Source organism: Actinoplanes sp. GCM10030250 (assembly GCF_042666575.1).
Taxonomy (GTDB): domain Bacteria; phylum Actinomycetota; class Actinomycetes; order Mycobacteriales; family Micromonosporaceae; genus Actinoplanes.
Window position 1 is genome coordinate 52,854 of the sequence record NZ_JBHTDO010000004.1, and the last position, 56,035, is coordinate 108,888.

50 protein-coding genes (1 of these 50 running past the window's edge) are annotated in these 56,035 nt (G+C 71.0%); 23 read left to right on the forward strand and 27 right to left on the reverse strand.

What is annotated here, in order from left to right; translation table 11 throughout:
• Positions 1-64: 64 nt before the first annotated feature.
• Positions 65-676: an HAD-IA family hydrolase gene (locus tag ACFQV6_RS08175; RefSeq protein WP_378026966.1), complete on the reverse strand. Its 612-nt coding sequence runs from the start codon at positions 674-676 to the stop codon at positions 65-67.
• Positions 677-872: 196 nt separating this feature from the next.
• Between ACFQV6_RS08175 and ACFQV6_RS08180 the strand changes: the two genes are divergently transcribed.
• Together ACFQV6_RS08180 and ACFQV6_RS08185 are read left to right on the forward strand one after the other, a co-directional pair.
• Positions 873-2,561: an ABC transporter transmembrane domain-containing protein gene (locus tag ACFQV6_RS08180; RefSeq protein ID WP_378026740.1), complete on the forward strand. Its 1,689-nt coding sequence runs from the start codon at positions 873-875 to the stop codon at positions 2,559-2,561.
• On the forward strand, positions 2,558-4,312 hold the full coding sequence (locus ACFQV6_RS08185; RefSeq protein WP_378026741.1) for an ABC transporter ATP-binding protein: 1,755 nt from the start codon (positions 2,558-2,560) through the stop codon (positions 4,310-4,312). Before ACFQV6_RS08180 ends, ACFQV6_RS08185 begins: the two co-directional genes overlap by 4 nt.
• On the opposite strand, the gene ACFQV6_RS08190 is transcribed toward ACFQV6_RS08185, so the two are convergent.
• The 4 genes from ACFQV6_RS08190 to ACFQV6_RS08205 form a co-directional block, all read right to left on the reverse strand.
• Positions 4,313-6,385 carry a LuxR C-terminal-related transcriptional regulator gene (locus ACFQV6_RS08190; RefSeq protein WP_378026742.1) on the reverse strand — a complete coding sequence of 691 codons (2,073 nt, stop codon included), beginning with the start codon at positions 6,383-6,385 and terminating at the stop codon, positions 4,313-4,315.
• 216 nt (positions 6,386-6,601) lie between these two features.
• Positions 6,602-7,504: a hypothetical protein gene (locus ACFQV6_RS08195; protein WP_378026743.1), complete on the reverse strand. Its 903-nt coding sequence runs from the start codon at positions 7,502-7,504 to the stop codon at positions 6,602-6,604.
• 5 nt (positions 7,505-7,509) lie between these two features.
• Positions 7,510-8,628, reverse strand: a complete 1,119-nt coding sequence (locus ACFQV6_RS08200) for a M24 family metallopeptidase (protein ID WP_378026744.1) — start codon at positions 8,626-8,628, stop codon at positions 7,510-7,512.
• Positions 8,625-10,130, reverse strand: a complete 1,506-nt coding sequence (locus ACFQV6_RS08205) for an MFS transporter (RefSeq protein ID WP_378026745.1) — start codon at positions 10,128-10,130, stop codon at positions 8,625-8,627. The genes ACFQV6_RS08200 and ACFQV6_RS08205 overlap by 4 nt, the downstream gene beginning before the upstream one ends.
• Before the next feature lie 112 nt (positions 10,131-10,242).
• Here ACFQV6_RS08205 and ACFQV6_RS08210 point away from each other — a divergent pair, with 112 nt between their 5' ends.
• The 6 genes from ACFQV6_RS08210 to ACFQV6_RS08235 all read left to right on the forward strand — a co-directional run bounded on the left by ACFQV6_RS08210 (position 10,243) and on the right by ACFQV6_RS08235 (position 16,523).
• Positions 10,243-11,490 carry a threonine/serine exporter ThrE family protein gene (locus ACFQV6_RS08210; protein ID WP_378026746.1) on the forward strand — a complete coding sequence of 416 codons (1,248 nt, stop codon included), beginning with the start codon at positions 10,243-10,245 and terminating at the stop codon, positions 11,488-11,490.
• Positions 11,487-12,728, forward strand: a complete 1,242-nt coding sequence (locus tag ACFQV6_RS08215; RefSeq protein WP_378026747.1) for a threonine/serine exporter ThrE family protein — start codon at positions 11,487-11,489, stop codon at positions 12,726-12,728. The genes ACFQV6_RS08210 and ACFQV6_RS08215 overlap by 4 nt, the downstream gene beginning before the upstream one ends.
• A gap of 72 nt (positions 12,729-12,800) precedes the next feature.
• Entirely contained in the window at positions 12,801-13,262 is a 462-nt protein-coding gene (locus tag ACFQV6_RS08220) for a DUF2231 domain-containing protein (protein ID WP_378026748.1), read from the forward strand.
• Between the two features lie 77 nt (positions 13,263-13,339).
• Positions 13,340-14,776, forward strand: coding sequence for an APC family permease (locus tag ACFQV6_RS08225; RefSeq protein WP_378026967.1), 1,437 nt, complete (start codon positions 13,340-13,342; stop codon positions 14,774-14,776).
• Complete coding sequence (locus ACFQV6_RS08230) at positions 14,776-15,186, forward strand: hypothetical protein (protein WP_378026749.1); 411 nt, start codon at positions 14,776-14,778, stop codon at positions 15,184-15,186. The genes ACFQV6_RS08225 and ACFQV6_RS08230 overlap by 1 nt, the downstream gene beginning before the upstream one ends.
• Positions 15,186-16,523, forward strand: coding sequence for a dipeptidase (locus ACFQV6_RS08235; RefSeq protein WP_378026750.1), 1,338 nt, complete (start codon positions 15,186-15,188; stop codon positions 16,521-16,523). The genes ACFQV6_RS08230 and ACFQV6_RS08235 overlap by 1 nt, the downstream gene beginning before the upstream one ends.
• Before the next feature lie 577 nt (positions 16,524-17,100).
• Here the strand turns inward: ACFQV6_RS08235 and ACFQV6_RS08240 are convergent.
• The 6 genes from ACFQV6_RS08240 to ACFQV6_RS08265 are packed head-to-tail and all read right to left on the reverse strand — an operon-like array spanning position 17,101 to position 20,812.
• Complete coding sequence (locus ACFQV6_RS08240; RefSeq protein ID WP_378026751.1) at positions 17,101-17,682, reverse strand: HdeD family acid-resistance protein; 582 nt, start codon at positions 17,680-17,682, stop codon at positions 17,101-17,103.
• A gap of 42 nt (positions 17,683-17,724) precedes the next feature.
• On the reverse strand, positions 17,725-18,228 hold the full coding sequence (locus tag ACFQV6_RS08245; RefSeq protein WP_378026752.1) for a hypothetical protein: 504 nt from the start codon (positions 18,226-18,228) through the stop codon (positions 17,725-17,727).
• Positions 18,225-18,887: a potassium channel family protein gene (locus tag ACFQV6_RS08250; protein WP_378026753.1), complete on the reverse strand. Its 663-nt coding sequence runs from the start codon at positions 18,885-18,887 to the stop codon at positions 18,225-18,227. Before ACFQV6_RS08250 ends, ACFQV6_RS08245 begins: the two co-directional genes overlap by 4 nt.
• On the reverse strand, positions 18,884-19,120 hold the full coding sequence (locus ACFQV6_RS08255; RefSeq protein ID WP_378026754.1) for a hypothetical protein: 237 nt from the start codon (positions 19,118-19,120) through the stop codon (positions 18,884-18,886). Before ACFQV6_RS08255 ends, ACFQV6_RS08250 begins: the two co-directional genes overlap by 4 nt.
• A 7-nt stretch (positions 19,121-19,127) precedes the next feature.
• Positions 19,128-19,925 carry a polyphosphate kinase 2 gene (ppk2, locus tag ACFQV6_RS08260; protein ID WP_378026755.1) on the reverse strand — a complete coding sequence of 266 codons (798 nt, stop codon included), beginning with the start codon at positions 19,923-19,925 and terminating at the stop codon, positions 19,128-19,130.
• Positions 19,926-19,981: 56 nt separating this feature from the next.
• The gene (locus ACFQV6_RS08265) at positions 19,982-20,812 is read right to left on the reverse strand and encodes a M48 family metallopeptidase (protein WP_378026756.1); all 831 of its coding nucleotides are present in this window, start codon (positions 20,810-20,812) and stop codon (positions 19,982-19,984) included.
• Positions 20,813-20,922: 110 nt separating this feature from the next.
• Between ACFQV6_RS08265 and ACFQV6_RS08270 the strand changes: the two genes are divergently transcribed.
• From ACFQV6_RS08270 to ACFQV6_RS08285, 4 genes are read left to right on the forward strand one after another with little or no spacing between them, the layout of a single operon-like run.
• The gene (locus ACFQV6_RS08270; RefSeq protein ID WP_378026757.1) at positions 20,923-22,266 is read left to right on the forward strand and encodes a diacylglycerol/lipid kinase family protein; all 1,344 of its coding nucleotides are present in this window, start codon (positions 20,923-20,925) and stop codon (positions 22,264-22,266) included.
• Positions 22,263-22,664, forward strand: coding sequence for a hypothetical protein (locus ACFQV6_RS08275; RefSeq protein WP_378026758.1), 402 nt, complete (start codon positions 22,263-22,265; stop codon positions 22,662-22,664). The genes ACFQV6_RS08270 and ACFQV6_RS08275 overlap by 4 nt, the downstream gene beginning before the upstream one ends.
• On the forward strand, positions 22,664-23,110 hold the full coding sequence (locus ACFQV6_RS08280) for a hypothetical protein (protein ID WP_378026759.1): 447 nt from the start codon (positions 22,664-22,666) through the stop codon (positions 23,108-23,110). The genes ACFQV6_RS08275 and ACFQV6_RS08280 overlap by 1 nt, the downstream gene beginning before the upstream one ends.
• On the forward strand, positions 23,107-24,051 hold the full coding sequence (locus ACFQV6_RS08285) for a YihY/virulence factor BrkB family protein (RefSeq protein WP_378026760.1): 945 nt from the start codon (positions 23,107-23,109) through the stop codon (positions 24,049-24,051). The genes ACFQV6_RS08280 and ACFQV6_RS08285 overlap by 4 nt, the downstream gene beginning before the upstream one ends.
• On the opposite strand, the gene ACFQV6_RS08290 is transcribed toward ACFQV6_RS08285, so the two are convergent.
• The gene (locus ACFQV6_RS08290; protein WP_378026761.1) at positions 24,024-25,448 is read right to left on the reverse strand and encodes an MFS transporter; all 1,425 of its coding nucleotides are present in this window, start codon (positions 25,446-25,448) and stop codon (positions 24,024-24,026) included. The genes ACFQV6_RS08285 and ACFQV6_RS08290 overlap by 28 nt on opposite strands.
• Positions 25,445-25,993, reverse strand: a complete 549-nt coding sequence (locus tag ACFQV6_RS08295; RefSeq protein WP_378026762.1) for a hypothetical protein — start codon at positions 25,991-25,993, stop codon at positions 25,445-25,447. The genes ACFQV6_RS08290 and ACFQV6_RS08295 overlap by 4 nt, the downstream gene beginning before the upstream one ends.
• Before the next feature lie 108 nt (positions 25,994-26,101).
• Between ACFQV6_RS08295 and ACFQV6_RS08300 the strand changes: the two genes are divergently transcribed.
• A complete protein-coding gene (locus ACFQV6_RS08300) occupies positions 26,102-26,602 on the forward strand; it encodes a hypothetical protein (RefSeq protein WP_378026763.1) in 501 nt (166 codons plus the stop codon).
• Here the strand turns inward: ACFQV6_RS08300 and ACFQV6_RS08305 are convergent.
• From ACFQV6_RS08305 to ACFQV6_RS08320, 4 genes are all read right to left on the reverse strand, one after another.
• Positions 26,583-27,329 carry a metallophosphoesterase family protein gene (locus ACFQV6_RS08305; protein ID WP_378026764.1) on the reverse strand — a complete coding sequence of 249 codons (747 nt, stop codon included), beginning with the start codon at positions 27,327-27,329 and terminating at the stop codon, positions 26,583-26,585. The two genes, ACFQV6_RS08300 and ACFQV6_RS08305, sit on opposite strands and share 20 nt — an antisense overlap.
• A 35-nt stretch (positions 27,330-27,364) precedes the next feature.
• On the reverse strand, positions 27,365-28,585 hold the full coding sequence (locus ACFQV6_RS08310; protein ID WP_378026765.1) for an arginine deiminase: 1,221 nt from the start codon (positions 28,583-28,585) through the stop codon (positions 27,365-27,367).
• Entirely contained in the window at positions 28,585-29,421 is an 837-nt protein-coding gene (locus ACFQV6_RS08315) for a class II glutamine amidotransferase (RefSeq protein WP_378026766.1), read from the reverse strand. Before ACFQV6_RS08315 ends, ACFQV6_RS08310 begins: the two co-directional genes overlap by 1 nt.
• Positions 29,422-29,484: 63 nt before the next feature.
• Complete coding sequence (locus ACFQV6_RS08320; protein ID WP_378026767.1) at positions 29,485-31,476, reverse strand: phage holin family protein; 1,992 nt, start codon at positions 31,474-31,476, stop codon at positions 29,485-29,487.
• Between the two features lie 86 nt (positions 31,477-31,562).
• Between ACFQV6_RS08320 and ACFQV6_RS08325 the strand changes: the two genes are divergently transcribed.
• On the forward strand, positions 31,563-32,438 hold the full coding sequence (locus ACFQV6_RS08325) for a YihY/virulence factor BrkB family protein (RefSeq protein WP_378026768.1): 876 nt from the start codon (positions 31,563-31,565) through the stop codon (positions 32,436-32,438).
• Here the strand turns inward: ACFQV6_RS08325 and ACFQV6_RS08330 are convergent.
• From ACFQV6_RS08330 to ACFQV6_RS08355, 6 genes are all read right to left on the reverse strand, one after another.
• Positions 32,420-35,011 (reverse strand): LuxR C-terminal-related transcriptional regulator, encoded by a 2,592-nt coding sequence (locus ACFQV6_RS08330; protein WP_378026769.1) that lies wholly within the window; start codon positions 35,009-35,011, stop codon positions 32,420-32,422. The two genes, ACFQV6_RS08325 and ACFQV6_RS08330, sit on opposite strands and share 19 nt — an antisense overlap.
• A gap of 496 nt (positions 35,012-35,507) precedes the next feature.
• The gene (locus ACFQV6_RS08335) at positions 35,508-38,168 is read right to left on the reverse strand and encodes a LuxR C-terminal-related transcriptional regulator (RefSeq protein ID WP_378026770.1); all 2,661 of its coding nucleotides are present in this window, start codon (positions 38,166-38,168) and stop codon (positions 35,508-35,510) included.
• 114 nt (positions 38,169-38,282) lie between these two features.
• Positions 38,283-39,749, reverse strand: coding sequence for an alpha-amylase (locus ACFQV6_RS08340; protein ID WP_378026771.1), 1,467 nt, complete (start codon positions 39,747-39,749; stop codon positions 38,283-38,285).
• On the reverse strand, positions 39,746-42,409 hold the full coding sequence (locus tag ACFQV6_RS08345) for a glucosidase (RefSeq protein WP_378026772.1): 2,664 nt from the start codon (positions 42,407-42,409) through the stop codon (positions 39,746-39,748). Before ACFQV6_RS08345 ends, ACFQV6_RS08340 begins: the two co-directional genes overlap by 4 nt.
• 68 nt (positions 42,410-42,477) lie before the next feature.
• Positions 42,478-44,163 (reverse strand): SulP family inorganic anion transporter, encoded by a 1,686-nt coding sequence (locus tag ACFQV6_RS08350; protein WP_378026773.1) that lies wholly within the window; start codon positions 44,161-44,163, stop codon positions 42,478-42,480.
• A gap of 67 nt (positions 44,164-44,230) precedes the next feature.
• Positions 44,231-44,725 (reverse strand): DUF1269 domain-containing protein, encoded by a 495-nt coding sequence (locus ACFQV6_RS08355; protein WP_378026774.1) that lies wholly within the window; start codon positions 44,723-44,725, stop codon positions 44,231-44,233.
• Between the two features lie 207 nt (positions 44,726-44,932).
• Here ACFQV6_RS08355 and ACFQV6_RS08360 point away from each other — a divergent pair, with 207 nt between their 5' ends.
• Genes ACFQV6_RS08360 through ACFQV6_RS08380 form a run of 5 tightly spaced genes read left to right on the forward strand, consistent with a single transcriptional unit; the run spans position 44,933 to position 48,771 of the window.
• Positions 44,933-45,208 (forward strand): hypothetical protein, encoded by a 276-nt coding sequence (locus ACFQV6_RS08360; protein ID WP_378026775.1) that lies wholly within the window; start codon positions 44,933-44,935, stop codon positions 45,206-45,208.
• Positions 45,209-45,218: 10 nt separating this feature from the next.
• Positions 45,219-45,665 (forward strand): hypothetical protein, encoded by a 447-nt coding sequence (locus ACFQV6_RS08365; RefSeq protein WP_378026776.1) that lies wholly within the window; start codon positions 45,219-45,221, stop codon positions 45,663-45,665.
• Positions 45,666-45,722: 57 nt separating this feature from the next.
• On the forward strand, positions 45,723-46,880 hold the full coding sequence (locus tag ACFQV6_RS08370) for an AI-2E family transporter (RefSeq protein ID WP_378026777.1): 1,158 nt from the start codon (positions 45,723-45,725) through the stop codon (positions 46,878-46,880).
• Complete coding sequence (locus tag ACFQV6_RS08375; protein ID WP_378026778.1) at positions 46,877-47,371, forward strand: DUF1269 domain-containing protein; 495 nt, start codon at positions 46,877-46,879, stop codon at positions 47,369-47,371. The genes ACFQV6_RS08370 and ACFQV6_RS08375 overlap by 4 nt, the downstream gene beginning before the upstream one ends.
• Positions 47,368-48,771, forward strand: coding sequence for a DUF2252 domain-containing protein (locus ACFQV6_RS08380; protein ID WP_378026779.1), 1,404 nt, complete (start codon positions 47,368-47,370; stop codon positions 48,769-48,771). The genes ACFQV6_RS08375 and ACFQV6_RS08380 overlap by 4 nt, the downstream gene beginning before the upstream one ends.
• 514 nt (positions 48,772-49,285) lie before the next feature.
• Here the strand turns inward: ACFQV6_RS08380 and ACFQV6_RS08385 are convergent.
• Positions 49,286-50,752, reverse strand: a complete 1,467-nt coding sequence (locus tag ACFQV6_RS08385; protein WP_378026780.1) for a hypothetical protein — start codon at positions 50,750-50,752, stop codon at positions 49,286-49,288.
• A 172-nt stretch (positions 50,753-50,924) separates the two neighbouring features.
• Between ACFQV6_RS08385 and ACFQV6_RS08390 the strand changes: the two genes are divergently transcribed.
• Genes ACFQV6_RS08390 through ACFQV6_RS08405 form a run of 4 tightly spaced genes read left to right on the forward strand, consistent with a single transcriptional unit; the run spans position 50,925 to position 52,326 of the window.
• Entirely contained in the window at positions 50,925-51,329 is a 405-nt protein-coding gene (locus ACFQV6_RS08390; protein WP_378026781.1) for a DUF6325 family protein, read from the forward strand.
• An 8-nt stretch (positions 51,330-51,337) separates the two neighbouring features.
• A complete protein-coding gene (locus tag ACFQV6_RS08395; RefSeq protein ID WP_378026782.1) occupies positions 51,338-51,544 on the forward strand; it encodes a hypothetical protein in 207 nt (68 codons plus the stop codon).
• Between the two features lie 9 nt (positions 51,545-51,553).
• Positions 51,554-52,012 carry a DUF6325 family protein gene (locus ACFQV6_RS08400; protein WP_378026783.1) on the forward strand — a complete coding sequence of 153 codons (459 nt, stop codon included), beginning with the start codon at positions 51,554-51,556 and terminating at the stop codon, positions 52,010-52,012.
• A gap of 5 nt (positions 52,013-52,017) precedes the next feature.
• Positions 52,018-52,326 (forward strand): SHOCT domain-containing protein, encoded by a 309-nt coding sequence (locus ACFQV6_RS08405; RefSeq protein WP_378026784.1) that lies wholly within the window; start codon positions 52,018-52,020, stop codon positions 52,324-52,326.
• Between the two features lie 152 nt (positions 52,327-52,478).
• Here the strand turns inward: ACFQV6_RS08405 and ACFQV6_RS08410 are convergent, their stop codons facing one another.
• The 3 genes in view from ACFQV6_RS08410 to ACFQV6_RS08420 are tightly spaced (each overlapping or abutting the next) and all read right to left on the reverse strand, a layout consistent with a single transcriptional unit that may run on beyond the window.
• Entirely contained in the window at positions 52,479-52,940 is a 462-nt protein-coding gene (locus ACFQV6_RS08410) for an RDD family protein (protein WP_378026785.1), read from the reverse strand.
• Positions 52,937-53,401: a hypothetical protein gene (locus tag ACFQV6_RS08415; protein WP_378026786.1), complete on the reverse strand. Its 465-nt coding sequence runs from the start codon at positions 53,399-53,401 to the stop codon at positions 52,937-52,939. Before ACFQV6_RS08415 ends, ACFQV6_RS08410 begins: the two co-directional genes overlap by 4 nt.
• Positions 53,398-56,035, reverse strand: the 3' portion of a protein-coding gene (locus ACFQV6_RS08420; protein WP_378026787.1) for a cation-translocating P-type ATPase. 44 nt of this gene lie beyond the right edge of the window; 2,638 of the gene's 2,682 nt are visible here — the last part of the coding sequence; its start codon lies off the right edge, out of view — the gene reads right to left on this strand; the stop codon is at positions 53,398-53,400. Before ACFQV6_RS08420 ends, ACFQV6_RS08415 begins: the two co-directional genes overlap by 4 nt.

The window sequence follows — 56,035 nt, forward strand, 5'->3', positions numbered from 1 at the left end:
GCCGACCGGCTGGCGCCCAGAGGGGCCCGACGGCCGAAGCACCCCGCTCACGACCAGCTGGGGATTAGAGGAGGGGGGTTAGGGCGGAGAGGGCGGGGAGGGGGAGGTCGGAGGGGAGGTTGTTGAGACCGGCGGTGAGGGAGCCGGCGGAACGGCCGGACTGGATGCCAACCTCGGCGTCTTCTACTACCAGGCAGCGGGATGGGGGGATGCCTAGGAGGGAGGCGGCGTGGAGGTAGCCGTCGGGGGCGGGTTTGCCGTGGGGGATGTCGTCGATGGTGACGAGCAGGGGTGGGGTGATGCCGGCGGCGGTGAGGCGGGCGGTGGCGAGGCGGAGGTCGGCGCTGGTGACTACGGCCCAGGGGATGTTCTTGGCGGCGAGGGTGGCGAGGAGGGTGTGGGCGCCGGGGGCCGCGGTCACGTCGGAGAGGTCGTCGTATTGGAGGGCGAGCTGGCGGGTGGAGGCGGTGGTGAGGGTTTCGTTGTCGGCGTGGGGGAGGAAGCGGCGGGCTGTGGTCAGGGAGGGGGCGCCGTGGGCTACGGCCAGGACGGCTTCGGGGTCGGCGTTGTGTTCGGCGGCCCAGGTGCGCCAGGCGCGTTCGACTGCTGCGTGGGATTCGACCAGGGTGCCGTCCATGTCGAACAGAACAGCGTCGATGTCGAGCGGGGGGGACAGTGAGGCCGAAGAAGAGGGAGAAGAGGGGGAGGTCGAGGCCGAAGAAGAGGGAGAAGGAGGGGGCGAGGGAGAAGAAGGTGAGGGAGAGGAGAAAGGCAAGGCCGCACCTCCGGGATGACGATTAAAGTCGCTGTTCGAGCATAACCGGGTTGAGGACTGCGCGGGCGGTTAGGTTAGCCTGGCCTGACCTATGAGCATGAAGGATCCACTACTGCGGCCGGCCCTGCGCCGCCAGCGACGCCGGCTGGTGGGTGGGGTGACGCTGCTCTGCCTGCATCAGGCCACCGAAGCGCTGGTTCCGGTCACCATCGGCGTGATCATCGACCGGGCCGTGGCGACGTCGGACAGCGGAGCGCTGGTCATGTCGCTGGCCGCGCTCGCTGTGCTGTTCACCGTCCTGGCGATGTGCTGGCGTTATGGCGCGCGGCTCTCGTTCGGCGCCGGAGAGCACGAGGCGCACTTCGCCCGCGTGAAGATCGCTGAGCGGGCTCTCGACTCGCGCGGGCAGCGGTCGGGTTTGCGGGACGGGGAGTTGCTGAGCATCGCCGCCTCGGACGCCGACCAGAGCGCCGAGGCCATCCGCACGGTCGGGATGGCCGCGGCCGCCTGCACCGCTCTGCTGGTCTCCGCGACCGCCCTGATCATGGTTGATCCGGGGTTGGGAGCGGGGGTGCTCCTAGGCGTACCTCTGGTGCTGTTGGGATTGCAGCGCCTCGCCCCGCTGCTCACTCGCCGTAGCGATGCCCAGCAGGCGGCCCTGGCCGAGACCACCGCCCTGGCTGTTGATCTCGTGGCTGGATTGCGCGTGCTGCGTGGCATCGGCGCGCAGCACCACGCGGCCGGGCGTTTCGCCGTGGCCAGCGAAAACGCGCTGAAGAGCACGCTGCGTGCCGCTAACACCAAGGGCCTGCACCTGGGTCTGACCACCGCCGTCAACGGTCTGCTCCTGGCGGCGGTCACGGGTGTCGCCGGGTGGCTGGCCCTCGACGGCAGGATCACTGTGGGTGAGCTGGTTGCGGTGATCGGGCTGGCGCAGTTCATCGCCGAGCCGGTGCAGACGCTGGGCTGGTGCGTGCAGGAACTGGCGACCGCGCGGGCGTCGGCCGGGAGGGTGGCGCGGGTGCTCGACGCGGCGCCGGCTGTGCGGCCGGGCACGGCGGGCGAGCCGGTTCCGGCTGGGGTGCGGGTCGATCTTCAGGATGTTGGGTACGGCACGCTGACCGGCCTGGATCTGCGGATGGTCGCCGGCGAGACGGTGGGGATCCTCGCCCACGACCCACGCGACGCCGAAGCCCTCCTCGCCCTGCTGGCCGGCACCGTCGCCCGTGAAGACTACCGCGGATCGCTCCGCATCGATGGGATCCCGGCGGAGTCTCTGCAGCTCACAGCGTCGCGCGGAGTGGTGTTGGTAGAGCAGCACGATGTGGCCCTGTTCGAGGGCACCCTGCGCGAGAACCTGGCCGTCGGCACCGGCGCCGCCGACCCGAATCTGCTCGCGGCGGTACGGGTGGCCGCCGCCGAGGACGTCGTCGAAGCCCATCCGGAAGGGCTCGGCCACGTGCTCGTCGAGCGGGGCGCCAACCTCTCCGGCGGCCAGCGGCAGCGGGTCGCGCTGGCCCGGGCGGTCGCCGCCGACCCGCCGGTCCTGGTGCTGCACGACCCCACCACGGCCGTCGACGCGGTCACCGAGGCCCTCCTGGCCGAACGCCTGACAACGGCACGAGGCGGAACGGCACGGGCAACGGTGATCGTGACCAGCAGCCCGGCTCTGCTGCGCGCCGCGGACCGGGTGGTGGTCCTCGACGGCGGGAAGGTCACCGCCGAGGGCACCCACGAGGAACTGGTCGCCGCCGAACCGCGCTACCGAGAGGCGGTGCTGCGGTGACCGGCCCCGCACGGACCCTGTTACCGACCGCGACCGGCCGCGAGACCTGGGCGGCACTCAGATCCGAGTTCGCCCGGCTGCCCGGTCTCTCCGCCGCCACCGTGGCCCTGCTGGTGGCCGCCGCGGCCGGCGGGCTCGTCGCGCCGTGGGTCCTGGGCCGGCTCGTCGACGACGTCATAGCGGGTGCCGGGACCGACCGGATCGTCCGCTGGGCCACGGTGATCGCGGTGGCGGCGGTGGCCGGTGGCGTGCTGACCGCCGCCGGGGCAACGGTGTCCGCCCGCCTCGGTGAGACGGTCCTGGCCCGGCTGCGGGAACGGGTGATGGACCGGGCGCTGCACCTGCCGTCGGCCACTCTGGAGCGGACCGGAACCGGTGACCTGGTCGCGCGTACCGGCGACGACGCGACGGTGGTGGCCTCGGCGATCACCGGTGGCGGGCCGCTGTTCGTGGGGGCGTTGCTCTCCGTCGTGCTCACGGCCGGCGGGCTGTTCGCCCTGGACTGGCGGCTGGGGCTCGCCGGGCTGGTGGCCGCGCCCGCGTACGCCCTGGCGCTGCGGTGGTACCTGCCGCGCTCGGTGCCGTACTACGCCCGGGAGCGGATCGCCTCGGGGGAACGGGCACAGGCGCTGGCGGGTGCTCTCCGAGGGGCGGCGACAGTTCGGGCGTACCGGATCGAGGAAACGCACGTGGCGAACGTCGCGGCACGGTCCGCGACCACCCGCGACCTGGCGCTCGATGTCTTCCGGATCTACACCCGGTTCGCGTCCCGGATGAACGCGTCCGAGCTGATCGGCCTGGCCGCGGTGCTGATCGCCGGCTTCCTGCTGGTCCGGGAGGGCATGGGCACGGTCGGTGCGGCCACGGCGGCGGCGCTCTACTTCCACCGGCTCTTCAACCCGATCGGTCTGCTGCTGCTGGAGGCCGACACGATCCTGCAGGCCGGTGCGAGCCTGGCCCGGCTGGTCGGTGTGGCCGCGCTGCCGCCGCTCGCTCCCCCGGCGTCCATCGAAGAGTCGTTGGGCGTCGCGACCCTCGAGGTCGTCGTCGGCAAGCACCGGTACGACGACGGGCCCGTGGTGCTCGCCGACGTGACGCTGCGGCTGGAAGCGGGATCGCGGGTCGCGCTCGTCGGCGCCAGCGGGGCCGGAAAGACCACCCTTGCCGCCATCGCCGCCGGCATCGTCGCGCCGTCCGAGGGCACGGTACGCCTCGGCGGCACACCCCTCGACGAGCTCGGCGAGGTCCGCACCCGGCAGCGGATCGCCCTGATCAGCCAGGAGGTGCACGTCTTCGCCGGCCCGCTCGCCGACGACCTGCGCCTGGCCCGCCCGGACGCCACCGACCAGGACCTGCTGGACGCGCTCGACCTGGTCGGCGCCACCGGCTGGTTCCGGGCGCTGCCCGGCGGCCTCGCCACCCACGTCGGCGAGGGCGGTCACCGGCTGACCGCCGCGCAGGCCCAGCAACTCGCCCTGGCCCGGCTGGTCCTGGCCGGGCCGGAGGTCGCCGTGCTCGACGAGGCCACCGCCGAGGCGGGCAGCTCCGGAGCGCGCGACCTGGAACGCGCGGCGGCCGCCGCCACCGCGGGCCGCACCACGCTGATCGTGGCGCACCGGCTCACCCAGGCCGCGGCCGCGGACCGGGTCCTGGTGCTGGACCAGGGCCGGGTCGTCGAGGAGGGCTCGCCGGCCGAGCTGCTCAGGGCCGGTGGCCGGTACAGCGAGTTGTGGGCGGCCTGGAGCGGATAGTTAGAGCAGCCCGATTCCCTGGGCGATCTCCACCGCCTCGCGACGGCGGCCGGCCCCCAGCTTCCGGTAGATCGCTCGCATGTGCGCCTTCACCGTGTTCACCGAGATGCCGAGGGCGCCGGCGATCTCCTGCGCGGTGAGCACGCTCGGCAGGAAGCGCAGCACCTCGCTCTCCCGCTCGCTCAGCGGCTCGGCGAGCGCCGCTGACCTCTCCGGCGGCACTTCGGCGGGCTTCGTGAGAGCGGCCTCGACCCGGTCCAGCCACTGGAGGAGCAGGGGGGCGTCGAGCGTGGGTGCGGCTTCCTGGCGTACCTGCCGGAGCAGCTCCGCGGCGCCGGTCCGGTCACCGCCGACGATCTGCAGCTTGACGCGGACCGCCGCGAGGACCACGGCGAGGGCGGCCTCCGGCGGGTTCGCCTCGAGATGCAGGCAGTGGCGGAGCAGTTCCTGCGTACCGGCGATCCGGCCGAGGTCCACCTCGAGCAGGGCGAGCGTCACGTACGCGGTGGCCGCCTGCACCGTGGTGGTGATCTCCAGCCGCTCGGCGAGGCCGCGTGCGGCGAGCGCATGACGCTCGGCGGCGCAGAAGTCCTCCCGCATGTACGCCAGCAGCGCCAGGTGCCCCACCGCGTTCAACTCGACCAGCTGGATGCCGGTCACCCGCGCGGACCGCGCGGCGGACGAGAGGTAGCGCTGGGCCCGTCCCAGATCACCGCACCAGAGCAGACCGACTCCCTTGTTGTTCATCGCCACCGCCCGCAACGCGAACAGCAGCGGCAACTCCTCCGGGGTGACCGTGCGCAACCGGCTGAGGACGTCGGTGGTGACCTCGATCAGCTTCGGCATGTCGCCACGGACGCGGTGGAACGTGCCGACCTCCAGGACGTCGAGGGCCACCTCCACCGCCAGGCGGTCGGCGGCGGTACGGCTGGTCAGCATGGCGCGTGTCCGCCGCACCCAGATCGGGATCGCGGCGAACTCCCCGGTGGAGAACATCAGCAGCGCGGCGCAAAGGGCGAGTTCCGGCGTGGTGGGCAGGGCCTCCGGCGGGATCCGCTGCATCACCCGGACCAGGGTCCGCCGGTCGGCCGAGACGATCTGGGTGACCGCCAGCCCGGCGATCAGTTCGCCGAGGTACACCCAGTCGGCGGCCTCGGCGGCGTGGTGCAGCGCGCCGGGGGCGGAGCGCTCCTGGGCGTACCAGCGGGCGGCCCGGCCGTGCAGGTGCCGCACCGAGTCGGGGAAGTCCCGCTCCAGACGCCGGCGCAGCGTGCTCCGCAGCTGGTCGTGGTAGCGGAACCAGGGGTGCTCCGGGTCGCGGACCGTCACGAAACCCGTGGCCCGTTTCAGCTCCGCCAGGACCGCCGCGGCGTCCGCGTCGCCGGTGAGCGACTCGGCCAGCGAGGGGCAGATCTCGTCGGTGACGCTGGTGCGCAGGAGGAAACGGCGGATCCGGTCCGGCAGCGGAGCGATCACCTCACTCCACAGGTAGTCGTCGGTCGCGCCGGTGCCGTCCGGCTCGGCGGCCAGGCGAAGGCCGAGCGGCCAGCCGTCGCCGTCTGCGGGCTCGGCGCCCGGGTGCAGGACGGCCAGGCCGGCGGTCTCGGCGGCGTCGAGCGCCAGCTCGGCCACGCCGATGGTGATCCGCCGTGAGCCCGCGGGCAGGGCCGGCTCAGTCCGGCTCAGCAGGACGAGGCGCAGGCCGGCCGGCGGTTCGGCGAGCAGCGCCATCAGGGCGGCGGACGCCGGTGAGCCGTCCAGCACGTGGAGATCGTCGATGACCAGCACGGCGTCGATCCCGTAGCCGCTGCCCAGCAGTTCGGCTCCGATCGCCCGCAACGCCGCGTCCACCTCGGCGAGCAAGGTTGTGGCGACGGCGTGCCGGTGCCGCACGGTCAGCCAGGCGACGTCGTCACGCTCCGCCGCCCAGGCCGCGGCCAGGGTGGTCTTCCCCCACCCGGCTCCCGCCCGGACGACGGTCACCGGGTGCCGGATGCCGGCGTCCAGGAGGGCGTGCAGGCGTGCCCGCCGCAGGTGAGGCTGCGCGGGGACGGGACGCCCTGACCCTGCCACCAGGTATTCCCCTGGGGCACGAGGCAGCGGCACAGTCATTCGTCGATCACCCCCGCGATCACCGATGGACCAGACCGGGGTGAGGGCGGACCCGGGATTACCGGTCGTCCATCACAACAGCCGAACCTACGCGCCGGCCGTCGTGTGGCGTGCGCTGTGGCGGATAGGCGACATATGATCATGCACGAGCGTCGATGGCTAGGGGTTGACCGGCGATCAGGCCGGATAGGGCGCGGGACCGGGGCCGGGTGGCGGTACGCCCGGTGCGGGCCGCGGCTGGAGCGTCGCGGTGAGGGTGTCCAGGATGGAGTTCACCTGCGGGCGCAGCATCCGCCAGTCACGCCCGGCCGCGAGCGCCTCGTTCTCCGCGTCGATCGCCGGGACGAGGTCGCGCACCAGGATGGCGGCGCCGCCAGCGGTCGCCTGCTGGGCACCGTCGACAGAGCGGGCGGCGAGAGCACCCCACCGGGCGGAGAGGTCGAGCAGGTCGTCGCGTACCGGGGGCCAGACCAGGCCCCGCTCGCCGGCGGTGGGCGCGGTGAGGACCGGAGGTAGGCGTACCCCGGTCAGGTTGCGGGTCTCGGCGGCGAGACCGGCGGCCTCGGCGTCCCAGACCGCCACCCGGCGGGAGCGGTTGATCAGTACGGCCACGATCGCGCCGCCCAGCAGCAGAAACAGCAGCAGCCAGCCGAGGAAGCCGCCGGAGTCCTCTTCGGACACCGGTACGGCCGCCGCCGAGGCTGCCGTGGTGGTCGCCACCGGCGTGGGCTCCTCCCGCGTCTCCTCCGTCTTGGTCGGCTCGGGATCGTCGGTCTCTGCGGGCCGGGTGGTCTCCGGGGGCTTGGTGGTCTCCGGGGGCTTGGTGGTCTCGGCGGGCTCGGTGGTCTCGGCGGGCCGAGTCGTCTCCGGGTCACGGGTGAGGGTCGGGCGGGTGGTCTCCGCCGGCTCCTCCTCGGTGGGCTCTTCCTTGGTGGTCTTCTCCGGCGTGGGCCTCTCCTGCGCGGTGCGATCCACGGAGACATCGATCGAGGGCAGCGAGACACCCTCCCCGCCGTCCCCACAGGCGGCGACCCCCAGCAGAAGAGCCCCCGCCATCACGGCGGTCAGCAAGCGGGGCATCGGAGTCACTCGACGATCCGCAGCTCGTGGCTGGTGTTGTTGAGACGCCGGCCGCTGTTCTCGGTCACCGTCACGATGTCCTCGATGCGGACCCCGAACCGCCCGGGAAGGTAGATCCCCGGCTCGATCGAGAAGCACATCCCCGGCACCAGCGGCTGCCGCTCCCCCGCCACCATGTACGGCGGCTCGTGCGTGGTCAGCCCGATGCCGTGCCCGGTGCGGTGGATGAAGTACTCGCCGTACCCCGCGTCCTCGATCACCTTGCGCGCGGCCCGGTCGATGTCCTGGCAGGCGACTCCCGGCTGGACCGCCTCGAACGCGGCCTGCTGCGCCTGCCTGACGATCTCGAAGACCGTACGCTCCTGTTCGGTGGGCGGGCCGACGTGCACAGTACGGGTGGTGTCGCTGCCGTACCCGTCCTTGAGCCCGCCGAAGTCCAGCACCACCATGTCGCCCTCGGCGATCACCCGGTCGCCCATCTCGTGGTGCGGGTTCGCGCCGTTCGGCCCCGAGCCCACCACGGTGAAGTCCACCTGGGAGTGCCCGTGCTCGCGCAGCAGGCCCGCCAGCTCGGTGCCGATGTCCGTCTCGGTGCGGCCGGCGAACCGTACCCGAACGATCTGCTCGTAGGCCGCGTCGGCGGCCGCACCCGCGGCAGCCAGCCGGTCCACCTCGTCGGCGTCCTTGACCGCGCGCAGCATCGGCAGGGTCGCGGTCATCGAGGTGTAGCGGGACTCCGGCAGCGCCTCCTGCAGTGCCAGCAGGTGCAGGGCCCACGCGGAGTCGGAGAGGGCGTAGCGGCCACGGGGGTCGAGCAGGCGGGCCGCCGCGGCATAGGGGTCGGAGCCGTCCGCCCAGTCGGTGATCGTGACAGCCGCCGCGCCCGGTGCCGCCGCGGCGTCCGGGCGCTCGAGCACCGGGACGATCAGATGCGGGTCGTGGTCGGCGTCGAGCACCAGCAGCGTGATCCGCTCGGTGATCGCGGTCGGCCGGTACCCGGTGAAGTGCACCAGATCCGGCCCCGGCGTGACGAGCACCCCGGTGAGCCCGGCCCCGGCGGCCTGGGACACGGCGCGTTCCATCCGGCGGGCGTAGTCCTTGGTCGTGAACGGGCGAACCGTCATCGTCGATCTCCTCCTGTGGCCGGCACCGGCCGGGTGGGAATGGTGTGGGTGCTGGCGGCGGCCGCTGCGGCCAGGTGGACGGCCCCGGGCTTGTCCGCACGGTGCCGGCCCATCAGCAACACGAGCGCGACACCGGCCGCGGACATGACCGCGAGCAGCACGGAGGCGCCGGCCAGGCCCGCGGCGAGGGCGTCCGATGTGGTTTCACCAGCTTGGGTACGACCGTCGGTGACTGCCGTGGAAACGGTGGCAGCGGCCGCGACGGCGAGCGATCCGCCCACGTAGCGGGCCATGTTGGAGATGCCGGACGCCTGCCCGACCTCGGCCGCGGGGACGGCCGAGGTGGACGCCGACGAGGCGGGGCCGTTGGCGAAACCGAGCCCGACCGCGATGAGGATCAACGGCAGAACGAAGGCGGCGTACGCCCACGAGGGCTTCACGAAGACCAGGGCGACCGCACCGACTGTGGCGAGACCGAAGCCGAGCCCCACCGCGTACCGTGATCCGATCTTGACCGCTAGCGGTGTGATCAGCGGAGTGATCGCGATCATCGCCGCTGCCGCCGGCAGGGTGGCCAGGCCCGCCTCCAGCGGGGTCATCCCGAATGTCGCGGGGTCCTGGAAGTAGAGGCTGAACAGGTACATCAGGGCGTTGATCGCACCGGCCACCAGCAGGATCGCCAGGGTCGCGCCGACCAGCACCCGGTTGCGCAGCAGCTCGAGGTTGACCAGCGGCGCGGCGGCCCGCCGTTCGACGGCCACGAAACCCACCGCGCCGAGCACCGACAGCAGCAGGCAGGAGATGGTCGGCACGGAGATCCAGCCCCAGTCGCCGCTCTCGCTGAGCGCCAGCACGAGCGGCACCAGGGCGACCGCGACCAGGACGGTCCCGAGCATGTCGATCGAACGCGGCCGGTCCGGGTCCTGGGACTCCCGTACCGTGAAGATCGTCAACGGTACGCAGGCCGCGGCGATCGCGGCGTCGATCCAGAAGAGGCCCTGCCAGCCCGTTGCGTCGACGAGCACCCCGCCGATCAGCGGCCCGGCCGCCGCACCGATCGCTGATGCCGCGCCCCAGAGGGTGATGGCCTTCATCTGCTCGGTGCCCGAGGAGTCCACCGAGAGCAGGCTCATCCCGCAGGCCAGGATCGTCGATCCGGCCGCGCCCTGGATCATGCGGCCGATGATCACCCCCTCGGCACCGGTGGAGAGGGCGATCAGCGCGCACGAGGCGACGAAGAGCAGCAGCCCGAGGAGAAAGAACCGCCGCCTGCCGAAGACGTCACCGAGCGCGCCGGAGGTGACGATCACCGCCGCGCCCACGAGCATGTAACCCGTGACCGCCCACTGCAGCTGGGCGATCGGGGCGCCGAGGTCCTCGCTGATCGCCGGGAGCAGGATGGTGACCGCCGACGTGTTGGCGTTGACGACAAGCGCCGAGACGCACGCCGCGAGTAACACCCCGAGACCGGCCGCCTTCGCCTTGGTGTCGGTCGTGGACATGAGGCGGCTCCTTCGTGTCGGGGTCCGGCTCAGACTTCCCGCTCGCCGTGGCGCCGGGATCCTTCGCGCCGGATGATTCCGCCGCCGCCGAAAACATCTACTTTTCCGGCGTATGGCGGAGACCACCGTTTCGGAACGGGAGTTGCAGGAGTTCCTGCTCTACCTCGGCAGCGCGCTCACCGTCGCCGGAGAGGCGGTCAACCAGATCCAGGACCGTCTTGTCCGGGTGGCGGCCGCATACGGGGCACCGGACGCCCGGGTGAGCGTGTTCCCCACCTTCCTGGTGGTGTCGCTCGACGCGTCGCGCCCCACGACCCAGGAACCGACCCGGCAACTGTACGGAGGGCTGCGGCTGGACCAGACTGCCGAGCTCTACCGGCTGCTCTACCGGGCCGAGCACGCCGGGATCGACCCCGCCGAGGGCAGCCGGGCGGTGCGGCGACTGGTCGCCATGCCACCCCGCTTCGGCCCGGTGGTACGGGTGACCGGGCACGCCGTGCTCACCGTCGGCATCTGCATGATCCTGATACCGACCTGGGCCGACCTGCTGCTGGCCGGGTTGTTCGGTGTGCTCGTCGGCGTCTTCAAACTGGCCGGTGCCCGCTGGCCCAGCGTTCAAATGATCATGCCGGTGGTGGCCGCCTTCACCGTCGCGGGGCTGACTTTCCTGATCACCAACACCGGCTGGAACGAGGCGGACCTGCGAGCCATGGTGGCACCGCTGGCGACGTTCCTGCCCGGGGCCATGCTGACCATGGCGGTGGTGGAACTGTCCGCGTACGAGATGGTGACCGGGTCGAGCCGCCTGGTGGCGGGCATCCTTCAGCTGCTGCTGCTCGCCTTCGGGATCATCGGGGCGGCGCAGGTGGTCGGCGTACCGCCGCCGGCAGCGCCCGCCGACGTCGCCGTGAACACCATCGGCTGGTGGGCCACCTGGCTCGGGCCGCTGATCGTCGGGATCGGCAATTACTTCATGCTGGCCGGGCCACCGCGCTCGCTCGGCTGGCTGTGCCTGGTGCTCTACGCCGGCTGGATCGGCCAGTACGTGGGGAACCTGATGTTCGGCGGTTATCTGAGCGGTTTCGTCGGCGCCCTGGCGCTGACCATCGTCGCGTACCTGGTCGAGCGGATGCCGTCCGGCCCACCCGCCCTGGTGTCGTTCCTGCCAGGCTTCTGGCTGCTGGTGCCGGGCGCGCTGACCCTGATCGGGGTGACGGAGTACCTCGGCCAATCGACGGTCCGCGGCGCGGAGGACCTGGTCGGTGCCATCGGCTCGATGGTCGCGGTGGCACTCGGCGTGCTCTGCGGCCATCCGCTCTACCGTGCTTTCAAACGCTCGGTGTTCAAGGAGCCTGCGTGATCGAGGTGCGTGCGGTCGAAGATCTGCTCGGCTCACTGACCGAGTGGCTGCTCAGGTCGAGCTTCGAGGGCACGGACAGGTGCGAGGCCATCGTCCGGGACGTCGCCGCCTGTTACGGCCGGACCGTCGAGGTCACGTTCTTCGCCGACAGCGCGCTGCTGAGCGTGGACGGGAGAACTCTGTCCTACTCCCGGGAGCCCGGCGTACCGCCGCTGCACCAGGTGTCCCGGATGAAAACCCTGCTCGCCGAGGTGCACGGTCACGGGCTGACGGCCGGGGAGGCCGCCGGGCGGCTCGCCGAGATCCGCGCTCTCCCGCCCCGCTGGAGCCGCCCCTGGCAGGTGCTCGGCCTGATGGCGTTCACCGTCGGCTTCGGCATCTCGGTGCAGGCCACCTGGCAGCAGGTGGGTGTCTCGGCGCTGACCGGGCTGCTCGTCGGCGTCCTGGTCGTCGCCGGGGCCGGGCACCGGCGGCTCGTGCTGGTCTCGCCCTTCCTCGCGTCCCTGCTCGTCTCCGCCGTCGTTCTCATCCTCCACGAGCGAGGTCTGCTCGACGGCGGCCCGATCCAGCTCATCATCCCGGCGCTGTTCTTCTTCATCCCGGGCGACGCGATCACCGCGGCCGCCCTGGAACTGGCGAACAACCGGATGACCGCCGGCGCCGCCCGCCTGGTCTACAGCTCGGTCGTCCTGCTGGTGCTCGCCTTCGGCGCCCTGGTCGCCACGGTGGTGCTGCAGGTGCCGCAGAGTGCCCTGTTCGACGTGCCGGTGCCGGGCAACCTGGGCCCGCTCGGGGTCTGGGCCGGCTGGGTGCTGTTCGCCGTGGGTGTGATGCTGACGTTCTCGATGGCGCCGCGCGACTTCGGCTGGGCGCTCGGGCTGATCCTGCTCACCGCGGCCGTGACCGAGGTGGCGACCCGCGCGTTCGACGACCCGTTCGGCACATTCACCGGGGCGGTCGTGATGATGACGGTGGCCCTGCTGCTCGGCCGCAGGCCGGGGCTGCCACCGTCGTACGTGCTCTACCTCGGCGCGTTCTACGTGCTGACCCCCGGCTCGCACGGGCTGCGCGGCCTGGAGAGCTGGATCGGCGGCCACCCGATCCAGGGGGTGGCCGGCGTCGCCGACATGGTCGGCCTGCTCGTCGCCATCGCGGTCGGCATGCTCGTGGCGGCCGCCGCGGTGGGGCCGGCCGGGCGGGTTCACCCCCCGGAACACCCAATCACCCGTCCGGGATGACCCCCTTACAGCCCGTACCGCCCAGGCTGGAGGGGTCTGGTGATCACACCGTCCGGCCAGGGGGACCGCCGTATGCAGAGCCGACTCCGGCTGTCCGGTCAGGCCGTGCAGCCGCTGCTGCTGATGTTCCCGCTGGGCCTGTTCACGATGGCGTTCCTCTTCGACGTGGCCAGCCTGCTCGGAGCACCGCACCTGGTCGGCACGCTGGCCTTCTGCAACATCGTGGCCGGGCTGATCGGCGGGGTGGTGGCGGCGCTGGCCGGCGGGTACGAGGCGGCCGGTGCCCGGAGTCCGGTGGCCGCGCGCATCGCGTTCCTCAGCCTGCTGATCGACGTGGGCGTGCTGATCCTGTTCGCGGTGCTCACGCTGATGCGCGTACGCACCGCGGACCGGGTCGCCGACTCCGGCCTGCTGATCGTCGAGGTGCTCGGGCTCGCCCTCGCGGCGTTCGGAGCCTGGTACGGCGGCCGATTCGGTGATCCCTACGCACCGATGAGCCGGCCGGAGAGGCGCCGAACCGTTCACCAGGGATGAGGCGGAGGGCATTCGCGGACACCGATGATGCCGCCGGATCGATCTCGTGGAACGGGAACGGAGGCGCCGTGAGCGCGATGGATGTACCCGACAAAACGACGACTAGACCGCCGACACCCAAGGCGGTCGCGTACATCTCCTGGGTGGCGCTGGCGCTGATGACCACCAGTTCGGTGGCGAGCCTTCGCCCGTCACCCACCATGGCGGTCTACGGGCTGGCCAGCATCTTCCTCTATGTCATACCGGCTCTGGTGTTCCTGCTGCCGACCGCGCTCGTCTCGGCGGAGCTGGCCTCCGGCTGGCAGGGCGGCGTCTACAACTGGGTGAGTCAGGGGCTGTCCAAGCCGCTGGGCTTCCTCGCCGTCTGGTGCCAGTTCGCCATGACGATCTTCTACTACCCGAGCCTGCTCGGCTTCGTGGCGAGCACGCTGGCGTACGTCATCAACCCGGACCTCGCCTCGAGCGGTGTCTGGACTGCCATCGTGATCATGGTCTGTTACTGGGCCGGCGTCTGGGTCTCGTCCCGGGGCACCAGCGGTGTCGCCGGGCTGGCCAGCGGTGGCCTGATCATCGGCACGCTGATTCCCGGCGCCCTGCTGGTCATCCTCGGCGTCGCCTTCCTCGGCCAGGGCAACGAGTCGGCCGCCCCGATGACCGCGGACAACCTGCTACCCGTCTGGGCCGGTCTCTCCAGCCTCGTGCTCATCGTCAACAACTTCCTGTCGTACTCCGGCATGGAGATGAACGCGGTGCACGTCGGCTCGCTGAAGAACCCGGGCCGTGAGTTCCCGCGGGCGATGTTCATGTCGATGGGCCTCGTCCTGCTGATCTTCATCCTGCCCGCGCTGGCGATCAGCTGGATCGTTCCCGCCGAGCAGCTCTCCCTGACCGCCGGCGTCATGCAGGCGTTCGACGCGGTGTTCGCGACGTTCAACTCGCAGTGGCTCACCCCGATCATCGGCGTCATGCTGGTCGCGGCGTCCCTCGGTGGCATGCTGACCTGGCTGGCCGGCCCGTCCAAGGGCCTGCTGATGATCTCCCGCCAGGAGGGCTACCTGCCGCCGTTCCTGCAGCGGCTCAACAAGCACGGTGTGCAGCAGAACATCCTGGTCACCCAGGGTCTGGTCACGACCGTGATCGCGCTGGCGTACGCGTTCATCCCGGACGTCTCCAGCGCCTACTGGATCTTCTCGGTGATCACCACGCAGGTCTACCTGATCATGTACCTGCTGATGTTCGTCGCCGCCGTACGCCTGCGGCGCCTCCAGCCCGACCACCCGCGCGGCTACCGCGCCCCGATGCTGACCGGGCTCTGCGGCATCGGCTTCGCGGCGTCGCTGTCCGCCCTGCTCATCGGCTTCATCCCGCCGTCACAGTTCGGCTCCGGCAACGTCGGCGTCTACCTGGCGGTCGTCGCCGGCGGCGCGCTCGGGCTCGGCCTGCTCGTCCCGTACCTCTTCTACCGGCTGCGCAAGCCGTCCTGGAAGACCGAGCCGCAGGAGGCTCAGGCATGATGAACCACCGGATTCTCTACGTGACCTCCATCGTCGTGCTGGTCGTGCTCGCCGGCATCGCGCTGTTCTCCTTCGCCGGTAACCAGCAGGACGCCCGGGCCGACGAGAAGGCTCAGCAGCTCATCACCGAGCTCAACGCCGCCGGGCTGCGCGCACCGCAGCCCGAACAGATCGCCCGGGTACTCGGCGACGACGGCGGCGCCGTCTGCGACGAACCCGACGACTCGCTGCGCCGCGGCATCCTCTACGGCCAGCTCACCAACGGTGCGGGCGGCCCCGGGCTGCGGCCGGTCATCGCTGACAACAACGTCGTACAGGGTCAGCTTTTGATCATCAAGGTCTACTGCCCGCAGTACCTGGACGCGTTCCAGCGGGTCGTCGACGACCTCAAGCTCGAGGAAGTGGCCTGATGACCCTCGCCGACCGGATCGACGGCCTGATGGGCCGGGCCCACGACGACCTCGCCGAGCTGGTTGCCATCCCGTCGGTCGCCGACCCCCGGCAATATCCGGCGTCGGAGTGCCTGCGGGCGGCGAACTGGGTGGTCGATCACTTCGCCGATGTCGGCTTCACCGGGCTCAGCCTGCGGGAAACGAGCGACGGCAGCCACGCCGTCCACGGGAAACGCCTGGCAGCCGGGCCGGACGCGCCGACGGTCCTGCTCTACGCGCACTACGACGTACAGCCCCCGCTCGACGAGAACGCCTGGCGCACCCCGCCGTTCCAGCTCACCGAATCGGGTGGCCGCTGGTACGGGCGGGGAGCGGCCGACTGCAAGGGCAACATCGTCATGCACCTCACGGCGCTGCGGGCCCTGGGCGGCGACGTGCCGGTCAACCTGAAGCTCATCGTGGAAGGCTCCGAGGAGCAGGGCACTGGTGGGCTGGAGAACCTGGTCGAGAGCGAACCCGATCTGCTGCGGGCCGACGCCATCCTGGTGTGCGACACGGGGAACGCGGCGGTGGGCGTACCGGCTGCCACGGTCACCCTCCGGGGCATGGTGAACCTGGTGGTCACGGTGGAGGCCCTGGCCGGCGAGCTGCACTCCGGGATGTTCGGCGGTGCGGCGCCGGACGCTCTCGCGGCGCTGATCCAGATGCTGGCGTCGCTGCGGGACCGGGCGGGGAACACCACGATCGCCGGGCTCGACAGCAGCCAGACGTGGAGCGGTCATCCCTATCCCCCCTCCCAGTTCCGCTCCGACGCCGGACTCGTCGACGGGGCGGGGCTCTTGGGGGACGGATCGGTATCGGACATGATCTGGGCTCGTCCGGCTGTCACGGTGCTCGGGATCGACTGTCCGGCGGTGATCGGCTCGGCGGCGGCTATTCAGCCGCACGCGCGGGCGCGGATCAACCTGCGGGTGCCGCCCGGGACGGATGCGGTGAAAGCTCAGGATGCGCTGATCGCGCATTTGCACGCGGCGGCGCCGTGGGGGGTGCGGGTGCTGGTGGAGAAGGAGGCGCTGGGGCAGCCGTTCGAGGCGCGTACTGGTGGGCCGGCCTATCGGGCGTTGGAAGCGGCTATGCGGGAGGCGTACGGGCGGGAGATGACGAGCCTGGGGCAGGGTGGGTCTATTCCGTTGTGCAATGTGTTCGCTGAGGTCTATCCGGAGGCGGAGATCATTTTGATGGGGGTGGAGGAGCCGTTGGCTTTGATCCACGCTCCTAATGAGAGTGTTGACCCGGGGGAGATCGCGCGGTTGGCGCATGCTGAGGCGCTGTTCCTTCGGGGTTATAGCGGGTGAGATCGGCGATCCGAGCCCGGCGCGTGATCCCACGTGCCGGGCCCGGATCGCGTTCCGGGGGCGGCACGCTTTCCGGGGGCGGCACGCTTTCCGGGGGCGGCACGAGATCCGCGGGCGGCACGCGCTCCGCGGGTGGGCGTGTTCCGCGGGTGGGCGTGTTCCGCGGGTGGGCGTGTTCCGCGGGTGGGCGTGTTCCGCGGGCTTCGCGCGCGGCACGCCCTCACCGGCCTTCACCAAGCTTCACCGGCCTTCGCGACCCATGCGCCGGCCCCGGATCGGTTGCCAGCGTTAGTAGAAGCGCACATTGGGGTTGCGTGTGCGGTGACACCGCCTATGGCGTGGGTAAAAGCGCACGGACCGCTAACGTGTGCGGCTATCTGCACACGTTAGCCAGGCCGTGTGCAGCTGCACTGCCCCGGCACCCATCAGCCGTAACGCGTGCACTTAATCGCGCACGTTAGCCGTAACGCGTGCACTTAATCGCGCACGTTAGCCGTAACGCGTGCAGCTGCTCGCGCACGTTAGCCAGCAAAGGCGCGCACGCGGAGATCAGCGTGCGCGCCCCGCGGCTGGGGTGCTAGGCGGTCGGTGAGGGGGCCGTGAGGTCGGCTGCCTCGTGGTGTGCCGGGCTTTCGGTGGAGTGGGAGCGGAGGCCCGCGACCGCCACGAAGATCAGGCAGAGGCCGAGCAGGCAGAGTGTGGTCGCGCCGAAGAAGACGAAGGCTGCCAGGCCGATGTTGGGCCATACCAGCAGGGCGATGGCGGCCAGGACTGCGACGAGGCCGAAGCCGATGCGCCAGCCGTTGCCGGAGCCGCCGGAGCCGAAGCTCATGAAGATTTCGGCGAGGCCGTCGAGGAGCCAGCCGATGGCGACGATTACGAGTAGAAGCTTCAGGGAGCCGGCGATGTTGCGCAGGCAGAGGATGCCGATGACGGCGACCAGGACGCTGAAGATGATGCCCAGGACGCGGTTGAACATCGGGTAACCGGAGGAGAAGAACAGCAGGGCCGTTCTCGACAGGCCGCCGATCAGGAGGTTGAGGCCGAAGAGGAAGCCGACGACGTGGAGTGTTGCCTCGGGCCAGGCGAAGGCGATGATGCCGAGGACCAGGGTGAAGATGCCGGCCAGTAGCTGTGCCCATTTCCAGGTTCGATTCATGACGGGAGACTCCTTCTAGGTCTCGCGCCGGCGGGCCGGCGCCTAGGTCTCGCGCCGGCGGGCCGGCGCCTTGGGCAGATCACTCAGGGCCGCGGCCAGGAACGGGCCGACGAGTTCGAGGCGCTCCGACGCGGAGGTGGTGACCTCGATGACCGAGCCGTCGTGCAGCTGGAGCCGTACGGCGATCGGGTCGCGGCCGCAGCGGCGGGCGTCGCGGGCCGGGACGGTGTGTACGCCGACCGGGGAGACCCGGGCGGCCAGCCAGACGGTGCGATCGAAGATCAGACCGCGGCGTACGACGAGCACGTCACCGCACCAGCGCGCCCACATCCGCCGTGACCACCCGCGGCGCAACAGCTTCCAGTTTCCCGGCGCGCCGCCGGCCCGGAACCCGGTCCTGAGGGGGAAACGCCGTGAGACGAAATGGATGGCTCGGACACGGCACCAGAAGGCGGATCCCTCGTCGACGAAGGCTTTGCGTCTTCGCCGCTCGCGGGCGACGGCGACCAGCAGCACGAGGAAAGCCAGGAACAGCAGCGGCGTCATGAGCGGTCCTCCGTCGTCGCCTGCCAGTTGCGTGGACGCCAGTTCTCGACCACCTTCGCGACCGCCGTGACCAGGAACAGCTGGCCGATCAGGGCTTCGAGGACGGCGATGGTCCGCGCCGGGTTGGCGGCGGGTACGAGGTCGCCGTACCCGGTGGTGGTCATGGTGACGAAGCTGAAGAAGAGCGTGTCGGAGAGCCCCGGGTCCCCGTTCTCGCCGAACAGCGGGCCGGGTTGCAGGGCGGCGACACACTCGTACGCGAATCCGAACGCCATCCCGATCAGCAGATACGCGGCGAGCGCGCCGAGCAGGGTCTGCTGGTCGACTGTCCGGCGGCCGCCGAGATCCCGCACGATCGAGAACGGTGCCAGGAGATAGAGCGCGCTGGCGGCCGAGAAGGTCCAGCCGATCAGCGGGGACCGGTTGGCGAAGACGTTCACGATCGCGGCGACCAGGGCCAGCGCGAACACCAGGGCGGCCGCGATCCGCATTCCGGGCCGGGCCTGGGAGACGCGCAGCGCCTGCCACACCGTCAGGGTCTGCACGAACAGCAGCACGGCGATCATCCACCGCTGCTCGGCGAGCAGCGCCAGCACGTAGGTGACCACGATCATCAGGAGCACCACGCCGTAGCCGCCACGTGCCGGCCGGGTTTTCAACGGGACTCCCCCGGCCCTTCTTCCGCGGGCAGGCGGCGCACCTCGATGAGCCGCAGCCCGAGACCGTGGATCCGGGCGATGAGGCCGACCACCGCCGACTGGTCGGGCATCGACCCGTGCAGCACCGTCTCCGGCGGCTCGACGGTGACCGTCAGGTCCTGTAATTCCGCCAGCACCTCGTCGGGAATCACCCCGGAAACTCTGACCTGGTACGACGCTTCGGGCACGATCATGACCTCCTCACCCGGTGAATTTGCCGCTCCGTGCCCGCTCGGCCTCCATCGCGGCGATCTCCTCGACGCCGGCAACCACGATCTGCGGGTCCGGGGCGAAGTCCAGGCCGGGAGCGCGTCCCTTGTAGTCGACCGCGTTGAGGATGACCCTCATGGTGTTCAGCCGGGCGCTCTGCTTGTCGTTGGAGCGGACGATCAGCCACGGGGCTGCCCGGGTGCCGGTGCGTTTGAGCATCTCGTACTTGCGATCGGTGAAGTCGTCCCAGCGGTCCTGCGCCTGCAGGTCGATCTCGCTGAGCTTCCACTGCCGCAGCGGGTCGGTGCGGCGGCGCTCGAACCGTCGCGCCTGCACCTCGCGGGTCACGCTGAAGTACAGCTTCACCAGGACGGTGCCCTGGCGGACCAGGTCCTTCTCGAAGCCGGTCACGCCGCGCAGGAAGTCGCGGTACTCCTTCGGGCTGCAGAAGCCGAAGACCCGCTCGACCATCGCGCGGTTGTACCAGCTCCGGTCGAACAGGACCATCTCGCCGCCGGCCGGGAACTGGGCGACGTAGCGCTGGAAGTACCACTGCGAACGCTGTTCCTCGGTGGGGCGGCCGAGCGCGACGACCCGGTAGTGCTTCTCGTTCATGAACCGGGTGACACGGCGGATCGCCCCGCCCTTGCCTGCCGCGTCACGGCCCTCGAAGAGCACGATCATGCGGAGCTTCTCCAGTTCGAGGTGCCGCTGCAGCTTCAGCAACTCGACCTGCCAGGGACGCAGCGCCCGCTCGGCACTGAACTTGCGGGTAAGGGAGCGTTCCATGGCTTCAGCCTTTCCGCCGGTGGCCCGATCGACGTCATCCCACGCGGATGAGCAGGTCAGACCGGGCTTTCCGTGCGGGCCCGAGACTGCAGCAGACCCAGGCGGAACAGTCGCTCCAGGCGCCGTACGGTGAACGGGTGCGACTGCGGCAACTGGGCCAGCTCGACCCAGAAACCGCGCAGCGCCTGGCCCTGCCGGACCAGTTCCTCCACGTCGGTGGTGTGCTCGGTGTGCCGCCCGGAGGCCAGCAGCACCAGGCCGGTCGCGCCGGACGGGCAGAGGTATGCGCCGTGCCTGTCGCAGGAGAACTCCCGCAGCCGGGACAGGGTCGGCCCGAGGATCGGGATCCGCTCGGAGTACGCGACGGACAGCTGGTACCAGAGCCCGACGTGGTGCAGTTTGATGTGCCCCAGCTCGTGGCCGAGGATGAACCGCAGCCCGTCCCGGTTGTTCTCGTACAGGTTCACGAACAGCTCGTTGGCAAGGACCACGTAGTCGTGGCCGGTGGCCTGCGCGGCGAACGCGTTCAGGGTGCCGTTGCCGTTCGCCAGGTAGAAGTTGGGCCGGCGGCGCAGGCCGAGCTTGTGGGAGAACTCGTCGGCCACCTCGTAGAGCTCGCCGTACTGCCGCGGTGAGAGCTGGACAGCGGTTCCGCGGATCGAGGCGCGCTGTGTCTCCCGGATGATGATCAGGACCGGGATCAGCAGGAGCAGTCCGATGAACGCGGAGCGGATCGTGGTTCCCCACGCCGAGTCCCGCACCCGGTCCGGTACGAACGGCAGCGTGATCGCGGCCTGGACGATCAGCCAGATGATGATGAGGTTCAGGATCACCATGAACACGTAGAAGGGCTTTTCGGCGGGGTGGCGCAGCCGGGCTTTCGCCATGACGGTCCTCCGTTCCGGGATTCGCCGACGACCATCCACCCCGGACAACGGGTCACACATCATCCCGCAGGCATGAGGACCGGTCACGGTGCCGGCGCGACGCTGGCGGGATGAATGCACGCTGGCTCGCTCGTCTGTCGTTCGCCACCGCCGCGGTGGCCGCTCTGCTCGTCCTCGCGGCCGCCGGCCTGGCCGGGAGCCTCGGGCTGCTGATCGTCGGCGCCGTCGGCGGGGCCGCCGGCCTCGCCGCCGCCTGGTGGTTCCTCACCCATCGCGGGGTGCTGCGGTGGCTCGCGGGTGTGGTGGTGGTTCTCGCCCCGCTGGTGGTGATGGTGCTCTACGCACGGGCGAACCTGATCTGGGTGGTCGTCCTGTTCGGACTGTTGTGGTCGGCCGCCGTGACCGCCGGTCGGCGTGCGCTGGCGCCGGCCCGGGAGCAGGGCACCGCGGAATACGAGACACGGGCACCGGTCCGCCCGTACCTGATCATGAATCCGCGCTCGGGTGGCGGCAAGGTGGAGCGGTTCCGCCTGGCTGAGCGTGCCCGTGCCCTGGGCGCGGAGGTGTTCGTCCTGGACGGCCCGGCGGTGGACGTCGCGGCGCTCGCCCGGCAGGCCGTCAGCGACGGCGCCGACATGCTCGGTGTGGCGGGCGGTGACGGCACCCAGGCTCTGGTGGCCGGGATAGCCGCCGAGCACGGGTTGCCGTTCCTGGTCATCTCGGCCGGCACCCGCAATCACTTCGCGCTGGATCTGGGCCTGGACCGGGAGGACCCGTCGACCTGCCTGGACGCGCTCACCGACGGGGTGGAGATCGAGGTGGACCTGGGCCTGATCGGCGACCGGACGTTCGTCAACAACGCCTCGTTCGGCGCGTACGCCGCGATCGTGCAGAGTCCCGCCTACCGCGACGACAAGGTCGGCACCACGCTCGACCTGCTGCCCGCCGTGCTCTCCGGCCAGCAGGGGCCGCATCTGCGGCTGGACGTGGACGGTGTCACGGTGACCGGCCCGCAGGCCGTGCTGATCAGCAACAACCCGTACACGGCGGGTGATGTGGCGGGCCTCGGCGAGCGGCCGCGGCTCGACGGCGGGGTGCTCGGCGTGCTGGCGGTGACCGTCCGCGGTGCGGCCGACGCCGCCGGGCTGATCAGCGGGCGCGGGCGGGCGAAGTCGCTGACCGTACGGTCCGCGGCCGAGGCCGTCGTCGACGCCGACGCGCCGGATGTGCCGGTGGGCATCGACGGCGAGGCGGTGAGCATGCCCACGCCGGTGCGGTGCGTGATCCGGCCCGCGGCGCTGCGGGTACGGGTGCCCCGGAACCGCCCCGGGATCCGCCCGGCGCGTCCCGAGATGGACTGGACCCGGCTGCGTCACCTGGCGCTGCACACCGGCGAAAAACACCCCGGGGGAATGACGCCGGCCGAACCGCGGGGCGGGATCCTCACCTCATGAGACTTCTGCCAGTGTTGACGGCCCTGGGCGTTCTGGCCGCCGGTGGTTGCGCCGGCCAGGACCAGCCGGAGGTTGCCGCGGTGTGCGACAGCTACGCCGCCGTTCAGAACACCGTGAACCACATTCGTCAGGTGAACGTGTCGGAGAACGGCATCGTCGCGATCCGCCCGTACGTGAGCCAGTTGCTCAACGAGCTCAACCAGCTCGTGCTCGACGCGAAGGCCCAGTTCGGCGCGCAGGCGGACGGGTTGCGGACCACTGTGGACGCGCTGCAGACGACCGTCGGCACCGCCCGTGAGGATCCGAACGTCACCAACCTGGCGGCGGTGCGCGCCTCCGTCGCGTCGGTACGGGCCAGCGCGCAGACACTGCGCGACGCGATCGCCGGGACCTGCTGATGCGTGTCGAGCAGAGCCGTGCGACCGGCTGGACCGCCTGGGTCCTCTTCGGCGGTCTCCTGCTGGTTCTGCTCGGCACCGTGCACCTCTGCATCGGCCTGCTCGCTCTGGCGCGCCCCGAGGCCCTGGCCGGCAGCCGGTCCGATGCGCTGCTGCCGGTGTCGATGACAGCCCTCGCCTGGCTGCACCTGATCCTCGGGGTGACGGCCGTGGTCACCGGCGTCGGCCTGGTTCGCGGCCTGGTGTGGGCCCGGGTGATCGCCGCCGTGCTGGCGGTCCTGGCCGCCCTGGTGAACTTCGTCTTCGCCGCGGCACACCCGGTCTGGTCGATCATCGCCGTCCCGCTGGCCGGCATCATCCTGTTCGCGGTCACCGCACACGGAGCGGAGATAGCCGACGCCTACGGCACGGAGGCAGCCGAGGTACCCGGCACGTACCGGCCGTGATCCTCCGCCGCCTGGACGACCTGCAACGGCGGCACCCCGTGCTGGGCTTCAGCTACGCGGTGGTCCGCAAATATCTGGACGACGGCGGGATCCGCGAGGCCGCGCTGATCACCTACTACGGCTTCCTCAGCCTCTTCCCGACCCTGCTGCTCGGCGTCGTGATCGTCTCCGAGGTGCTGGCCCGCCGGCCCGACTTGAGCGCCGAGGTGGTGGCCGCCATCGTGCCCCCGGTGCTGCAGGACGGTGTGGAGAGCGCACTGGCGAGCCTCTCGGCGTCGTCCGCCGCGCTCGTCGCGGGCGTGATCGGGCTGGTGTTCTCCGGAATCGGGGTGGTCGTTTCCGCGTACGAGACCCTCAATCACCTCGCGGCCGTGCCCTTCCGGCGGCGAGCCGGTGTGGCCGGGCGCTATCTGCGCGTGGTGGCCGCCCTGGCGGTCATCCTCGCCGGCACCGTCACCGTCGGCGGGCTCACCGTCGCGTCCACCGCACTGACCGCGCTGCCGGCACTGTCCAGAGTGGCCGCACTGATCGGATCGTTCGCGGTGGCGTTCGCCGTCCTCGTGGTCGTCACGAAGACGCTGCTGACCCGGAGGGCGCCGTTCGCATCGCTCTGGCCCGGTGCGGTGACCGGCGCGGTGGCGGTGACGCTGGTGCTGAATCTGGGCGCCTCGGTGCTGCCGGAGCTGGTGCGGCGGGCCGGCCGGGTCTACGGCGGCTTCGCCACGGTGGCCGGGGTGTTCACGCTGCTCTACGTGATGAGCAACCTGCTGGTGCTGGCGGCGGAGGTCGCGGCGGTGCGGCACGGGCGTTTGTGGCCGCGCGCGTTGCAGGAGAGCCGCCCGTCCGAGGCCGATGCCCGGGCCATGTCGCTGCTGGCCCGGGAACAGGAGCGGATACCGGCGGCCGGCATCGACTACGTGCTGCGCGATCCGCCGTCCTGAGCGAGGATCTGGCCGGTGGGCAGGAACCAGGCGGCGACCAGGCCGATCACACCGGCGCCGGCCACGGCGACCATGGCCAGGACGTACGCACGACCAGGCGCCGCCCCGTTCACGCCGGCCACCAGGATCGTCCCGGTCAGCGCGGCGCCGAGCGACGACCCGAGGTTGGAGACGCTGCGCGACAGACCGGAGATCTCCCCCTGCAGGTGCTCGGGGAAGCTCGACTGCACCACGTTCACCGACGGTGTCAGCATCCCGCCCAGGCCCAGGCCGATCACGAAGAGGCCGGGCAACATCGCCCAGATCCGCTCCGACGTGCCGCCGAGCAGGAGCAGCAGCGCGATGCCGGCGATGGTGACCAGGAACCCGGCGAGGATCAGGGTGCGCTGCGGCCGCCGTTTCGCCATCCGCTCGGCGAACAACGACGAGATCAGCACACCGACCGTGGTGGCGGTGAACACCCCGCCCGTCTCGATCGCGTTGTAGCCGCGCACCACCTGCAGATACGTCGACACCACGAACGAGCTGCCCATCACCATCAGCCACTGCGTGTTCTGGGTGACCAGGCCGAGGTTGGAGGCCCGGTTGCGGAACAGCGAGGTGGAGAGCAGCGGCTCACGGCCGGACCGCTCCTTAGCGCGCACGGTCACGAAGAACAGGGCCAGGACGACGGCACCGGCGACGACCAGGCCCAGCGTCGCGAGCGCGTTGTCGTCGGCGAGAAGGATACCGATCACGATCAGCATCAGGCCGGCGGCGGAGAGCACCGCACCGAGGACGTCGAACGGCACCGACCGGTCCGGCGGCAGCGGGTCCCGGACCGCGCGGCGGCTCAGCAGCACGATCGCCAGGACTATCAGGGCCTGCAGGACGAAGGCCGCCCGCCAGCTGATCGCGTACGCGATGAACCCACCGATGAGCGGGCCCGCCACCGCGCCGATGCCACCCATCGCGCTGATCGCGCCGAAGGCGCGGGCCCGGGAGCCGACGTCCCGAAACAGCAGCGTGGTGAGGATGTAGACGGGCGGGATGAGCAGTGCTGTGCCGACGCCCTCGAGGACCGAGTAGCCGATGATCAGGACACCGAGGCCCGGCGCGAAGGAGCTCAGCAGCGCACCGGAGCCGAACAGCAGCAGGCCGAGGATGAGGCACCACTTGCGGCCGTACCTGTCGGTCAGCTTGCCTCCGGGGATCATCAGGGCCGCCATCACCAGCAGGAACAGGGTGATCGCCAGCTGCACGCCCTGGACCGTGGTGTTCAGGTCCTTGCTGATGTCGGTGATCATCACGTTCATGTTGGAGCCGGCGAAGCTGCAGATGAACTGGGCCAGTGCGAAGGCGATCAGCGCCTGCCGCAGGGTGGTGGGAAAACGGCCGGTGCTGGTTCGTTCGGTCATCTCCGGTCACGGCTCCATTCCGGTCCCACTTGTTGCCATTCGTGTTGCCAGGCGAGATCCCGGCGCCGATCGAGCAGGGTGCGGCCGATCGCGCGTATCCCGGTGAGGGCCGCGGCCAGGCAGAGCAGGACGGCGGCGGCGACGAGCACGGCCTGCGGCACCGGGTCGCGCACCTGCGGCGCACCGCGCAGGACGCCGCGGTCGTCGACCCAGATGACGATCCGGTCGCCTGACTTCGCGGTCGTGGTGACCTGCACGATGCCGGTGCGCGGCGTGCCGTCGGGCGCCTGCCAGGTGGCACGGGCGGCGCGCGGCGCGACCGTCCGCGACTCACCCATGCCGAGGGTCTCCGGCTCACCGGTGAGCTGTGCCTCGGTGCGGTGCACGTGGATCCGCTCCCACTCCTGGGCCTGCCGGTCGGTGAGATAGCTCGATCGGGCCGCCCACCAGCCGAGCAGCGGCCCGGCCAGAAGGAAGAGCAGGAGCAGGGTCAGCATCATGGCGCTCTCGATGCGGTCCGACCGCCGGCGCAACGGGTTACCCATGCGCTCAGCTTCGGTGCGGGCACGGGCCGCCGGTTCATCCCGGCCGGATGATGAGTCCGTTCCCGGGCTCGGCGAGCCTGAGGGCCTGCCAGTTCTCTGGAGGACCGTATGCCCGGCACCGGCCCGATCCGCGTCCGCCTCACCCGGGAGACCGAGGAGGAGACCGCGGCAGCAATCTACGGACTCATCGTCGGCGCGGCGGTGGTGGTGGCCTCGCACGCGAAGACCGTGGCAGCGGTGATCGCCACGGTGCTGGTCACGCTCACCGTGTACTGGGCGGCGGAACGGTACGCCCGGATCGTCGCGGAGCGTGTCCATTCCGGGCGGCGGCCGGCGTGGCACACCGTACGGCACCATCTGACCAGCGGCTGGGAGCTCGTCACCGCGACGTTCCTGCCGTTGCTGGTCATGGTGGTGTTCCGGGTGACCGGCCTGGCGGTGCTCGGCGCCGAGATCGCGTCGCTGATCTGTACGACTCTGCTGCTCTGCGGGGCCGGCTGGCAGATGGGCTCGCGCGGGCGGCTCACCCGGACGGAGCGGCTGATCTCGACCCTGGTCGCGGGTGGATTCGGCGCGGCGCTCGTCGTCCTCAAAACCCTGCTGCACTGAACGTAACTATTCGGGCGGTGTGCCACCCGCCGCTGCCGAGCTGCCGCTCCCGCACCACGACACCACCGCTCCGCTCCACGGTGATCAGGCTCCACGAGCGCGGCGTCCCGCGCACCCGCCGGCTGGTGGCCGTTCCCGCGACGACGAAGACCGGCCGGGACCGCACGCCGGTCCGCACGTCCGGGACGTGGGTGTGCCCCGCGAGCACCAGGTCGACCCGGGCGGCACGGACCGCGCCGAGCAGCCGACGCCGGCCCAGCAGCGGCGACGCGAGCGGCGGATGGTGCAGCGCCAGCAGCCGGACGTCGTCCGGCGGCGCCTCGCCGAGCACCCGGACGACCATGGCCGCCTGCCGCGGCGTGACCCGGCCGTCCTTCCAGCGCCACCGGGGCATCGACTGCAGGCCCAGGGCGGTCAGACCGGGGATCCGGCGGACCGGGTCCAGGTCGGCGTCGATCCATCTTTGATGGCGACCGTACGGGTCGAACAGGCGCCGCGCGCTCAACAGCGGCACGTCGTGGTTGCCGGTGACCGCGAGCAGTGGATCCGGCAGCCGGTCGAGCAGCTCCCGTACCTGCCGGAACTCACGGGTCCGGGCCCGCATCGTGTGGTCGCCGGTGACGACGGTCAGCACCGGCCTCGCCGCTGTCACGTCCGCGGCGAGGCTGTCCACGGCCTCCGGTGAGTGCGCACCGAGATGCAGGTCCGAAACGTGCGCGATGATCACCGCGGTGGGTACGACATGGTCGGGCTCCCCGTGGATCAGACGGCGTCGCGCTCGATGGGACAGGTCATGCAGCGGGGACCGCCACGGCCCCGGCCCAGCTCGCCACCGGCGATGGTGATCACCTCGATGCCCTGCCGGCGCAGGAACGTGTTGGTGGTGACGTTGCGCTCGTAGCCGACGATCACGCCCGGCTCGACCGCGAGGAAGTTGTTCCCGTCGTCCCACTGCTCGCGCTGGGCGGCCCGGACGTCCTCGTTGGTCTCCAGCAGCTGAATCTTCTCGACCCCGATGGTCTCGGCGATCGTCGCGAACAGGTCCTCGTTGCGGATCACGCGCAGACCGTCCGGGTCGTCCTCGGGCAGTACGGTCCACGACCGCAGCGACTCCTGAAGGTACGGGTACAGCACGAAGGTGTCCCGATCGATCATCGTCATCACGGTGTCGAGGTGCATCATGGCGCGCGAGTGCGGCAGCTCGATCGCGATCACCTTGGTCGCGGCGCCCGCCCCGAACAGGGCGCGTGCCAGGTTCTCCACGCCCATCGCGGTGGACCGCTCGCCCAGCCCGATCATCACCGCGCCGCCGCCGAGCACGTGGATGTCCCCGCCCTCCAGGGTCGCCGGCTGGTGCGGCAGATCGTCACCGCCGTACCAGACGGTGAAGTCGGCGAGGGTGAACATCGGGTGGAACCGGTAGATCGCCGCGCTGTGCACCGACTCCCGGAGCCGCGCCGCCATCGCCATCGGGTTGATGCTGACCCCGCCGTAGATCCACGCCGAGTTGTCCCGCTGGAACAGGTGGTTGGGCAGCGGGGCGAGCACGAAATCGTCGGCGTTCAGCAGTTCCCAGCGCAGGCTGTTGACGGTGAAGCCGGCGAGCTCGTTCTTGAGCACGCCGCCGATCAGGTAGTCGGCGAGCTTCTCGCTCTCGGCCTGCTCGGCGAGCCGGCGCAGCGGGCCGACGAGGGTGGGCCCGACGGTGTCGTCGGTGACGATGCGGTCCAGGATCCACGACCGGGCGTGGGGGATGTCCAGCACGTCGGAGAGCAGCCGGGCGAAGTAGTGCACCCTGATCCCCCGCTCGCGCAGGACCTCGGCGAACGCGTCGTGCTCCTCGCGGGCCCGGCGTGCCCAGAGGATCTCGTCGAAGAGCAGGGCCTTGACGTTGTCCGGGGTGAGGCGGCTCAATTCGATGCCCGGCCGGTGCAGGATGACCTGGCGGAGCCGGCCGGTCTCGGAATCGACGTGAAAACCCATCACGGCACCGCGGGCTCGAAGTGGCCGAGCTCGTCATCGCCCTTCTGTATGACCCCGTAACTGGACTCCGGTACCGGCTGCCAGGCGCCCTCCAGCTCGCCGAGGGGCTCGGAGACGATCAGCCGAGTCTCGTCGGAGAGCCTGAGCAGGGACTTGTTCTCCGGGTACAGCTTGTGCAGCGCGGATATCTCGGTGCTGTAGTAGAGCGAACGGCTGTGCCCCTCGCTGGAGTAGCGGACGCACCAGGTCCGGTCGCCGTCGGTGGTGGCGATGGTCATCTGCAGCGGATTCGGCACGCCGTAGGCACGGCCGACGGACTCGACGAGCCCGGCCATCCGCTCGATCGCGGCCACCGGCCGGTCCCGCAGCCCGAAGGTCAGTGCCAGGTAGAACATCACCTCGGAGTCGGTGGAGCCGTTCAGGTACGGGTACAGCTCCGGGTCGACGGCGAGGATCAGGTCCCGCTTGAGGCGCGCGAAGTCGCGGATCGAGCCGTTGTGCAGCCAGAGCCAGTTCTGATAGCGGAACGGGTGACAGTTGGACTGCTGCACCGGTGTGCCGGTGCTGGCCCGGATGTGTGCCAGGAACAGCGGCGACAGCGTGCAGCGGGCCAGTTCCCGCAGGTTGCCGTCGCTCCAGGCGGGTCCGACGCCGCGGAACAGCGCGGGCTCGCCGGGTCCTTCGACGGGATACCAGCCGACACCGAACCCGTCGCCGTTGGTCGTCTCCACGCCGAGACGGGAGTGCAGGCTCTGGTCGATCAGCGAGTAACGGGGCTTGTAGAGCAGCTCTTCGAGCCGGATGGGCGTACCCGAATAGGCCAGCCAGCGGCACATGGCGGATCCCTTCCCAGGACTGACGATGGACGCCATCGTGTCCCGCCAGGCTTGCGACCTGGCTCACCCCGGAAGGATGAGGTCTCGCCGCACCGACCGGCACCCGGCCTGCTCCAGCCAGCCGCAGAGGACGTGGTGCACCGCGTCGGCGCCGACCAGCACCTCCGGGGCCGGCCATTCGCGCGGATGGATCAGCACCGGCCGGTTCTGCCAGCCGCCCATGCCGCCGTGGCCGCCGATCAGGTCCTCGAACGCCGCGATCTCCTGCGCCACCGGATCCCAGAGGCTGTTCACCACCAGATCGCCGGTGTTCGCCAGAAGGTCGTGCCGGCGCAGGTCCTCGGCCGCCCGCGGACCGAAACCGATCAGCGGGTCGAGGCCCTCCACGTGGTCGTCGTCGAGCCGCCGGCGTCCGGCACGGCCCAGCACCACCGGGCCCTGCGTGCGCGACCGGACCATCACCCAGCCGATACCCGGATGGCTGCTCAGGCCGGTGAGCAGTGCCGGGTGCCGCTCCTCGAGCTCTTCGAGGGTCACCCGGCCGGGCACGCGGGCCAGGTAGATCAGCGCGAGGTTGCCGGAGGCCGCGATCACGATCTCCGGCCGGTCCGGTGCGGCGGGTTCCGCTTCCGCCGGGTCCTTCTTTCCTTCTTTGGTACGGGTGAGCCCCGCTTTCAGCACGCCGGCCCGCCCGGCCTGCTCGTTCTCCCGGGTGGCGACCACACCGCCGGCCGCGGTGAGCCGTCCCACCAGGTCCTCCAGGCGCAACCCGTAGCGCTGCTCGAACGTGTCGCCCTGGCTCTGGCCGTGGTCGGAGAGCACCACGAACCGGTACGGCCGGGGCGCTGCCGCGGCCACCTCCTCCAGGGTGGCCAGCACCGCATCGATCCCCTCCAGCGCGGCGAGCGACTCCGGCCGGGCCGGGCCGGCGTGGTGGGCGATCTCGTCGTAGTCCACGAAGTCGCAGAAGACCGAGGGCGCGCCGCGCATCATCTGCTCGGCGATCACGGCCAGGTTCAGATGCCGGAGCAGCACGTTGGTGATCGCGCGCAGCAGCACGTAGGCCCAGTTCCGGTGCATCCTCGGCCGGACCCGGCGGATCCGCTGGCGGCGGGCCTGGTGCAACTCCTTGAAGATCTCCCCGGTGGTCAGCACCAGCGAGCGGGTGAGGCCGAACGGGTCCAGCAGGTAGGCGCTCAGGTACCGGGCCGGGCCGTTGCGCCGTACCGGGATCGTGCTCATGGTCAGCAGGGAGGTCGCGGCGTCGCCGGAGAAGACGTTGCTGACGCTCACCCCGCCGTCGGCGAGCAGCCCGTGCCCGTCCGAGCAGCGGGACTCGACCAGGGCGCTGTCCTGCGGGTGGTTGGTGACGACGAGGCGGCCGGCCGTCTTCTCGTACCAGCGGAAGGCCGGAACCTGCTCGCTCGCGCCGTGCAGCAGCCCCGCCTGGCTGGCCGGCGTCGTCGCCGGCAGCTGCGCGTGCCACTCGGTGAGCGTGTGGCTGCCGTCGCGCAGCCAGCGGCCCAGGGTGGGCAGGTTGCCGGCCTCGATCGCCCAGCGCGCCAGCGGCGCCGACAGCCCGTCGATCTGGATCATGATGACACCGGGCACGTCACTCGGCGGAACGCTGCGCCGGAAGTGCCGGTTGACCCTCAACAGGTGGTGGGTGACCGCGCCGGGCTGCCCGGCGGTGACCAGCCAGAGCCCCGCGCTGATCAGGATGGCGCCCAGCCAGGACGCCACGAACGCGGCCCGGAACCCGTCCACGTGGATGCCCGGGGTGAGCCGCAGCGCGGCGTAGACGAGCAGGGACTGTACGACCAGCCACCCGAGCACCACACCCGGCCAGCCGATCGCCGACAGGACGATGACCAGCAGCGGCCGCAGGATCGCGCCGAGCACGCCGATCACGACGGCGGCGGCCAGGACCGCCCACCAGTCGTCCGCGGTGATGCCGGGGACCAGCCAGACGGTGAGGTACACCGCGGCGCTGCCGAGCACCACCGTGATCAGGGTGGACAGCACCGGCCGTGGGCGCGGATCGGAGTTCGGCATTCCGTCAGTGTCGGCACGGGCGGGCTCGCGTACGCCATCCGCGCCGGATGATGCTCGCCCGGCACCCGGCCACCGACCATGGCGGGGTGACCGAGCCGGACCGGACCTTCAGCCCCGGCAGCATCCTGGCCGCCGTGCCACGGCGGCTGCGCCCGCGTGCCGCGCTGATCCTCGGTAACCGTGCCGGGAAGACACTGCTGAAGGCGGCGAGCGAGCTGGTCCGGGTGCAGGTCTTCGACCGCTCGATGACGCTCGCGGCACAGGCCTTCACCTCGATCTTCCCCCTGCTGATCATGTTCGGGGCGTTGCTCGGCAGCCGGGCACGCGATCGGCTGGACGAGCTGGTCCGGCTGCCGGACAGCAGCGCCCGGCTGCTCGACGAGGCGCTGGGCGGCAGCCGCAACGGAGCGTTCGGCCTGGTCGGCGGCCTGATCGTGGTGGTCTCCGCGACCGGGCTGGCCCGGGCCCTGAACCGCTCCTACCGGGCGATCTGGTTGGAGCGGGGACGGCGGCCCGGCCCGGCCGCGACCGCGTGGCAGGTCGGTACCGTCCTGATGCTCGTGCTGTTCCTGGTCTCCGCGCGGATCCTGGGCTGGCTGACCGGCATGCTACCGGCGCCCCGGGTCGCCGGTGTGGCGCTGGCCCTGGTGGCCGACTTCGCGCTCGCCTTCCTGCTGCCCCGGATCCTGCTCGGTCCCGGCCTGCCCCGGCGCCGGCTGCTGTTCGCCGGCGCCCTCTTCGGGCTGGCCATGGTCGGTGTCCGGGCCGCCGCGAGCGTCTACCTGCCGATCGCCCTGCAGTCCAGCGCCGAGCGGTACGGGACGATCGGGCTGGCGTTCACGTTCATCAGCTGGCTGTACGTGCTCTCGTTCTGCCTGCTGATCACCGCGGTGGCCGCCGGGCTGGCCTCCGATCTGTGGCCTGGCCGAAGGGCTTCCGACGATCAGAGCAGCCCCAGCTGACGTGCCATCACCACCGCTTCGCGCCGCCGCCCGGCACCCAGCTTCCGGTAGATCGACCGCATGTGCGCCTTGACCGTGTTCACCGAGATGCCGAGGTTCTGCGCGATCTCCGCCGCGGTGAGGACCGACGGCAGGTACTGCAGGACCTCGAGTTCCCGGTCGCTGAGCGGCCCCGCCGTGTGCGCCGCACCGATCACCGGCAGCTCACCGGTGATCTCGGCCAGCACACGGTCGCTGATCGGCCCGCCGCGCACCTCGGTCAGCCACTGGCGCCGCTCAGCCAGGGCCAGGACCCGCTTGGCGTCGAAGATCCGGAACGGGCGGCGGATCAGGTCGGACTCCGCGTCGGCGAGGGCCCGGGTCAGCGCCTCGCCGGCCCGGGCGCCCCGGCCCTGCGCGTCGGCGGCGAGCGCGGTCAGGATCCAGCCGGAGACCGCGGCGATCCGGTCCGGGCTCTCCCGCACCCGGGCCAGGAGACGTTCGGCCGCCGGTTCGTGCCCGGTGGCCAGATAGGCGCGGGCCAGGCACACCTGCTCGACGGGTAGCAGTGCGGGAACGGGCGGGCGCCGGGCGTACCGGGCCACGACGGCGGCCGGCTGGCCGAGGGCCAGGTCCGCCTCGGCCTCGGTGAGCCCGAGCAGCCGGTCCAGCATCGGTGCCCGGAGCTGCGGACCGGCCTCCTCGCGGCCGCGTTGCAGTGCGGCGCGGGCGGCGAGCGGCTCACCGCGGTCCAGCAGCAGGCGTGCCCGGACCAGCAGGGCCACCCCGGCGAGGGCCGCCTCCGGGTTCGCCCCGAGGGCGTGCAGCCCTCGCCGCAGCGCGTCCTCGGCCTCCGCGTCCCGGGCACGCTCGGTTTCGAGCAGCGCCTCGGTCAGATACGCCGCCGCGGCCGCCGGCCGGTCGCGGGCGTCGATCCGGCGGGCCACGTCCACGGCGGCGGTCACGTGCTCCTGCGCCCCGTTCGGCGAGCCCTGCAGGAGGATGAGCAGGGCGAGGTGGGCCAGCGCACTGGTCTCGACCAGCGGCGCCCCGGCGGCACGGGCGCCGGACGAGGCCGCCCAGAGATAGCGTTCCGCGTGGTCCAGCCGGCCGGTCCAGAGCAGCGCGGCGCCCCGGTTGTTGAGCGTCATCGCCCGATAGGGCAACCGGGCCGGCACCTGGTCCCAGCGCAGCGCGGCGAGCTGTTCCAGCACGTCGGCGCCGAGCGCGTCGAGCCGCGGCATGTCGCCGAGCCGGCGGACGACGGCGCTGTTCTCCAGCACTGCCAGGGCCAGATCGATGACCGCCCGGTAGCCGGTACCGCGGCCGGCGAGCAGCGCCCTGGCCCGGGCGAGCCGCTGCGGCAGGACAGCGAGATCGCCCTGGGCATAGGCCATCAGCGCGGCGCAGAACGCGAGCTCGGCGGTCTCGGCAAGCCGCTCGATCGGGATCCGCCGCAGCACCTCGATCACTTCCTCACGGTCCGCCGAAGCGAACAGCTGGAGTCCGCGGTCGACGACCAGCCGGGACACGAAGTCCCAGTCGCCGGCGGCCGCGGCGTGGGTCAGGGCGGTCAGGCCGTTGCCCTTGCCCGCGAACCACTGCGCGGCGAGCAGGTGCAGCTGCGGCGCCGACTCCGGGTCGGTCAGCAGGAGCTGGTGGCGCAGCGTGGCCCGGAACATCTGGCGGTAACGGAACCAGCGGCCCTGACCGATCCGTTCCACGAACACGTTCGCCCGTTCCAGCTCCTCCAGGGTCCGGTGGCCGTACTTCTGCCCGGTGAGCGCGTCGGCCAGCTCACCGCAGATCCGGTCCGGCAGGCTGGTCCGCAGCAGGAAGTCCCGCAGGTGTGGCGGCTGCCCGGCGATGACCTCTCGCTCCAGGTAGTCCTCGACCGCGTCGGTGGCGGCCAGGCGCAATCCGGCGCCCCAGCCCTCGGCGCGCCGTACCAGCGTCGCGAGTTCCCCGGCCGGTGGACGGCGCCCCTGCAGCGCCAGGAGCTTGCCGGCCTCCTCGACGCCGAACGCCAGGTCCCGCGAGCGGATCTCGGTCAGGTGACCCGCCGCCCGGAGGCGGTGCAGCGGAAGCGCCGGCTCGGTACGCGAGACCAGCACGAACCGCAGCCGCTCGGGCAGGACGTGGAGCAGTCCGGCGAGCGCGCCCAGCACCCGGTGATCGGTCACCCGGTCCAGGTCGTCGAGAACGACCACGGTCACCGCGGGCAGCTCGGCGAGGGCGGCGGCGAAACGGCGCCGGACCTGGATCTCGTCCGCCAGCGACGACCGGCCCGGTTCGGGCAGGGAGTCGTCGAGCGGCGCGGCTCCGGCCGTCCGCAGCGCCAGGATCATGTCCGACCAGAACACCAGCGGGTCGTCGTGCTGTGCGGTCAGGTTCAGCCAGGCGATCGGGCCGGAGTGCGACCGGGCGCCCGCCCAGGAGGAGACCAGGGCGGTCTTGCCCCAGCCCGGGCCGGCGCAGAGCACCGTCACCGCCCGGCGGACCCCGGCGTCGAGCTTCTCGGCGAGGCCCGGCCGCCAGAGCACCCCATCGGGTACGAGCGGCCGGGTCACCCGGACGGCTTGTGCTATCGGCACGGACGGTCGGTCGGTCTTCACTTCCCGCATGCGGCATTACCCCCCACGGCGCCATGCGGCGATCCTGCCCGGTCGCGAAACGGGGAGAATCCGTCGTGGCACCCTTCTGTGAAGCCGTCCGGCCCGCGCTCCCGCGGTCAGGTGCACTACAACACGAAGCGTTACCACCGAGAGTTTCTGTTCCGTGCGGAAACTATCGACGGACGCTGGATGATTACCGAGAGTGCATCATCGGTCGATGCTTTCACCGCCACCGAAGCACAGTCGGTAGGCGGGCGGCAACCCCGCGTATTGGCGGGAAGCCAAGAAGTGATGGTCAACCTGCAACTTGCACGATGGGGCTTTGCGCCCGATTCAAAGACTGATGCGAGACAGGTCAAGTCGCCGTGCCCGGCTGCTTCATCCGGCTCGAACGAGGCGCATCGCCCCTACCCAGAGTCTTCTGAACGCAGTGACGAGACGGCCGGGACGCCCGGTCCCGGCCGTAGCGCCGGCCTCAGATCAGGTCGAGCGATCGCGCCCGGCGTACCGCCTCGTTGCGCCGGGACGCGGAGAGCTTGCGCAGGATGCTTCGCACGTGGGTCTTCACGGTGTTGACCGAGACGTAGAGCGTGGCGGCGATCTCCTCGGTCGGCTGCATCGCCGCCATTCCTTTGAGGACGTCGAGTTCCCGCTTGCTGAGAGACTCGACCACCACCGGCTCGCCCACCACCGGCACACCGGGGGCGGCCGGCTCACCGGGCCCCGCACCGAGGGATCCGTACTGCAGGGCCAGCCGGTCGTCGTCACGCAGCAGGCGCCGCAGTTGACCCCAGACCTGGTGAACCGGCCGCTTGTACCCCTCCACAGCGGCCACCCGCAACGCCCGGCGCAGCGCCTCGCGGGCTCCCGTCGTGTCACCGGCGGTCGCCGCCAGCATCGCCAGCAGCAGCCACGCGTCCAGAGCGACCGGCACCGGCGCCCCCGCCGCGTCCGCCACGGTACGGGCCACCTCGTGTGCCTTCGCCGCGTCACCACGGGCCAGCGACAGCGCGGCTCGCACCACCGCGGCGTCCGGCGGGCACGGTTCCGGGTAGCCGTCCAGCAGCTCCGCGGCATCATCCAGGCGCCCGGCCGCGATCAGCATCCGCGCCCGGCCGAGAGTCGCCTCACGGGCCAGCCACATCGGCGCGGCCGGCCACACGGCGGACTCGCCCGCCGACCGCAGGACGTTCATGGCGCCCCGCAACTCGCCGCGGGTTTGCAACCGCCGCGAGCGCACCACGGCGTAGGCCACGGCCGAGAGTCCGTCGGCGCCCTCCCCGCAGAGTGGTTGTGCCGCACGCAGGTGCCGGTCCGCCGCCTCGATGTCGTACCGCTCCAGGGCCACCCAGGCGAGCACCACCTCCGCGGCGCCCGGCTTGGCGTCCCGGCCGAACCCGTACTCGGCGGCCAGCTCGAGCGCCTGCCGCGCGGCCGTCTCCGCCCGACCCAGCCGCCCCCGGTACGCCTCCACCAGCGCCAGCCGGCGCAGGCAGTCGATGCGCAGCACCTCGCACCCCGGCAGCACATCGGCGGCGGCGTCGGCGAGCACGTCAGCTGCCGCGTCCACCGCGCCGGAGTTGCTGAGCGCCATACCCTCCGCGGCACGCAGGAGCGCCCTCAGCTCGGGGTGGCGGGCCAGCTTGTCGCTCGGCGCGATGGACAGGAACGCGTCGGCCACCGCCACCAGCTCGCTCACCCGCTCGGGTTCCGGGCCGTCGGCGAGAAGCAGGACCTGGACCAGGAAACCGGCCAGAGTCAAGCCGTCGCCGCAGGTACTGCCGCGGACGCTGAGCAGCTTTCCGGCGTGCGCGAGACGTTCTCCGGCCTGTTCCCGCCGCCCGTCGCCGTACGCCAGAGCCGCCTGGATCATGACCGCCTCCGGCAGTTCCAGATGCTCCGGCATCCGGGTGAAGAGCGCACCGAGCCGTCCGGCGCTGCCCTCGACGATCAGCCGGCCGACCGCGTAGTCCTCGACCACCATTCCCGCGGCGGCACTCCAGTCGCCGGCCTGGACCGCGTGCCCCACCGCCTCCAGCAGCCGGCCGTGCTCGGCGAGCCAGGTGGCCGCGCGGCCGTGCAGCGCCGCCATCTCCTCCGGCTCCGCCCAGGCCAGCTGCGCCCGGAGCAGCTCCGCGAAGAGCCGGTGGTACCGGTACAGATTCTCGCCGAGCGGCTGGATGAAAGCGTTCTCCCGGGTCAGCGTCGTCAGCAGCCGGTACGCGTCCGGCCGCGCCGTGACCACCGCTGCCAGCTCCGGGCTGAACGTGTCCAGCACGCTCGTCTCGAGCAGGAAGCGCCGCACCTCGGGCGGTTGCAGCCGCAGCACCTCACCGATGAAGTACTCGGCGATCGTCGACTCGTCACCGGAGATCGTGCCGACCAGCCGCTTGGCGTCCGTACTCCCCTGCAGTGCGCAGGCGCAGAGCCGGATCCCGGCCGCCCAGCCCTCGGTGTGCTCCAGCAGCGTCGCCAGTTCCGCCTCGCCGAGCCGGACCCCGTGCAGCTCCATCAGCAGGGTCGCCTCCGCGGGCGTGAACGCCAGGTCGGCGGTGCGCAGCTCGCGGAACTCGCCGGCCAGCCGGTAACGGTAGAGCGGGAGCGGTGGGTCCCAGCGCCCGGTGAGTACCAGCCGCAGGCGGCTCACGTGGCTCAGCAGGAACTCCAGTCCGTTCGCCCACTCCCGCCCGGGAAGCTGGGAAGCGCCGTCCAGCACCAGGACGACCGGGCGGGATTGCTCCTCGATGGCCGCCGCGAGGCGGCCGAGAATGGCACGGGTCACCGTGCCGCCGAGCACTGGAGGGACAGCTACGCCGGCCCGGCGCAGCCCCTCCATGACATAGGTCCAGAACGTCGTCGGCTGTTCGTCACCATGCTCCAGCGTGATCCAGGCGACCGGCCAGTCCACCGCGCCGCTGTTCACCCAGGAGGCCAGCAGCTGCGTCTTGCCGCTGCCGGCCAGCCCGGTGACCACGGTGACCGGGCCCTGTACGGCCTCGGTCACCCGGTCCATCAGCGCGGGGCGGGCCACCATGAACGGCGGTGCCGCCGGAACCGCGAACTTGGAGTTGAGCAACGAACTGTCCGGGTCGTAGCCGGATTCCCCAGGCGATTCCGTGATCAGTTCGATTGACACGTTTGTCTACCTCCGAGAGCCCCGACCCCGTGTGATCTCTCGTTCAGACTCGTCTCGGCGACTCATCCGCGCATCGTCCGGATCGGATAATCGTGACCCCCGGTGAACTAGTCATCACTCCACGGCGAGGATGTGTGCTCCCCACGGCGGCAGGTCGACGTAGAGACCGTTTCTGCTCAGGTCGTCCCCGTCCCGTTCGAAGATCCGGCCGTCGAGCAGATCGGTCAGCCGCCACGCCCGGTGTGCCAGCGCCGGCCACGGCAGGGCGATCATGCCCTGGGCGGCCCGCCCGCTGAAGTTGATCGCGACCACGTGCTTCGGTATGTCGCCGTCGTACCAGGCCCAGGCCAGCACGTCCTGGTGGCTGGGGTTGTCCGGCCAGCCGTGACAGTCGAGCAAACGCCAGTCTCCCCGGCGCAGCGACGCGGTCACCTCCAGCAGCCGGTGATAGTGATCGCGCAGGTTGAGGTCGGGACGCTCGTCCGGATAGCGCCCCAGGAAGACCGGCAGGTGCGTACGCCGCCCCTCGAACTGCCCGTCGTGCCACAGCGCCGCGCCGGGCAGGGTGGCGATCGCTGTCGCCGCGGCCCGGCCACGATCATCCGGCAGGATGGAGGCGGCCCGCGGCTCGTCGTGGTTCTCCAGGAAGCGCAGCAGCCGGTCCTGGTAATCGCGGCCGGCGCCGAGGTGCCCGCGGACGGCACCCGCGTCCTCGTGCGCCAGGCGGTCGTAGAGGCGCTTGTCGTAACAGAAGTCGAAACCCTGCTGTTGCAGCGTCCACTCCATGTCCCAGTACGCCTCGGCGATCAGCACCAGGCCGGGACGGGCCGCGCGGAGCCGCTCGAACACCCACGGCCAGAACTCCTCGGCCGGCGCCGGGCCGGCCCACCGTCCCCAGGTACGCCCGAAGACCTCGTTGGTCATCAGCATCGCCATGTCGACGCGGATCCCGTCGCACTGCTCACCGATCTCGGTGAGCGCGGCCACCGCCGCCTCCCGCAGCCCGGGGCTGTACGCGTTGAGCTGAGCGACGTCCGGCCAGGGCGGGAAGTAGGGATCCCGGCCGTGCGCGATCACCCGCCCCTCGGCGGTGAACCAGCCGGCCGGGTTCTCGTCCCGGTCCTGCGCCGTGCCCTCGATGAACCAGTCCGGGTGCCCGGTGACCGCCGGATGGTCGGGCGCGACGTGGTTCGGCACGTAGTCGAGCAACAGCCGGAGCCCGCGGTTGTTCAGCTCGACCCGCGCCTTGGCCAGCCCGCCCGGACCGCCGAGCCGGTCGTCGACCTGGTAGCGGCGAACGCAGTAGGGCGAGCCGACGACGTCCTCCGGTGTCAGGTCGGGCAGAGCGGACCGGAACGCGCGCTGCAGCGACTCGTTGCCCTGGGCGATCTCGAGCCCGGCCGGGCTGCGCTCCCAGACACCCATCAGCCAGACCGCGTCCAGGCCGGAGGCTGCCACCTCGTCCCAGATCTCGCCTGGCACGTCGCCGAGGGTGGTCCGGCGTCCCAGGCGCCGGCTCACCCCGGCCAGCCACGGCCACGTGCCGATTTCGTAGATCGCCGGTGCGGACGGCCAACTCACAGCTGATCCTCCTGTCCTGGCATCCTGTGAAAGACCCCGGCCATGCCGTGATCCAGCAGATCGCGCCCGGTCAGCCCGGCGAAGAGGCTGGGGAAGACCGCCACGAGCCCGGTCCAGCCGGTCTGGTGCGCGGCGCCGAGACCCGCCCCGTTGTCACCGTGGAAATACTCGGAGAACGTGATCAGGTCACGCCAGTGCTCGGTCGAGAACGTCTGCTGGCCACCGTAACAGGGGCGATGGCCGTCCGCGTCCGGCAGGAAGATCCTGGTCAGGCGCCCGGAGATCTCGTTCGCCACCTCCAGCAGCGACATCTTGACCCCCGAGCCGGTCGGGCACTCGACGGTGAAGTCGTCGCCGTAGCCGACGTAGAGGTTGAGCAGCGAGCGGATGATCAGCGCGTTGACCGGGAACCAGACCGGCCCGCGCCAGTTCGAGTTACCACCGAACATGCCACTGTCCGACTCGGCGGGCTGGTACGCCACCCGGTACGTCTGCTCACCCACCCGGAACTCGAACGGGTGCTCGGCGTGGAAGCGTGACAGCGACCGGATGCCGTACGGGCTGAGGAACTCCTCGGGATCCAGCAGCCGGGCCAGGATCCGCCGCAGCCGGTGCTCGTCGAAGAGCGCCAGCAGGTGCTCACCGTGCCCGCCCAGCGCCCGGCCCCGGGTCAGCACCGAGCTGACACTGGGGTGCCGGGACACGAAGTCCTGCGCGCTCTCGATGAGCTGCGGGAACCGTGCGGTCACCGCGGGTTCGTAGACGGTCGCGGCGGCCAGCGGCAGCAGGCCCACCATCGAGCGCACCCGCAACCGGCTCGTGCCGCCGTCCGGAGTCCGCAGCAGGTCGTAGAAGAAGCCGTCGTCGTCGTCCCACATGGCCGCGCTGCCGGTCGCCCGGTTCACCGCCACCGCGATCCAGGCGAAGTGCTCGAAGTACGCCTGCGCCTGCTCCAGGTAGACCGGATCCCGCACCGACAGCTCGAGCGCGATCTGCAGCATGCTCTGGCAGTACAGCGCCATCCACGCGGTGCCGTCCGCCTGGTCCAGCGAGCCACCGGTCGGCAGCGGTGCGCTGCGGTCGAACACGCCGATGTTGTCCAGCCCGAGGAAGCCGCCCTGGAAGACGTTGTTGCCGTCGGCGTCCTTGCGGTTCACCCACCAGGTGAAATTCCTGGCCAGCTTGTGGAAGACACTCTCCAGCCAGGCGTGGTCACCGTGGCCGTTGCGCGCCTTGTCCAGCTCGTAGACCAGATGCGTGGCCCACGCGTGCACCGGCGGGTTCACGTCGTCGAAGTTCCACTCGTACGCCGGAATCTGCCCGTTGGGGTGCAGATAGCGACGGCTCAGCAGCAGGTCGATCTGCTGCTTGGCGAAGTGCTGGTCGACGAGGGCCAGCGCGACCGCGTGGAAGCCGAGATCCCAGGCGGCGAACCACGGGTACTCCCACTTGTCCGGCATCGAGATCACGTCGTGGCAGATCATGTGGTACCACTCGCCGTTGCGGATGTCCCGGGACTCGAGCGGGTCCCGGCCGTGCTCGGTGAGCCAGCGTTCCACGTCGTAGCCGAAGTACTGCTTGCTCCAGAGCATCCCGGCGAGGGCCTGGCGGACCACCTGCCGCTCCTGCTCGCCCAGGCGGTCGGCGAGCAGCCGGTCGTAGAACTCGCCGGACTCGGCGCGGCGCAGGTCCACCAGCTCGTCGAAACCGTCGGCCAGCGGGGAAGGGCCGAAGTGCGCGCGGACGACAGCGGATCCACCGGCCGGCACCTCGAGGACGACGTCGGCCGCGGCCTTGGTGCCGACCCCGGCCGGGTTCACCGCGTCCTTCTCGCCGTGCACCACGTAACGGTCGAAGGCGTCCTTCACGTAGCCCCCGGCACCGCGCGTCTCGTTCTCGGTGAACAGCAGCGGGTGGCCGCCGGCGCAGGACCAGAAGCGGGTGCCGGTCCGCGGGTGCGACACCTCGACCGCCTCGCCCGCCGCGCGCAGCTCGGGGCGGGGCTCCGAGCCGCCCCAGGACCACGTGTTACGGAACCAGACCGTCGGAAGCACGTGCAGGGTGGCCGCGTCCGGCCCCCGGTTGTGCACGGTGATCCGGGTCAGGATCTCCTCCGGGCCGGCCTTCGCGTACTCGACGACCACGTCGAAATAGCGGTCCTCGTCGAAGACGCCGGTGTCCAGCAGCTCGTACTCGAAGTCGCCGCGCCCGCGGTTCCGGTTGGTCGACACCAGATCCTCGTACGGGAACGCCCGCTGCGGATACTTGTAGACCATCCGCTGGTAGGAGTGGGTAGGCGTGGCGTCGACGTAGAACCAGTACTCCTTGGCGTCCTCGCCGTGGTTGCCCTCGGCGTTGGTCAGGCCGAAGAGGCGTTCCTTCAGGATCGGGTCGTTGCCGTTCCACAGGGCCACGGCGAGACAGACCGACTGTTCCTCGTCACAGAAACCGGCGATGCCGTCCTCGCCCCAGCGGTAGGCCCGGTACCTCGCCTGATCGTGGGTGAAGTGGTTCCAGGCGTCCGCGTCCTGGCTGTAGTCCTCGCGGACCGTACCCCACTGCCGTTCGCTGAGGTACGGTCCCCACCGCCGCCATGGCACGGTGCCGGTGTCCGCGTCGCGCAGGCGCCGTTGCTCGGCGCCGGGTTCGGAGATGGCCATGCCGCCAGGCTTCGCCGGCCTCGGCGGGGCAGCGTCGTCCAGCGGGGATGAATACCGCCCCGCTGATTTCAGACCGCGGAAATTCGGTACGCGGCGACCGCGTCCTCCACCGTCGGATAGAAGTGCGCCGGATCGATCGACCGGGTCAGCTTGTACCGATCGATCTTCTCGCGGACCGGGTCCTTCATCTCCGCGAAGACCAGCGTGATGCCCTTCTCGTCGAGCTCCTCGTCCAGGTCCTCCAGCATGTCCGCTGCGGTGGTGTCGACATCGGTGATCGGCTCGGCGGCGATGACGATCCACTTCGGCGGCGGCTCGGCGTGCGAGAGGTGCCGGATCTCCTCGCGGAACGTCCGTGCGTTCGCGAACACCAGCGGCGCGTCGAAGCGGAACAACACCAGGCCCGGGATCTGTTCCGCCTCCGGGTAGGAGCGCAGGTCGTGGTAGCCGTCCACGCCCTCGGCCCGGCCGAGCACCGCCCGGTACGGCCACCACACGCGGCGGAACACGTTGAGCACCGACAGGGCCACCGCCACCGCGATGCCGGGCAGCACACCGAGCAGCGCGACACCGAGGAACGCGGCGACCGCGAGCAGGAACTCGACACGCCGCTGCCGCCACAGCCGCCGCATCCCGGCGAGGTCCGCCAGCGACAGTGACGCCGCGATCACCACAGCGGCCAGCACCGGCTGCGGCAGGTTCTTCAGCAGGCCCGGTGCCAGCACCAGCATCAGAGTGATCGCGGCGGCACCCACCAGGCCGGTCAGCTGGGACTTGGCGCCGGACTGCACGGCCACCGCGGTCCGGGAGCCGCTGGTGCTCACCGGGAAGCCCTGGAAGAAGCCGGCCGCGAGGTTGGCGGCACCGATGCCGGCCATCTCCTGGTTGCCGCGGACCTCCTGACCGGTCCGCTCCGCGAAGGCCGACGCGGTGGAGATCGTGTCGGTCACCGACACCAGGGTGATCCCGAGCGCACCCGCGGCCAGCAGCCCCAGGTCCGACCACGAGATCACCGGGATGGTGAACGGCGGGAAACCCTGCGGCAGCGCCCCGACCACGTCGACACCCCGGCCGGTCAGCCCCAGGAACGACACGGCGAGAATCGCGCCCACCACCGCGATGAGGATGCCCGGGATCTTCGGCAGCCACCGCTGCAGCACCAGGATCACCAGCAGGCCGGACGTGCCGACCGCGAACGCCGCCGGAACGGTGTCACCGGCCGCCACACCGGCAACGAAGCCGGCGGCCTCACCGAGCAGGCCGTCGGCGTCCACCGAGAACCCGAACAGCTTCGGCAGCTGCCCGACCAGGATGGTCAGAGCGAGCCCGTTCACATATCCCAGCTGGGTGGGACGCGACAGCAGATCGGCGACGAAGCCGAGCTTGAACAGCGCGGCGGCGGTCATCATCACGCCGACCATCAGCGCCAGCACCGAGGCGAGCGCCACCGCCTTCGCCGGATCACCGCCGGAGACGACGAGCGGCAGGATCACCGCGGCGATCATCGGGCCGAGCGACGAGTCCGGGCCGAGGACCAGAACCCTTGAGGGACCGAAGATCGCGTACGCCACCAGGCACAGGATCGACGTGTAGAGCCCGGTGATCGCGGGCAGGCCGGCCAGCTCCGCGTACGCCATGCCCTGCGGCACCAGCAGCGTGGTCAGCACGATGCCGGCGATCACGTCCTTCGGCAGCCAGGCCGGCCGATAGGTGGCGGCGGCCCGGATTCCCGGTATCCAGTCGGTACCCGCCATTGCCCCTCCTCCACGAAGGACGCCGCCCGTCTGCACGAGCGGCGTCCCGGACGCGATGACGAAGACCCTACTTGGCGCCGCCGCCGTGCAGGGCGTCCTGCAGTTCCGCCTCGGTCTCCTTCGGCAGGGAGGACTTGAGGACCGTGCCACCGAACTTGCTCAGCGCCTCGACGGCCTTGTCCGGGGTGACCGACTCGACGATCATGAACAGCGCCGACGTGCCCGGCTGGAGCTCGTCCCGGATCCGCTCCTGGAACTCCTTGTTGATGGCGCCCTTGGTGAGCTTGCCGGTCAGCGCGCCCAGTCCGGCGCCGATCGCCATGCCCAGCACCGGGATGAAGAACAGCATCCCGAACAGCAGGCCCCAGAACATGCCCCAGGTGGTGCCGCCGGCCACCGGATGGTGGTTCGTCGTGACGTGGTACTTGCCCTCACGGTCCCGAATGATCGTCGCGATGGCGTCCGGCTGGATGATGAGATCCTTCGCCAGCCGGTCTGCTTCCAGCGACGCCGCCGTCGCCGTGGTCTCGTCGGGGTACCCGATGGCGACCAGAATGGCCATGACCTGCTCCTTCCAAAACCTGCTCGTCGTCTGCCGTGCTCTTCTCAGCACAGCCGCCGCGGCGCGGCACGGCGGCGCCCGATCAGCGCCCGATCAGTGAGCCACGGCGGGCCGTCCGCACTCTTCATTCCGTACGGATGAACTCCGGCCCGTTCACACCGTGCGACCGTCGAGCGACACAGGCGGCGACGGCGAAGGAGCCAGGTCATGTATGAGCGCTACGAGTTTCGTGTCCGCGGCTTTCTGGGACCACTGCTGCGGATGGCGCTCAAGGATCTGCGCTGCCGGACGCTGCCTTACCAGAGCGTCATCCGCGGCCGGCTCTCCGACGCCGACCTGGAGCGCCTGCTCACCCGCCTGGACGACTCCGGCGTGCAGGTGGTCTGCCTGAGCCGTGTCGGCAACGGTTCATTCGCTGCGGATGGCGTGCCGGGCCCCGGCTCCGGCCCACGATCGGGGCTCAGCCGCACCCCCTCTGACTAGGAGTTCGAGCATGACCGACACAGAATCCCGGCGGAGGAACGACGAGCCTCCGTACACACCGGCAAGCCGTCACGAGCCGACCGGCTGGGTGGGCATGGTGGTCTTCGCCGGCGTCATGCTGCTGATGCTGGGGTCCTTCCAGGCCATCGAAGGGTTCGTCGCCCTGTTCCGCGACGACTTCTACGTGACCACCAACAACGGCCTGGTGATCCCGATGGACTTCAGCGCCTGGGGCTGGACCCACCTGACCATCGGGCTGATCACCGCCCTGGCCGGCTTCGGCGTCCTCTACGGGAAGATGTGGGCCCGGGTCGTCGGCATCGTCATCGCCGTGATCAGCGCCCTGGCGAACCTCGCCTTCCTGCCGGCCTACCCGATCTGGTCGACCATCGTGATCGCGATCGACGTCCTGGTCATCTACGCCCTCACCGCGCACGGCCGTGAGGTCCGGTACTGACTCCCGCCCGGCCGGGACCGTTCGAGGAGGCGGTCCCGGCCGGAGCGGGTCCCGCTCGTGAACCGCCTGACTGCCCGGCCGGGCCGGTACGCCCTCCGGCCGGGCACCGCACCCCCGCCCGGCCTTCCCCGCGGAGTGATCGTCCTGCTCGGGACGGCGTGCGGCGTGGTGGTCGTGGCGGGGATGCGCGGCGTCGCCGACATCCTCGGACCGGTTTTCCTGGCTCTCATGCTGACGGTCACGGTCAGCCCGGTCACCGGCTGGCTTCGGCGGCACGGTTCACCGGTCTGGGTGGCGATGCTGGCCACCATCACGGTCGCCTACCTCATCCTGCTCTCGCTCGGTGCCGCACTCGCCTACTCCGTCACCCAGCTCATCGACCTGTTGCCGACCTACCAGGCACAGTTCGCGGCGCTGCGCGACGACATCGTGTCCGGCCTGTCCGGCCTCGGCGTCAGCTCGAACACCATGCGCGACGCGGTGGCGGGTATCGACCCGGGCACCGTGCTGGGCCTGGTGGAGAGCCTCCTCGGCGGGCTTGCCGGCCTGCTGTCCGACTCGTTGTTCCTGCTCGCCGTACTGCTGTTCATGTGCGTCGACGCGGTGCACTTCCCGGCACGGCTGCGATCGGTGGTGTCGGAGCGGCCTCAGGTCGTCGGCGCGTTCCGGTCCTTCGCCGGTGGAACCCGCCGCTACCTGCTGGTCTCGACCGTGTTCGGGCTGATCGTGGCGGTCATCGACACCGTGATGCTCTGGGCGCTGGACGTGCCGCTGCCGGTGCTCTGGGGACTGCTCTCGTTCATCACCAACTACATCCCCAACGTCGGCTTCGTGATCGGCCTGGTGCCACCCGCACTGCTCGGCCTGCTCCAGGGCGGCCCCGAGCTGATGCTGACCGTGATCGCGCTCTATTGCGGGGTCAACTTCGTCATCCAGTCGATCATCCAACCGAAGATCGTCGGTGACGCGGTGGGCGTCTCGGCCACCGTGTCCTTCCTGTCACTGGTGATCTGGGCGTGGATCCTGGGTCCGCTCGGCGCGCTGCTGGCGATCCCGCTCACCCTGCTCGCCAAGGGCCTCCTGGTCGACATCGACCCGTCCACCCGCTGGCTCAACAATCTCATCTCCGGCCAAGCCGTGACCCCGGATGAGGTCACTCCGTCCCGCAACGGCGCGGGACGGGTACACCCCCGACCCGCGAGGAGCAGCTCATGACCACCTTCACGGTATGGAAGTTCGACGACCCGGACCGCGCGGAACAGATGGCGAAGACCCTCAAGTACGCGGCCGACGACGGCCTGGTCAAGATCGTCGACCACGCGGTCGTCACCTGGCCGCGGGGTGCCGACAGGCCGGAGACCCACCATGAGCATGAGAGTTCTCTGCACAGCACCGGATGGGGTGCGTTCTGGGGCATCGTGATCGGCGGCCTCTTCCTCGTCCCGGTGGTCGGCGGCGTGGTCGGCGCCGGCCTGGGCGCCCTCGCCAAGGCCACCCAGGGCACGGGAATCGACAGGGAGACCCTGGAGCGGATCCGGACCGAGATCACCGAGGGCACCTCAGCGCTCTTCCTGGTCACCGACCACGGCGACCTGGACCGGCTCGGCGAGCGCTTCCACGGCCTGCACAGCAAGCTGATCGCCACCAACCTCACCGAGGGTGAGCGGGAAGTCCTGCAGGACACCTTCGGCGATCACCTCCGATGAGCAGCCCAGCCGGGCGTCGTGACCCCGCCGCGCGTGCCGCGGCGGGGCGCGCGGCCCGTAAGCAGACGCCGCTCGACCGGCACGCCGAGTTCGAGCCGGGCACCGGGCGGCCGAGCCCCGTCGATCTGATCGTCGCGCAGGAGGTCGACCGCCTGCCGGAGCTGCTGCCGATCCGCCACGGACGGATGCTCGTCTCCCCACTGGCGTTCCTGCGCGCCACCGCCACCGTGATGGCCGCTGACCTGGCACAGACCCCGTCGTCCGGCTTGACCGCCCAGCTCTGCGGCGACGCGCACATGTTCAACTTCGGCGTGTACGCCTCACCCGAGCGCAGCCTCGTCTTCGACCTGAACGATTTCGACGAGACCCACCCCGGCCCCTGGGAGTGGGACGTGAAACGCCTGGCCGCCAGCCTCGCGCTGGCCGGGCGGGCGAACGGCTTCAAACGCCGGGAACGGGCCGCCGTCACGCTCGCCGCGGGCCGGCGATACCGGGAGGCGATGATCCGGTTCGCCAAGCTCCCCGAACTGGAGGTCTGGTACGCCCGTGCCGACGTCGACGACCTGCGCGACCGCCTCGGCAGGCGGCTCGGCAAGGAACGGGGCAAACGGCTCGGTAAGGCCGGCGCCAAGGCACGCACCCGGACCAGCCTCCAGGCGTACCGCAAGCTCACCGCGGTGGTGGACGGGCAGCGGCGGATCGTCGCGGACCCGCCGCTGCTGGTGCCGGTGTCGGACCTGGTGGCCGACGTGACCCGCAAGCAGCTGGAAAGCGAGATCCGCGACCTGCTCGCCGGGTACCGGGAGAGCCTCGCCGACGACCGGCGGCGCCTCTTCGACGCGTTCGACTTCGTCGACCTGGCCCGCAAGGTGGTCGGCGTTGGCAGCGTCGGCACCCGCTGCTGGATCGTGCTGATGACCGGGCGCGACGACGAGGATCCGCTGCTGCTGCAGGTGAAGGAGGCCGGTCCCTCGGTGCTGGCCGCATACACCCCGGCGCAGGAACCCGGGCTCGAGGGGCGTCGCGTCGTCACCGGCCAGCGGATCATGCAGGCGGCCAGCGACATCTTCCTCGGCTGGCACCGGGTGTCCGGCTTCGACGGCCGGACCCGCGACTTCTACGTGCGCCAGCTGCGCGACTGGAAGGGCGGCGCCGAGGTCGAGGAGATGGACTTGCCGGGCCTGCAGGCGTACGCCGAGGTCTGCGGGTGGACCCTGGCCCGCGCCCACGCCCGCGGCGGTGACCGCATCGCGATCGCCGCCTACCTGGGCGACAGCGACCGCTTCGAGCAGGCGCTCACCGCGTTCGCCGAGTCCTACGCCGACCAGACCGAACGCGACTACGCCACCTTCGCCACCGCCGTCCACGACGGCCGCCTGACCGCCCAATCCGGCATCTGACCCACCCAGCCGCTCCCTCCACCCCAAACACCCCGCTCACGCCCAGCCGGCCAACCCAGCTGGACGTGAGCGGCGCCTCGCGGCCCCAAACACCCCCCTCACCCCCAGCCGGCCAACCCAGCTGGACGCCAGCGGTCCCTCGCGGCCCCAAACACCCCCTCACCCCCAGCTGGTTGAGCCGGCTGGACGTGAGGGGTGCCTCGCGGACCGAAACACCCGCTCACGCCCAGCTGGTTGAGCCGGCTGGACGTGAGGGGTGCCTCGCGGCCCAAAACACCCCCTCACCCCCAGCTGGTTGAGCCGGCTGGACGTGAGGGGTGCCTCGCGGACCGAAACACCCGCTCACGCCCAGCTGGTTGAGCCGGCTGGACGTGAGGGGGGCCTCGCGGGCCGAAACACCCCGCTCACGCCCAGCTGGTTGAGCCGGCTGGGGGTGAGGGGTGCCTCGCGGGCCGAAACACCCCGCTCACGCCCAGCTGGTTGAGCCGGCTGGAGGTGAGGGGTGGTGGGTGGGTCAGAGGACGGGGTGGGGGTCGGGGGTGGGGGTGGGCTGGTCGTGGCGGCGGGCGATCAGGGTGACCGCTACCTCGAAGGCGACCAGCAGGAGAACGATGACGAGCAGGGCGGTCCAGGACGACAGGATGAGGGCCAGGACGCCGGCGACCACGGCACCAGCGATGCGGATCGGGTCCAGGTGGGCGGTGACAAATCCGGGGCCGTGGGAGGCCGCTATGGCCGTACCCCGGCGCAGTTGGTGCCAACCGGCGACCGTGCCGCGCCGCACCTGCCGGCGTGACCAGACCGCGTAGCGTCCCGGCCCGGCCAGGTAGGCGACCAGGGCGAGGATCGCACCGATCCACATGATCTGCGTGCCGCGTTCACGGAGCAGGCTGAAGACCGTGGTCATCGCGGCGTCGACACCGTCGCGATAGGTGCCCCCGGGGATCTCGGCGAGGATCTGGCGGCGCACCGCGCGCAGGATCACGGTGATCGCGACGGCGGCGATGACCAGCCAGATGCCTAGCTGGACAGCGGTGCGCCGGCGGCGCGGTGAGATCGCGAACGCGGCGAGCAACAGGATCACCGTGGCGCCGACGAAGAGGGCCAGATCGCGTTTCGCGGTGGCGACCGCCTGCTGCGCGGCCCACAGCTGCCCGGAGTCGTAGACGGTGAATTGGGCGAAGTTGGCGGGCAGCGTGACGCCGAGCTGTTCCTCGACCCGCAGCCGCAGGTTCTCCGGTATCGCGCCGCTGCTCAGGTCCGGCAGCGTGATCGTCTTGCCGAAGAGGGTGGGCAGCTGAGCGCTCAGCTCCCGCAGAACCTGGTTGATCAGTGGCAGCAGGTCGATCTGCACGCTGTCCTGCTGTGCGGTGATGACCGTGCTGGTGCCGTTCAGGATGGCGAGGACCCGCTGGTGCAGCCGCTCGTTCAGCTCGACCCAGACGACCTGGAACCGGTCGCTGGCCAGGACCCTGCCGACCTGCGTCCGGATCTGCTCGCGCAGCTGCCCGGCGATCGGGCCGGCCGCGAAGGCGGCCTGCTGGGGCAGTACGGCGCGCAGCCGCGTCTCGACGTCGAGGACCTGGAAGACCTCGGTGGTCGCGTACTCGGCGACGGCCGCGTTGACCTTGGGATCCTGCGGCAGCGGCGCGACGGTCGCCACCCAGCGGTCGGTGTTCAGGGTGGTGCGCGCGGCCCACAGCCCGACGACGCTGGTGACCAGCGCGAACGCGGCGAGCACCACGAGGATCGCGGCGATGGTCCGGCGGATCGCGCCGCCGCCGGGCCGCTTGCGGCGACCGGATTCCAATTGGGAGCGCAGCGCGGCCACTTCGGCCCGGAGTCGCTCAACCTCCACATCATCGGGTCCGGGCACCGCGGCCGGAGCCTCATCGGGTACGGGCACCGCGGCCGGAGCCTCATCGGGTACGGGCACCGCGGCCGGAGCCTCGACCGGTTGTATCGATGACGGGCGCGTCATGGTCTGCTCCCTCGCACGAGTCGGCAAGCGGACCGGCGGGAACCGGCTCCCGCCGACGCTGCCGGACCACCTGGGCCGTCGCCTCACCCGCCGCGGATGAACACCGGTCGGCACCCTGGGTTCATCCCCGGCGGGTGAGGTCCGGGCCGCTGCCGTGCAGCAGGCTGAACCAATGGCATTCGGGCCGCTGGAGCTGATGGTTCTGTCCTTCCCCGCCGAGCACCTGAACGACGGCGTCCGCGCGACGCTGGAGCGCCTCGACGAGGTGGGGGAGATGAGGGTCGTCGACGTTCTGGTGGTCCGTACCGATGCCGCCGGGCACGCGTTCGGCGTGGAGCTCGACGACCTGCCGGGCCGGCACGGCGAGTGGCCGAACCTCGCCGGTATGGCCGGCGGGCTGATCACCGAGACGGACATCGCCGAGGTGGCGGCGATGGTGGGCGTCGACACCGACGCGCTGGCGGTGCTCCTGGAGCACCACTGGGTCAGCGATCTGGCCGGTCCGGTCGCCGCCTCCAGCGGAAGCATCGTGGCGCTCACGCACATCCCCGGTGCTCCGGTTCTGATGACGCATTAGGGAGAGGGATGACAAGGAGACAGAACACCCGGCAGCGGGCGGTAGCCGCGTACGGCGTACTGCGCGGCCGGCCGGTCCGTCGCGACTACGGCGTCCTGGTCGTGCTGCCGTTCGTGGCGGCGGCCGGTGGCGCGCTCATCGGCCTGGGCGTCGAATCCGCTGTGGGCCGCCGCAACGGCGGGCATGTCCCGCGATCCACGCCGGCCGGAAGTTAGGGAGGCATCATGCGCGAATTGGAAGAGATGGGACCTGTCGACTACCTGTGTGTCGAGTTCCCCGACGGCAGCCTGAACGGGACGGCGTTCCCGCTCCTGCTGGATCTCGTGGACCGGGGGATCATCCGGGTGATGGACATCCTGTTCCTCCGCAAGGAGAAGAACGGCACGGTCGTCGCCGTGGAGGGACGCGATGTGGACCTCGCCGGGCTGGGCGCCTTCCACGGCGCGGCCTCGGGCATCCTCGGCGGGGACGACCTGCGGGAAGCCGGTGAGGTGCTCTCGCCGGGTGCCGCGGCGGTGCTCCTGGTCTATGAGAACACGTGGGCGGCACCCCTTGCGGTCCAGTTGCGCCGCAACGGCGCTCAGGTCGTGGCGGGTGGGCGGATTCCCGTACAGTCGCTGCTCGCAGCCCTTGACGAGACCGAGCCGGAAGCCGCCCGCGCGGTCTCCACCGGGGGGCGGTGATCGTCATGCCTGGTCTTCTCAGAGGAGTGGCACGCACCGCGGTCATCGCGGGAACGGCGACGTCGGTCTCCAACCGGGTGTCCCGGCGCCAGGCCGGACGTTGGTCAAGGCAGGCAGAGCAACAGCAGGCGTACGCCGAACCGCAACCGCAACAGCAGCAGTACTACGCACCCCCTCCCCCGCCGCCCCCGCCGCCGGCGGACCCGATGGCGGGGAAGCTGGAGCAGCTCCAGCAGCTGGGTGAGCTGAAGAAGCAGGGCGTCCTGACCGAGGCCGAGTTCGCGCAGCAGAAGGCTCGCATCCTCGGCTCCTGAGACCCGCGCCGGCCACCGCCGTGCATGCCCGCCGCGGTGGCCGGTGCGCCCCCCCTGTCCGGACCGGACCTCGGCCCGCTGCCGTACGTCCTCGATCAGAGCGGCAGTCAGCGCCCGCCCCACACCGGCCAGTAGGACGGTGTCCTCCACGCTCAGGCAGGTGTCCGCGACGCCATGGCCACCTCATCCCGTCCGGATGAGAGGCGGACCACGGCGGTGCGGGCGACCTTGTCGTGCAGGCCCTGGCGGCGCCGGTCGACGAGCATCCACAGCGCGCCGATCGGGAAGTAGGCGACGAGCAGCGCCCGCACCATGGAGGCGGGCCAGCGCACCGGCCGGCCGTCGGCGGCGATGACCACCCGCAGCCCCAGCACCGCCATCCCCGGTGTGCGCCCGGCGAGCGCCCAGAACAGCGCGCAGTAGACGGCCATGATCGAGGGAAGGAAGACCAGGTAGTAGGAGAGCACGAACTCGGCCAGTTCCCGGGCCTCGGCACCGACCACCGGGGCCACCAGCCCGAGTGCGGCCACCGAGGCTCCGGTCAGCAGGGCCACGATCAGCGCGTCGAGGAAGTACGCCATCGAACGGCTGACCAGGCCGGCGTACCCGGTCACGTCGGCTCGGCGGCACCGCCCCGCCGGGCCATCCGCAGCGTGAACCGATCCACCGCCGCGTCACCGGCCGCCGCGCCGGCCCGGACCCGCCCGACCGCCTCGCCGACCATGGTGTCGCGCTGACCCCGGACGAGGACCCGGATGCGCTCCGGCTCACCCTCCAGCATGGCCAGGACCCGGTCCACCTGGATCTCCACGATCCGGTTGACGAGCCGTGAGGTGGCTATCGAGTTCATCGCCGCGTCCAGCGCCCGTGCGGCCCGGTTCTGCCCCTTCGTCCGCTCCGCCGCGCCCCGCTCGGCCAGCTCCCGCAGCCGTACGCGGAGGCGCTCGGCCGCCGGGCCGGTGGTCCACCGTTCGTCGGCCCGCAGTCGGTTCACCGCCTCGGCGGTGCTCTCACCGGCGCGGACCACCGCACCGATCGCCACGTCGCCCATGTCCAGCAGTCCCGGCATGCTCATCGCGCTCTCCCCCTCATAACCGCCTTGCGGATCTCCGTCGGCAGGACCACGAGCACCCCGGCGACCAGGCAGATCAGCCACTGGGCGACGTCGAGGCTCGTGGTGTGCAGTACCTTCTGGAAGAGCCCGAACTCGGTGGCCAGGACGATCGCGGCGGCCGACATCGCCGTGGTCACCAGGAAGCGCCGGTCGCCGAAGGTGTCCAGGCTGAACACCGAGCGGATCTCGCTGCGGACCGTGAGCGAGAAGGCCAGGTTGGCGATCGAGAACGCGGTCACGCCCATCGTGCGGGCGGTGTCCAGGTCGTACTCGCGGTCCGCCCACCAGATCACGGCGAGCGTGAGCACGCCCATGAACAGCCCGATGAAGCCGAGCCAGCCCAGCGAGGAGCGGCTCAGCAGCGGCTCGTCGGCTTTGCGCGGCTTCTGGTTCATGACGTCCGCCTCGGCCTTGCCGTAGCCGAGCCCGACCGATTGGAAAACCTGGGTGGTGAAGTTCAGCCACAGGCTCTGCAGCGGCAGGAACGGCACGCCGGCGGCGATGTTGCCGATGCTGGCCGCCAGGAACGTGACGACCATGCCGATCAGCACACCGATCTGGAAGAAGATGTACTTCTTCAGGTTCGCGTAGAGCGCCCGGCCCAGCGCGACGGCCTTGACGATGGTGGCGAAGTCGTCGTCGGTGAGGATCATCGCGGCGGCTTCCTTGCTCACCTCGGTGCCGGTGATGCCCATCGCGATGCCGATGTCGGCCTTCTTCAGCGCCGGCGCGTCGTTCACACCGTCGCCGGTCATCGCGACGATGTGACCCTTGCGCTTGAGCACCTCGACCAGGCGCACCTTGTGCTCGGGGGTGACCCGGGCGATGACCCCGATGCCGTCGATCTCCCGGTCCGCCTCCTCGTCGCTCATCGCGCCGAACTCGGCACCGGTGATCGCCCGGCCGCGGATGCCGAGCTTGCCGGCGATGGCCGCGGCGGTCACCGCGTGGTCGCCGGTGATCATGCGAACCTCGATGCCCGCCGCGTGCGCCTCGGTGATGGCGGCCTGCGCCTGCGCGCGGGGCGGGTCGACGATGCCGACGAGGGTCAGCACGGTCAGGCCGTCCAGCAACGGCAGCAGGTCGCCCGCGGGGTCGAAGGTCGCCGGGTCGAAGTCCTTACGGCCGGTCGCCATCACCCGCAGGCCCCGCTCGGCGAGGCGGGTGTTCTCCGCCAGGTAACGCTCGCGGAAGTCGTCGTCGACCGCCACCGAGTGCAGGTCGTCCGGATCGGGCCGCCGCCCGGCCCGGGCCAGCAGCTGGTCGGGTGCGCCCTTGACGAAGCAGCGGATCACCTCACGGCCGTCCACCGTCATCCGGTGGAAGGTCGCCATCATCTTGTACGCGGCGTCGAACGGCAGCTCGGCCACCCGCGGATATCGTTCCCGCGTCGCCTCGGCGTCCAGGCCGCCCTTCTCGGCGAGCACCACCAGGGCACCCTCGGTCGGATCGCCGATCATCTGCCCGTCGTTCACCACCGCGTCGGAGGCGAGCACCATCGGCAGCAGGAACTCCTCCAGCGGCACGTCGGGCTGCCCGGCCACCCGCTTGATCACACCCTCGGTCGAGTAACCGCCGCCGGAGACCGTGTAACGGCGGCCCGGGATGGTCATCTCGATGGCTGTCATCTGGTTCAGCGTCAGCGTGCCGGTCTTGTCGGAGTTGATGGCCGAGGTGGAGCCGAGCGTCTCGGTCGAGCGCAGCCGCTTCACGATCGCGTTCGCCTTGGCCAGCAGCTGCGTGCCGAGCGAGAGGATCGTGGTGACCACTGCCGGCAGACCGGTCGGGATCGCCGAGACCGCGAACGCCACGGCGGCGGTGAAGACGACGTTGAACTCGTTGCCCCGCGCCAGGTTGATGATCACCGAGGCGAGCAGGGCGATGCCCGCGATGATCAGGATCTGGTTGGTGAGCTTGCCGAGCTGGCGGGTGAGCGGGGTCTCCGCGTCCTTCTCGGTCTGCAGCATGCCGGAGATCCGGCCGACCTCGGTCTCCATGCCGGTCGCGGTGACCAGCAGTTCGGCCGTACCCCGGGTGACGTTGGTGTTCATGTACGCCATGTCGCTGCGGTCACCCAGGTCGGTGTCCTCGGACGCCACCGCGGTGACGTCCTTGGAGACCGGCAGGCTCTCCCCGGTCAGCGCGGACTCGTCGATCTCCAGGGTCGCCGCGCGCAGTAGCCGCCCGTCGGCCGGGACCACGTCACCGGCCTCCAGCAGCACCACGTCGCCGGGGACCAGGTCCTCGGCCGGCAGCACGGCCAGGGTGCCGTCTCTGCGTACCCGTGCCTTGATGATCATCATCTTCTGGAGAGCGTCGATCGCGGCCGCGGCCTTGCCCTCCTGGTGCAGGCCGAGCACGGCGTTGAGCAGGGTGAGGGCGAGCAGCATGATGCCGGTGCCCCACTGCTTCAGCGGGTAGAGGCTGCCCAGCCCGGCGGCGAGCAGGACCAGTTGCATCGGGTCCGCGTACTGGCGGGCGAAGGCACGCCACCACGGTTCCTTCTTCGCCTCGGCGAAGCGGTTCGGCCCGTACTTCTCGCGGCGCTCGGCCGCCTCGTCGGCGCTGAGTCCCTGATGCTGATCGACCCGCTCG

Excerpts from the sequence above, each read along its gene's own strand:
- ACFQV6_RS08180 (WP_378026740.1), top strand. The coding sequence starts at position 873 with ATGAAGGATCCACTACTGCGGCCGGCCCTGCGCCGCCAGCGACGCCGG.
- ACFQV6_RS08195 (WP_378026743.1), bottom strand. The coding sequence starts at position 7,504 with ATGCCCCGCTTGCTGACCGCCGTGATGGCGGGGGCTCTTCTGCTGGGG.
- ACFQV6_RS08200 (WP_378026744.1), bottom strand. The coding sequence starts at position 8,628 with ATGACGGTTCGCCCGTTCACGACCAAGGACTACGCCCGCCGGATGGAA.
- ACFQV6_RS08205 (WP_378026745.1), bottom strand. The coding sequence starts at position 10,130 with ATGTCCACGACCGACACCAAGGCGAAGGCGGCCGGTCTCGGGGTGTTA.
- ACFQV6_RS08210 (WP_378026746.1), top strand. The coding sequence starts at position 10,243 with ATGGCGGAGACCACCGTTTCGGAACGGGAGTTGCAGGAGTTCCTGCTC.
- ACFQV6_RS08220 (WP_378026748.1), top strand. The coding sequence starts at position 12,801 with ATGCAGAGCCGACTCCGGCTGTCCGGTCAGGCCGTGCAGCCGCTGCTG.
- ACFQV6_RS08225 (WP_378026967.1), top strand. The coding sequence starts at position 13,340 with ATGGATGTACCCGACAAAACGACGACTAGACCGCCGACACCCAAGGCG.
- ACFQV6_RS08230 (WP_378026749.1), top strand. The coding sequence starts at position 14,776 with ATGAACCACCGGATTCTCTACGTGACCTCCATCGTCGTGCTGGTCGTG.
- ACFQV6_RS08235 (WP_378026750.1), top strand. The coding sequence starts at position 15,186 with ATGACCCTCGCCGACCGGATCGACGGCCTGATGGGCCGGGCCCACGAC.
- ACFQV6_RS08240 (WP_378026751.1), bottom strand. The coding sequence starts at position 17,682 with ATGAATCGAACCTGGAAATGGGCACAGCTACTGGCCGGCATCTTCACC.
- ACFQV6_RS08245 (WP_378026752.1), bottom strand. The coding sequence starts at position 18,228 with ATGACGCCGCTGCTGTTCCTGGCTTTCCTCGTGCTGCTGGTCGCCGTC.
- ACFQV6_RS08255 (WP_378026754.1), bottom strand. The coding sequence starts at position 19,120 with ATGATCGTGCCCGAAGCGTCGTACCAGGTCAGAGTTTCCGGGGTGATT.
- ppk2 (WP_378026755.1), bottom strand. The coding sequence starts at position 19,925 with ATGGAACGCTCCCTTACCCGCAAGTTCAGTGCCGAGCGGGCGCTGCGT.
- ACFQV6_RS08265 (WP_378026756.1), bottom strand. The coding sequence starts at position 20,812 with ATGGCGAAAGCCCGGCTGCGCCACCCCGCCGAAAAGCCCTTCTACGTG.
- ACFQV6_RS08270 (WP_378026757.1), top strand. The coding sequence starts at position 20,923 with ATGAATGCACGCTGGCTCGCTCGTCTGTCGTTCGCCACCGCCGCGGTG.
- ACFQV6_RS08275 (WP_378026758.1), top strand. The coding sequence starts at position 22,263 with ATGAGACTTCTGCCAGTGTTGACGGCCCTGGGCGTTCTGGCCGCCGGT.
- ACFQV6_RS08280 (WP_378026759.1), top strand. The coding sequence starts at position 22,664 with ATGCGTGTCGAGCAGAGCCGTGCGACCGGCTGGACCGCCTGGGTCCTC.
- ACFQV6_RS08290 (WP_378026761.1), bottom strand. The coding sequence starts at position 25,448 with ATGACCGAACGAACCAGCACCGGCCGTTTTCCCACCACCCTGCGGCAG.
- ACFQV6_RS08295 (WP_378026762.1), bottom strand. The coding sequence starts at position 25,993 with ATGGGTAACCCGTTGCGCCGGCGGTCGGACCGCATCGAGAGCGCCATG.
- ACFQV6_RS08300 (WP_378026763.1), top strand. The coding sequence starts at position 26,102 with ATGCCCGGCACCGGCCCGATCCGCGTCCGCCTCACCCGGGAGACCGAG.
- ACFQV6_RS08310 (WP_378026765.1), bottom strand. The coding sequence starts at position 28,585 with ATGGGTTTTCACGTCGATTCCGAGACCGGCCGGCTCCGCCAGGTCATC.
- ACFQV6_RS08315 (WP_378026766.1), bottom strand. The coding sequence starts at position 29,421 with ATGTGCCGCTGGCTGGCCTATTCGGGTACGCCCATCCGGCTCGAAGAG.
- ACFQV6_RS08320 (WP_378026767.1), bottom strand. The coding sequence starts at position 31,476 with ATGCCGAACTCCGATCCGCGCCCACGGCCGGTGCTGTCCACCCTGATC.
- ACFQV6_RS08345 (WP_378026772.1), bottom strand. The coding sequence starts at position 42,409 with ATGGCCATCTCCGAACCCGGCGCCGAGCAACGGCGCCTGCGCGACGCG.
- ACFQV6_RS08350 (WP_378026773.1), bottom strand. The coding sequence starts at position 44,163 with ATGGCGGGTACCGACTGGATACCGGGAATCCGGGCCGCCGCCACCTAT.
- ACFQV6_RS08355 (WP_378026774.1), bottom strand. The coding sequence starts at position 44,725 with ATGGCCATTCTGGTCGCCATCGGGTACCCCGACGAGACCACGGCGACG.
- ACFQV6_RS08360 (WP_378026775.1), top strand. The coding sequence starts at position 44,933 with ATGTATGAGCGCTACGAGTTTCGTGTCCGCGGCTTTCTGGGACCACTG.
- ACFQV6_RS08365 (WP_378026776.1), top strand. The coding sequence starts at position 45,219 with ATGACCGACACAGAATCCCGGCGGAGGAACGACGAGCCTCCGTACACA.
- ACFQV6_RS08375 (WP_378026778.1), top strand. The coding sequence starts at position 46,877 with ATGACCACCTTCACGGTATGGAAGTTCGACGACCCGGACCGCGCGGAA.
- ACFQV6_RS08380 (WP_378026779.1), top strand. The coding sequence starts at position 47,368 with ATGAGCAGCCCAGCCGGGCGTCGTGACCCCGCCGCGCGTGCCGCGGCG.
- ACFQV6_RS08385 (WP_378026780.1), bottom strand. The coding sequence starts at position 50,752 with ATGACGCGCCCGTCATCGATACAACCGGTCGAGGCTCCGGCCGCGGTG.
- ACFQV6_RS08390 (WP_378026781.1), top strand. The coding sequence starts at position 50,925 with ATGGCATTCGGGCCGCTGGAGCTGATGGTTCTGTCCTTCCCCGCCGAG.
- ACFQV6_RS08395 (WP_378026782.1), top strand. The coding sequence starts at position 51,338 with ATGACAAGGAGACAGAACACCCGGCAGCGGGCGGTAGCCGCGTACGGC.
- ACFQV6_RS08400 (WP_378026783.1), top strand. The coding sequence starts at position 51,554 with ATGCGCGAATTGGAAGAGATGGGACCTGTCGACTACCTGTGTGTCGAG.
- ACFQV6_RS08405 (WP_378026784.1), top strand. The coding sequence starts at position 52,018 with ATGCCTGGTCTTCTCAGAGGAGTGGCACGCACCGCGGTCATCGCGGGA.
- ACFQV6_RS08415 (WP_378026786.1), bottom strand. The coding sequence starts at position 53,401 with ATGAGCATGCCGGGACTGCTGGACATGGGCGACGTGGCGATCGGTGCG.